The organism is Ruegeria sp. YKSF57 (assembly GCF_059612585.1).
The window spans coordinates 114,596-171,948 of the sequence record NZ_JBXWQW010000003.1; the positions used below are offsets into that span (position 1 = coordinate 114,596).

The 57,353-nt window shown below is 60.5% G+C and carries 52 protein-coding genes (2 of these 52 running past the window's edge); 20 read left to right on the forward strand and 32 right to left on the reverse strand.

Annotation, left to right across the window (positions count from 1 at the left end):
* The 6 genes from AC2FLX_RS01805 to AC2FLX_RS01830 all read right to left on the reverse strand — a co-directional run.
* Nucleotides 1-234: the beginning of an ABC transporter permease gene (locus tag AC2FLX_RS01805; protein WP_496748158.1), read on the reverse strand. It extends 849 nt beyond the left edge of the window; 234 of the gene's 1,083 nt are visible here — the first part of the coding sequence; its start codon is at nt 232-234; the stop codon falls past the left edge of the window.
* A 63-nt stretch (nt 235-297) separates the two neighbouring features.
* A complete protein-coding gene (locus AC2FLX_RS01810; protein ID WP_496811151.1) occupies nt 298-1,815 on the reverse strand; it encodes an ABC transporter ATP-binding protein in 1,518 nt (505 codons plus the stop codon).
* Nucleotides 1,812-2,747 (reverse strand): xanthine dehydrogenase accessory protein XdhC, encoded by a 936-nt coding sequence (xdhC, locus tag AC2FLX_RS01815; RefSeq protein ID WP_496811150.1) that lies wholly within the window; start codon nt 2,745-2,747, stop codon nt 1,812-1,814. Before xdhC ends, AC2FLX_RS01810 begins: the two co-directional genes overlap by 4 nt.
* Nucleotides 2,737-5,058 (reverse strand): xanthine dehydrogenase molybdopterin binding subunit, encoded by a 2,322-nt coding sequence (gene xdhB / locus AC2FLX_RS01820; protein WP_496875368.1) that lies wholly within the window; start codon nt 5,056-5,058, stop codon nt 2,737-2,739. Before xdhB ends, xdhC begins: the two co-directional genes overlap by 11 nt.
* Nucleotides 5,055-6,416 (reverse strand): xanthine dehydrogenase small subunit, encoded by a 1,362-nt coding sequence (xdhA, locus tag AC2FLX_RS01825; protein WP_496748152.1) that lies wholly within the window; start codon nt 6,414-6,416, stop codon nt 5,055-5,057. The genes xdhB and xdhA overlap by 4 nt, the downstream gene beginning before the upstream one ends.
* Before the next feature lie 317 nt (nt 6,417-6,733).
* A complete protein-coding gene (locus AC2FLX_RS01830; RefSeq protein ID WP_496810820.1) occupies nt 6,734-7,522 on the reverse strand; it encodes a sulfite exporter TauE/SafE family protein in 789 nt (262 codons plus the stop codon).
* A gap of 107 nt (nt 7,523-7,629) precedes the next feature.
* On the opposite strand from AC2FLX_RS01830, the gene dnaE reads away from it, so the two are divergent.
* The 4 genes from dnaE to AC2FLX_RS01850 all read left to right on the forward strand — a co-directional run bounded on the left by dnaE (nt 7,630) and on the right by AC2FLX_RS01850 (nt 12,883).
* Entirely contained in the window at nt 7,630-11,130 is a 3,501-nt protein-coding gene (gene dnaE / locus AC2FLX_RS01835; protein ID WP_480748081.1) for a DNA polymerase III subunit alpha, read from the forward strand.
* A 91-nt stretch (nt 11,131-11,221) separates the two neighbouring features.
* Nucleotides 11,222-11,434: a YMGG-like glycine zipper-containing protein gene (locus AC2FLX_RS01840; RefSeq protein ID WP_496810819.1), complete on the forward strand. Its 213-nt coding sequence runs from the start codon at nt 11,222-11,224 to the stop codon at nt 11,432-11,434.
* A gap of 50 nt (nt 11,435-11,484) precedes the next feature.
* Complete coding sequence (locus AC2FLX_RS01845) at nt 11,485-11,850, forward strand: hypothetical protein (protein WP_480747789.1); 366 nt, start codon at nt 11,485-11,487, stop codon at nt 11,848-11,850.
* Nucleotides 11,851-12,034: 184 nt separating this feature from the next.
* Entirely contained in the window at nt 12,035-12,883 is an 849-nt protein-coding gene (locus AC2FLX_RS01850; protein ID WP_496810818.1) for an SRPBCC family protein, read from the forward strand.
* A 16-nt stretch (nt 12,884-12,899) separates the two neighbouring features.
* On the opposite strand, the gene AC2FLX_RS01855 is transcribed toward AC2FLX_RS01850, so the two are convergent.
* A complete protein-coding gene (locus AC2FLX_RS01855; protein ID WP_480747787.1) occupies nt 12,900-13,094 on the reverse strand; it encodes a SlyX family protein in 195 nt (64 codons plus the stop codon).
* A 102-nt stretch (nt 13,095-13,196) separates the two neighbouring features.
* Between AC2FLX_RS01855 and AC2FLX_RS01860 the strand changes: the two genes are divergently transcribed.
* The 4 genes from AC2FLX_RS01860 to hisG all read left to right on the forward strand — a co-directional run bounded on the left by AC2FLX_RS01860 (nt 13,197) and on the right by hisG (nt 17,382).
* A complete protein-coding gene (locus AC2FLX_RS01860) occupies nt 13,197-14,000 on the forward strand; it encodes a crotonase/enoyl-CoA hydratase family protein (protein WP_496810817.1) in 804 nt (267 codons plus the stop codon).
* Nucleotides 14,001-14,117: 117 nt separating this feature from the next.
* Nucleotides 14,118-15,605, forward strand: a complete 1,488-nt coding sequence (gene hisS / locus AC2FLX_RS01865; RefSeq protein WP_496810816.1) for a histidine--tRNA ligase — start codon at nt 14,118-14,120, stop codon at nt 15,603-15,605.
* Nucleotides 15,606-15,607: 2 nt separating this feature from the next.
* Nucleotides 15,608-16,696, forward strand: coding sequence for an ATP phosphoribosyltransferase regulatory subunit (locus tag AC2FLX_RS01870; protein ID WP_496810815.1), 1,089 nt, complete (start codon nt 15,608-15,610; stop codon nt 16,694-16,696).
* A complete protein-coding gene (gene hisG / locus AC2FLX_RS01875; RefSeq protein WP_480747783.1) occupies nt 16,693-17,382 on the forward strand; it encodes an ATP phosphoribosyltransferase in 690 nt (229 codons plus the stop codon). Before AC2FLX_RS01870 ends, hisG begins: the two co-directional genes overlap by 4 nt.
* 12 nt (nt 17,383-17,394) lie before the next feature.
* Here the strand turns inward: hisG and AC2FLX_RS01880 are convergent, their stop codons facing one another.
* Nucleotides 17,395-17,826 (reverse strand): DUF1489 family protein, encoded by a 432-nt coding sequence (locus AC2FLX_RS01880; protein ID WP_480747782.1) that lies wholly within the window; start codon nt 17,824-17,826, stop codon nt 17,395-17,397.
* A 129-nt stretch (nt 17,827-17,955) separates the two neighbouring features.
* Here AC2FLX_RS01880 and AC2FLX_RS01885 point away from each other — a divergent pair, with 129 nt between their 5' ends.
* Complete coding sequence (locus AC2FLX_RS01885) at nt 17,956-20,457, forward strand: adenosylcobalamin-dependent ribonucleoside-diphosphate reductase (RefSeq protein WP_496810814.1); 2,502 nt, start codon at nt 17,956-17,958, stop codon at nt 20,455-20,457.
* Nucleotides 20,458-20,498: 41 nt separating this feature from the next.
* Here the strand turns inward: AC2FLX_RS01885 and AC2FLX_RS01890 are convergent, their stop codons facing one another.
* On the reverse strand, nt 20,499-22,298 hold the full coding sequence (locus AC2FLX_RS01890) for an NAD(P)-binding domain-containing protein (RefSeq protein ID WP_496807030.1): 1,800 nt from the start codon (nt 22,296-22,298) through the stop codon (nt 20,499-20,501).
* 195 nt (nt 22,299-22,493) lie between these two features.
* Here AC2FLX_RS01890 and AC2FLX_RS01895 point away from each other — a divergent pair, with 195 nt between their 5' ends.
* Genes AC2FLX_RS01895 through AC2FLX_RS01930 form a run of 8 tightly spaced genes read left to right on the forward strand, consistent with a single transcriptional unit; the run spans nt 22,494 to nt 31,420 of the window.
* Nucleotides 22,494-22,955, forward strand: coding sequence for a DUF2946 family protein (locus AC2FLX_RS01895; RefSeq protein ID WP_496810813.1), 462 nt, complete (start codon nt 22,494-22,496; stop codon nt 22,953-22,955).
* Nucleotides 22,946-25,123 (forward strand): 4Fe-4S binding protein, encoded by a 2,178-nt coding sequence (locus AC2FLX_RS01900; protein ID WP_496744823.1) that lies wholly within the window; start codon nt 22,946-22,948, stop codon nt 25,121-25,123. Before AC2FLX_RS01895 ends, AC2FLX_RS01900 begins: the two co-directional genes overlap by 10 nt.
* A gap of 14 nt (nt 25,124-25,137) precedes the next feature.
* The gene (nosZ, locus tag AC2FLX_RS01905) at nt 25,138-27,045 is read left to right on the forward strand and encodes a TAT-dependent nitrous-oxide reductase (RefSeq protein WP_480747777.1); all 1,908 of its coding nucleotides are present in this window, start codon (nt 25,138-25,140) and stop codon (nt 27,043-27,045) included.
* Between the two features lie 3 nt (nt 27,046-27,048).
* Nucleotides 27,049-28,305, forward strand: a complete 1,257-nt coding sequence (locus AC2FLX_RS01910; RefSeq protein WP_496810812.1) for a nitrous oxide reductase family maturation protein NosD — start codon at nt 27,049-27,051, stop codon at nt 28,303-28,305.
* A complete protein-coding gene (locus tag AC2FLX_RS01915) occupies nt 28,295-29,188 on the forward strand; it encodes an ABC transporter ATP-binding protein (protein WP_496744820.1) in 894 nt (297 codons plus the stop codon). The genes AC2FLX_RS01910 and AC2FLX_RS01915 overlap by 11 nt, the downstream gene beginning before the upstream one ends.
* Nucleotides 29,185-30,006, forward strand: a complete 822-nt coding sequence (locus tag AC2FLX_RS01920) for an ABC transporter permease (protein ID WP_496810811.1) — start codon at nt 29,185-29,187, stop codon at nt 30,004-30,006. Before AC2FLX_RS01915 ends, AC2FLX_RS01920 begins: the two co-directional genes overlap by 4 nt.
* A complete protein-coding gene (locus AC2FLX_RS01925; RefSeq protein ID WP_496810810.1) occupies nt 30,003-30,521 on the forward strand; it encodes a nitrous oxide reductase accessory protein NosL in 519 nt (172 codons plus the stop codon). The genes AC2FLX_RS01920 and AC2FLX_RS01925 overlap by 4 nt, the downstream gene beginning before the upstream one ends.
* Nucleotides 30,518-31,420: an FAD:protein FMN transferase gene (locus tag AC2FLX_RS01930; protein WP_496744814.1), complete on the forward strand. Its 903-nt coding sequence runs from the start codon at nt 30,518-30,520 to the stop codon at nt 31,418-31,420. Before AC2FLX_RS01925 ends, AC2FLX_RS01930 begins: the two co-directional genes overlap by 4 nt.
* A gap of 23 nt (nt 31,421-31,443) precedes the next feature.
* Here AC2FLX_RS01930 and AC2FLX_RS01935 read toward each other — a convergent pair whose 3' ends face one another.
* Nucleotides 31,444-32,286, reverse strand: a complete 843-nt coding sequence (locus AC2FLX_RS01935) for a LysR family transcriptional regulator (RefSeq protein WP_496810809.1) — start codon at nt 32,284-32,286, stop codon at nt 31,444-31,446.
* A gap of 100 nt (nt 32,287-32,386) precedes the next feature.
* Between AC2FLX_RS01935 and AC2FLX_RS01940 the strand changes: the two genes are divergently transcribed.
* Nucleotides 32,387-32,989, forward strand: a complete 603-nt coding sequence (locus AC2FLX_RS01940) for an HD domain-containing protein (RefSeq protein WP_480747770.1) — start codon at nt 32,387-32,389, stop codon at nt 32,987-32,989.
* Nucleotides 32,990-33,040: 51 nt separating this feature from the next.
* Here AC2FLX_RS01940 and speB read toward each other — a convergent pair whose 3' ends face one another.
* From speB to speA, 4 genes are all read right to left on the reverse strand, one after another.
* Complete coding sequence (speB, locus tag AC2FLX_RS01945; protein WP_496810808.1) at nt 33,041-33,883, reverse strand: agmatinase; 843 nt, start codon at nt 33,881-33,883, stop codon at nt 33,041-33,043.
* A complete protein-coding gene (locus AC2FLX_RS01950; RefSeq protein ID WP_496810807.1) occupies nt 33,880-35,049 on the reverse strand; it encodes a carboxynorspermidine decarboxylase in 1,170 nt (389 codons plus the stop codon). The genes speB and AC2FLX_RS01950 overlap by 4 nt, the downstream gene beginning before the upstream one ends.
* 85 nt (nt 35,050-35,134) lie before the next feature.
* On the reverse strand, nt 35,135-36,346 hold the full coding sequence (locus tag AC2FLX_RS01955) for a saccharopine dehydrogenase family protein (protein WP_496810806.1): 1,212 nt from the start codon (nt 36,344-36,346) through the stop codon (nt 35,135-35,137).
* A gap of 23 nt (nt 36,347-36,369) precedes the next feature.
* Nucleotides 36,370-38,259: a biosynthetic arginine decarboxylase gene (gene speA / locus AC2FLX_RS01960; protein WP_496810805.1), complete on the reverse strand. Its 1,890-nt coding sequence runs from the start codon at nt 38,257-38,259 to the stop codon at nt 36,370-36,372.
* A 403-nt stretch (nt 38,260-38,662) separates the two neighbouring features.
* Between speA and AC2FLX_RS01965 the strand changes: the two genes are divergently transcribed.
* Complete coding sequence (locus tag AC2FLX_RS01965) at nt 38,663-38,851, forward strand: hypothetical protein (protein WP_496810804.1); 189 nt, start codon at nt 38,663-38,665, stop codon at nt 38,849-38,851.
* A 207-nt stretch (nt 38,852-39,058) separates the two neighbouring features.
* On the opposite strand, the gene AC2FLX_RS01970 is transcribed toward AC2FLX_RS01965, so the two are convergent.
* From AC2FLX_RS01970 to AC2FLX_RS02040, 15 genes are all read right to left on the reverse strand, one after another.
* Nucleotides 39,059-39,859: an NAD(P)-dependent oxidoreductase gene (locus AC2FLX_RS01970; protein ID WP_496810803.1), complete on the reverse strand. Its 801-nt coding sequence runs from the start codon at nt 39,857-39,859 to the stop codon at nt 39,059-39,061.
* The gene (locus AC2FLX_RS01975) at nt 39,856-41,163 is read right to left on the reverse strand and encodes a DUF8689 domain-containing protein (protein WP_496744803.1); all 1,308 of its coding nucleotides are present in this window, start codon (nt 41,161-41,163) and stop codon (nt 39,856-39,858) included. Before AC2FLX_RS01975 ends, AC2FLX_RS01970 begins: the two co-directional genes overlap by 4 nt.
* Nucleotides 41,164-41,281: 118 nt before the next feature.
* The gene (locus AC2FLX_RS01980; protein ID WP_496810802.1) at nt 41,282-41,827 is read right to left on the reverse strand and encodes a prepilin peptidase; all 546 of its coding nucleotides are present in this window, start codon (nt 41,825-41,827) and stop codon (nt 41,282-41,284) included.
* 3 nt (nt 41,828-41,830) lie between these two features.
* Entirely contained in the window at nt 41,831-42,679 is an 849-nt protein-coding gene (locus tag AC2FLX_RS01985; RefSeq protein ID WP_496810801.1) for a tetratricopeptide repeat protein, read from the reverse strand.
* Nucleotides 42,680-42,709: 30 nt separating this feature from the next.
* Nucleotides 42,710-43,216, reverse strand: coding sequence for a tetratricopeptide repeat protein (locus AC2FLX_RS01990; protein ID WP_496744800.1), 507 nt, complete (start codon nt 43,214-43,216; stop codon nt 42,710-42,712).
* A gap of 74 nt (nt 43,217-43,290) precedes the next feature.
* Nucleotides 43,291-44,277: a type II secretion system F family protein gene (locus tag AC2FLX_RS01995; RefSeq protein ID WP_496744798.1), complete on the reverse strand. Its 987-nt coding sequence runs from the start codon at nt 44,275-44,277 to the stop codon at nt 43,291-43,293.
* 9 nt (nt 44,278-44,286) lie between these two features.
* A complete protein-coding gene (locus AC2FLX_RS02000) occupies nt 44,287-45,255 on the reverse strand; it encodes a type II secretion system F family protein (RefSeq protein WP_480747758.1) in 969 nt (322 codons plus the stop codon).
* A 10-nt stretch (nt 45,256-45,265) separates the two neighbouring features.
* Complete coding sequence (locus AC2FLX_RS02005) at nt 45,266-46,708, reverse strand: TadA family conjugal transfer-associated ATPase (RefSeq protein WP_480747757.1); 1,443 nt, start codon at nt 46,706-46,708, stop codon at nt 45,266-45,268.
* Nucleotides 46,709-46,731: 23 nt separating this feature from the next.
* Entirely contained in the window at nt 46,732-47,967 is a 1,236-nt protein-coding gene (locus tag AC2FLX_RS02010) for a CpaE/TadZ family protein (protein ID WP_480747756.1), read from the reverse strand.
* Between the two features lie 194 nt (nt 47,968-48,161).
* Nucleotides 48,162-48,794: an OmpA family protein gene (locus tag AC2FLX_RS02015; protein WP_480747755.1), complete on the reverse strand. Its 633-nt coding sequence runs from the start codon at nt 48,792-48,794 to the stop codon at nt 48,162-48,164.
* A 17-nt stretch (nt 48,795-48,811) separates the two neighbouring features.
* Entirely contained in the window at nt 48,812-50,239 is a 1,428-nt protein-coding gene (locus AC2FLX_RS02020) for a type II and III secretion system protein family protein (RefSeq protein WP_496810800.1), read from the reverse strand.
* A gap of 192 nt (nt 50,240-50,431) precedes the next feature.
* Complete coding sequence (cpaB, locus tag AC2FLX_RS02025) at nt 50,432-51,289, reverse strand: Flp pilus assembly protein CpaB (protein WP_480747753.1); 858 nt, start codon at nt 51,287-51,289, stop codon at nt 50,432-50,434.
* 165 nt (nt 51,290-51,454) lie between these two features.
* A complete protein-coding gene (locus tag AC2FLX_RS02030) occupies nt 51,455-51,655 on the reverse strand; it encodes a hypothetical protein (protein ID WP_496810799.1) in 201 nt (66 codons plus the stop codon).
* An 81-nt stretch (nt 51,656-51,736) separates the two neighbouring features.
* Complete coding sequence (locus AC2FLX_RS02035) at nt 51,737-51,952, reverse strand: hypothetical protein (RefSeq protein ID WP_480747751.1); 216 nt, start codon at nt 51,950-51,952, stop codon at nt 51,737-51,739.
* Between the two features lie 85 nt (nt 51,953-52,037).
* Nucleotides 52,038-52,256, reverse strand: coding sequence for a hypothetical protein (locus AC2FLX_RS02040; RefSeq protein ID WP_480747750.1), 219 nt, complete (start codon nt 52,254-52,256; stop codon nt 52,038-52,040).
* Nucleotides 52,257-52,601: 345 nt separating this feature from the next.
* Between AC2FLX_RS02040 and AC2FLX_RS02045 the strand changes: the two genes are divergently transcribed.
* Complete coding sequence (locus AC2FLX_RS02045; protein ID WP_496810798.1) at nt 52,602-53,453, forward strand: lytic transglycosylase domain-containing protein; 852 nt, start codon at nt 52,602-52,604, stop codon at nt 53,451-53,453.
* A gap of 47 nt (nt 53,454-53,500) precedes the next feature.
* On the opposite strand, the gene AC2FLX_RS02050 is transcribed toward AC2FLX_RS02045, so the two are convergent.
* The 3 genes from AC2FLX_RS02050 to topA form a co-directional block, all read right to left on the reverse strand.
* Nucleotides 53,501-54,127, reverse strand: a complete 627-nt coding sequence (locus tag AC2FLX_RS02050) for a CoA transferase subunit B (RefSeq protein WP_496744785.1) — start codon at nt 54,125-54,127, stop codon at nt 53,501-53,503.
* The gene (locus AC2FLX_RS02055) at nt 54,127-54,831 is read right to left on the reverse strand and encodes a CoA transferase subunit A (RefSeq protein WP_480747747.1); all 705 of its coding nucleotides are present in this window, start codon (nt 54,829-54,831) and stop codon (nt 54,127-54,129) included. The genes AC2FLX_RS02050 and AC2FLX_RS02055 overlap by 1 nt, the downstream gene beginning before the upstream one ends.
* Before the next feature lie 131 nt (nt 54,832-54,962).
* A protein-coding gene (gene topA / locus AC2FLX_RS02060) for a type I DNA topoisomerase (RefSeq protein ID WP_496811016.1) crosses the window boundary here: on the reverse strand, nt 54,963-57,353 show its 3' portion. The gene runs 249 nt beyond the window's last position; 2,391 of the gene's 2,640 nt are visible here — the last part of the coding sequence; its start codon lies beyond the right edge, outside the window — the gene reads right to left on this strand; the stop codon is at nt 54,963-54,965.

The following is a 57,353-nucleotide window of genomic DNA, read 5'->3' on the forward strand; positions in this document are numbered from 1 at the left end:
GCCGATGGCGATCAGCACCAGCGGCGCACCCTTTACCAGCAGTTGCGGGCGATAGAAGAACGCGAACTCGCCAAACAGCGGATCCCAGAAAATGGTCTTGATCGCCTCGACCGGGTTTTTGCCCAACGCGGCGAACAGCAGCCCGCCGAACACCATTGTCGCCAGCACCGCAACCAGCGGCGTCGCCATCGACCAGGCCTGTGACGGCTGCGGCCGTTTCTCCAGCACGATCATCTGCTCATCCCCCCATTGATTTCATCTTTTTGAAAAAACGCCCGCCAGCGGCGGCTGAATCTCTCAGACATGGGCCACCTCCATGCCATGGGCGCCGCCCATCATCAGGCCGATTTCGTCCACCGTCAGGCCCGCGGTGGTGCGCGGCGCGCTCAGGCGGCCCTCGTTCAGGGCGGCAAAGCTGTCCGATATTTCCATCAGCTCATCCAGGTCCTGACTGATGCAGACCACCGCGGCCCCCTTGGCCGCCAGATCCAGGATCGCCTGCCGGATCGCCGCCGCGGCGGCGGCATCGACGCCCCAGGTCGGCTGGTTGACCACCAGCACGTCGGGATTTTGCAGCACTTCGCGGCCAATCACGAATTTCTGCAGGTTTCCGCCCGACAGCGACCGGGCCGCATTGTCAGGCCCCGGAGTGCGCACGTCGAACTCCTTGATGATCTTCTCGGCAAAGCTCTGGGTTTCCGCCCATTTCAGAAAACCGTTGCTTTCCAGCCCTTCGCGCACCGATCCGGTGAGCAGGGCATTCTCTGTCAGGCTCATGTTGGGCGCCGCCGCATGGCCAAGACGCTCTTCGGGCGCCGTCAGCAGACCCAGCTTGCGCCTTGCGGTCGGCCCCAGCCTGCCGATCGGCTGACCGGCCATTTTCACCGCATCGGCGGCCGTCAGGATTTCGCCCGACAGAACGGCAAGCAATTCGTCCTGCCCGTTGCCGGCAACCCCGCCGATACCCAGAACTTCGCCCTTGTGCACCGTCATGTGCAGGTTTTTCAGTGCGGTTCCGAATTCAGTGGGCGACGGCACGCTCAGCCCGCTGATATCCAGCGCCACCTCGCCGAACTCGCGCCCGGACCGTTCCGGCGTCTGCAGGGCCGTGCCGACCATCATTTCCGCCATGTCGCGTGCCGAGGTATCCTTTGGCACGCATTCGCCCACATTCTTGCCCAGCCGCAGAATGGTGGCGTGGTCACACAGCGTGCGGATCTCTTCCAGCTTGTGCGAGATATAGAGGATCGAGGTGCCCTCCGAGCGCAGCTTTTGCAGCGTCTCGAACAGGATATCGACCTCCTGTGGAGTCAGCACCGACGTAGGTTCGTCCATGATCAGCAGCTTGGGGTCCTGCAACAGGCACCGGATGATCTCGACCCGCTGGCGTTCGCCCGCCGACAAGTCACCAACCGTCCGGTACGGGTCCAGCGGCAGGCCATAGGTTTCCGACACCTCGCGGATACGCGAGGCCAGATCGCTCATCTGCGGCGGGTTCTCCATCCCCAACGCGATGTTTTCCGCCACATTCAGCGCATCGAACAGCGAGAAATGCTGGAATACCATCGCGATCCCGTCGGCGCGCGCCGCGCGCGGTTCGGGCGGGGCATAGGTCTGCCCGCGCAACAGCATGGTGCCGCTGTCGGGCTTCACCAGCCCATAGATCATTTTCACCAGCGTGGATTTCCCCGCGCCGTTTTCCCCCAGCAGCGCGTGCACCTCGCCCTCGCCGATATCGAACGAGACGTTGTCGTTGGCCACGACGCCGGGATAGGCCTTGGTCAGCCCCTGCAATCTCAAAAGTGGTGTGGTCACGCGCTCAGATCCTTCTTCAAGTCGTTCTGCATTGCGGGGCGCAGCATTCGTGCCGCCACACCCACCGCGATCATCTGCGGATGTTTGCCCAAGGCGGGGTCGCCAATCGGGCAGGTGATCCGGCCGATCCGCTCGGGCGCATGGCCCAGCGCGGCAAGCCGCGATCTGAACCGCGCCCACTTGGTAGCCGAACCAATCAGCCCGGCAAAGCGGAAATCGTGCAAAAGCAAACGGTTGCACAGCTCCAGGTCCAGATTGTGCGAATAAGTCAACACCAGATGCTCGGCGTCGCGCGGTGCATGGCGCACCAGCTCCGCCGGCTTGGCCACTGGTACCGCCGTCACCCCTGCGGGGATCGCTTCGGGAAACCGCTCCGGCCCGGTATCGACCCAGGTGATTGCCAGATCGGGCAGTGGCGACAATACGTCGACCAGCGCCCGGCCCACATGGCCCGCACCCCAGATCCACAGCTTGCGCGCGCGCTGGTGCACCGGCTCGATCATCCAGCCGTCGACCAGTTGCGGTTCGGGCCGAACGCCCTGACCGCGTGCCTTTGCCAGCACGCGCTTGACCGCCAGCGGCATGGCGCTGCCACCGGGCGTTCGCGCGATCACCGTCTCCTCCAGCCGGTCCACCGCCGCCAGGTCATAAACCTCGCTCAGCAGGGTGACCGCACCGCCGCAGCATTGCCCGAGGTCGGGGCCCAGCGCATGCTGGCTCAGCCTTGCGGGGCTTTGCTGCCCGCGCGCCGCTTCGGCCGCCTGAAACTCCAGCGTTCCACCGCCGATGGTGCCCGACTGGCCACCATCCCAGACCAGCATCGCGGCCCCCACCTCGCGGGGCGATGATCCCCGGATGGCGGCAATGACCACCCGCACCACGCGCCCGTGGATCTTGACCGCCTCCCTCAAAGCCTCCCGATCAAATCCCATCGCGCACCCTCCTGATGCCGCGCCAGATCTCTTCCGCCGTGGCGGGCGCGTCCAGCGCCGGGTAAGCCTTGCCGCAGGCCGCCACCGCGTTCGACAGCGCCAGCCAGGCCGAGATGCCCAGCATGAAGGGCGGTTCGCCCACCGCTTTCGAGCGATAGATCGTGTCCTCGCGGTTTTGTCCGTCCCAAAGCGACACGTTGAAAATGTCGGGCCGGTCCGAACAGGCCGGGATCTTGTAGGTCGAGGGCGCATGCGTCGTCAGCCGCCCCTTGCCGTCCCAGACCAGTTCCTCGGTGGTCAGCCAGCCCGCGCCCTGTACATAGCCGCCCTCGACCTGTCCCTTGTCTAGCGCCGGGTTCAGCGAGGCACCCGCATCATGCAGGATATCGGTGCGCAGAATGCGGTTTTCACCGGTCAGCGTGTCCACCGCCACTTCGGTAATGGCCGCGCCATAGGCGAAGTAATAGAATGGCCGCCCATGGCCCTTGATCCGGTCCCATTCGATCTTGGGGGTCTTGTAGAACCCGGTCGCCGACAGGCTGATCCGGCCCTGATAGGCCAGCGCCGCCGCCTCGGCAAAGGTATAGCGGGCCTCGCCCACCTCGACATGGCCATCGCCAAAGCGCACCGATTGCGGATCGGCCTGATGCCGCTCGGCCAGGAAATCGGCCATCCGGTCGCGGATCGTGTCACAAGCCGCCTTGACCGCCATGCCATTCAGGTCGCTGCCCGACGAGGCCGCCGTTGCCGAAGTATTCGGCACCTTGGCGGTGTCGGTCGCGGTGATCTTGATCGCCTCCAGCGGAATGCCGAACCGGCTGGCCGCCACCTGCGCCACCTTCTGGAACAGGCCCTGTCCCATCTCGGTGCCGCCATGGTTCAGATGCACCGAGCCGTCCTGATAGACATGCACCAGCGCGCCGGCCTGATTCAGGTGCGTCAGCGTGAACGAAATCCCGAATTTCACCGGCGAAAAGGCGATGCCTTTCTTGACCACCCGGTTCTCGGCGTTCCATTTCTCCACCGCCGCCTTGCGCGCGGCATAATCCGACGAGGCCAGCAGCGCCTCGGTCATTTCATGCAGCTCGAAATCCTCGACCTCCATCCCGTATGGCGTGGTGTTCTTCATCTTTTCCGGAATGCTCCGGGAGCCAGCGCCCCCCTGCGATGGCGCGGCATAGTAATTCCGCCGCCGCAGCTCGACCGGGTCGATCCCCAGCGCGTGTGCGGCGTGGTCCATCACCCGCTCGATCGCGACCATTCCCTGTGGCCCGCCAAACCCGCGATAGGCGGTGGCGGACTGGGTGTTGGTCTTCAGCCGGTGGCTTTCGATCCGCGCATTCGGCAGCAGATAGGCATTGTCCGAATGCAGCATCGCCCGGTCGGCAACCGGCAGCGACAGGTCCTGCGCCCAGCCACAGATCGCGTATTGCAGGAACGAGACCCCCTGTATGTGACCCTCTGCGTCAAAGCCCGCCCGATACGAAATACGAAAGGCGTGGCGCTTGCCGGTGATGACCATGTCGTCATCACGGTCATAGCGCATCTTGCAGGCGCGGCCGGTGGCGCGCGCCGCGATGGCGCAGGCCACGGCCAGCGCGTTGCCCTGGCTTTCCTTGCCGCCGAAACCGCCGCCCATGCGGCGGGTCTCGACGCGCACGCCATGCATCGGCACGCCCAGGGCCTCGGCCACCTTGTGCTGAATCTCGGTCGGGTGCTGGGTCGAACTGTGCACCAGCATGTCACCGCCCTCGTTCGGCACCGCCAGCGCGGCCTGACCTTCCAGATAGAAATGCTCCTGTCCGCCCATCTCGAACGTGTCTTCGATGACATGGGCCGCGGTGGCGATGGCGGCCTCGGCATCGCCCTTGGCATAGATGCGCGGCCCTTCTTCGAACCGGCTGTCGGCGGCCAGTGCCTCTTCGACGGTCAGAATCGGGGTGTCCTCGGCATATTCGACCTTGCCCAGCCGCACCGCCTTGCGTGCCGCCAGATGGCTGGTGGCCACCACCAGAAACACCGGCTGGCCGACATAGTTCACGCTGCCGTCCGACAGCAGCGGCTCGTCATGGATCGAGGGCGAGACATCGTTGGCAAAGGGCAGGTCATCCGCCGTCATCACCAGAACAACGCCCGTGGCCGCACGCACCGCCGACAGGTCCATCGACGTGATGCTGCCCTTGGCAATCGGGCTTTGGCCAAAGGCCAGATGCAGCGTGCCTTTGGGTGTCGGGATGTCATCGACATACCGCGCGGTGCCCGCCACATGCAGGGGCGCCGCGTCATGGGGAAGCGGTTTGGTCACGCTCATGCCGTCACCTCCAATACGTTGGTCACTTCGCCCTGATCCTCGGCGAAATAGCGCTCCAGCATCGCGCGCGCGGTTTCCAGCCGGTATTCGGCCGAGGCGCGCATGTCCGTAAGCGGTGTGAAATCGTCGTCAAAGGCGGGCAGGGCGTCCCTGACGGTCGTTTCCGTCCACGGCTTGCCGGTCAGTGCCGCCTCGACGGCGCTGGCGCGTTTCGGGATGCCCGCCATGCCGCCAAAGGCGATGCGCGCGCCGGTTACCACGCCGTCCGAGACGGTGATGTTGAAACAGCCGCACACGGCCGAGATATCCTGATCGAACCGCTTGCTCAGCTTGTAGCATTTCAGCCGGTCCGCCTGACGGGCAAAACTGACGGCCTCGACAAACTCGCCTTTGGCCCGGTCCTGCTTGCCATAGTCGATAAAGAACTCTTCCAGCGGCAGGTCGCGGCGGGTATCGCCCTTGCGCAGATGCAGCGTGGCCCCCAGCGCGATCAGCGCCGGTGGGTTGTCACCGATGGGCGAGCCATTGGCGATATTGCCGCCCACGGTGGCGGCATGGCGCACCTGCACGCTGGCATAGCGGCGGATCATCTCGGCATAAGACGGATGCAGCCCGGCAATCGCCGCGCCCATCCGGTTCATGTCCACCATCGCGCCAAAACGCACCTGCGTATCGGTGATCTCGATCCGTTTCAGGTCGTCGCAGCCCGCCAGAAAGATCACCGGGTCCAGATCGCGCAACTGCTTGGTCACCCACAGGCCCACATCGGTCGCGCCTGCGACCAGAACCGCGTCAGGGTTGGCGGCATAGACCTCGGCCAGTTCGTCCGATGACCGGGGCATCATCGGCGAGGTGGCCTTGGTCGCAACCGGTTTGTCCTTGACCCAGACCGGCACCGGTTGGGCCTCGATCGCTTCCGCGGCGCGGATTATCGGGGCATAGCCGGTGCAGCGGCACAGGTTTCCGGCCAGCTGGGTGTCGTGATCGGTGGCGCCTTCGGCGTGGCTGGCGACCATCGACATCACGAAGCCGGGCGTGCAGAACCCGCATTGCGAGCCGTGATGCTCGACCATGGCCGCCTGCGCCGGGTGCATCTGGCCATCCGGGCCGCAGGCCCCCTCGACCGTGCGCACCGCCTTACCGTGCAGCTGCGGCAGAAATAGGATGCACGAGTTCAGCGCCTTGGCGCCATCCTCGTCCGTGACCATGACGGTGCAGGCACCGCAATCGCCTTCGTTGCAGCCCTCCTTGGTGCCGGTCAGCCCGCGTTCCTCGCGCAGCCAGTCCAGCAGAGTTGCGGTTGGCGAAATATCCGCCAACTCCACAGTCTCTCCGTTCAGAAGAAACGTGATCTTCATGAGTGAAACCCGTCGCCTTACCCCGTTGGCCCCAGTTGCCCTCCTTCGATGCGACGTAGAAAGAGGTGCGGGCTTATCGTCTTGTCTCAGGTTAGAAACAGCAGGTGCGATCTGGCAAGAAAAACCAATCGTCGGGACAGGCGGCGCACAGGGCCAGCGTCATTTTGTCCTGCCGATTTTTGACATAAGTCAATGAATGTAGAAGAAATTCCTGCAACATGCCCTGCTCGGCCTCGAAACACCTTCTGGATTTTCCGAATAATCAGGTTTCGTTTTTTGGGCATCGGGGGGTAGTCAGCCGATTGTCTGCGCCCGAGTCAAATCAGCGAAAACAGGCGCTGCACGCCGATGCAGATTGCCAAAACCCCCACCGCAATCGTCAGCGGGCGTTTGGGCGCCACGGCTGCCAGGCGTCCACCGACCAAAGCGGCAGGAACGCCCCCGGCCACCAGCCCGGCAACCGGGAAAAGCACGTCTTGCAGGTCGCGCCCTCCGCCCCATTGGCCCAGCTTGAACGTGGTCATCAGAACCGCAAATACGGTGATGCTGACCGCCAGCTCGGCCACCGCAGAAGATCCGATGGCCCGCCGAGGTTCATGCCCCGAACCGATCAGCGCGCTTGTCACGACCGGTCCCCAGCTGCCGCCAATTCCTTCGATCAGCCCGCCGGTCGCTCCGACTGCCGTGACCCGCCCTGACGCCAGAAAACTTGGCGACCGGCCCGAAAGGCCCCGCCACAGGATCAGGCTGCCAATCAGCAACAGGTATGACGAGATGAAGATCGTCAGCACCGGCCGTTTCAACTCGCCCAGGATCAGCGCCCCGACAATGCCACCCAGAATGCCGGCCACAGCCAGACGGACAACCAGTTTGCGATCGATGTTTCCGTTCAGCGTGTGTGACACGCCCGACGCGACACCTGTCGGAATCTTGGCTGCGTTCACGCTCGCCGAAACCAGCGGCGGCGGCACGCCCTGCGCCAGCAGAACCGATGATGAGATGATACCGAAACCCATGCCCAGAGCGCTGTCGGCAAGCTGTGCAAAAAAGCCCACAAATGCGAAAGTCAGGAACAGGTCCACCGCGACTCGCTGGAAAAGAGCCAAATCTCCGAATCGTTATTCCTGCGCGCAGGAAACTGCAATTTACATTTTGAAGCTCAGGCGCGACTTGAGTGATGGAAGCCGTGACCATGATCGCCTATCGTGACGCCATGAGCAGCACCCCCCGATTCATCCATCTTCGCGTTCACACCGAATATTCCCTTCTGGAAGGGGCAATGCGGCTGAAGAAGCTGCCCGGCCTGTGCGAAAAGATGGACATGCCCGCCGTCGCGGTGACCGATACCAACAGCATGTTTTCGGCGCTGGAGTTCTCCGTCGCCGCCAGCGGCGCGGGCATTCAGCCGATCATCGGCTGTCAGGTGGATCTGACCTATGTGCAGGCGCAGCCGGGCGAAAAGCCGAAATCCCCCGCGCCAGTGGTGCTGCTGGCCCAGTCAGAGGCCGGGTATGAAAACCTGATGAAGCTCAGCTCCTGCCTTTATGTGGACAACGGCGGGCAACTGCCGCAGGTCACTCTGGATGAGCTGGAACGCCACGCGGACGGGCTGATCTGCCTGACCGGCGGGCCGGGCGGCCCGGTTGGGCGGCTGTTGCAACAGGGCCAGCGCCCGGCCGCCGAGGCGCTGGTGGACAGGCTGGCCGCGATGTATCCCGACCGGCTCTATGTCGAGCTGCAACGCCATCCGGGCGAAGACGGACAGCCCGAGGCGGAACGCCTAACCGAACGCGGCCATGTCGAAATGGCCTATTCCAGAAACCTGCCGCTGGTTGCCACCAACGACGTCTATTTTCCGACCCCCGACATGTACGAGGCGCATGACGCGCTGATCTGTATCGCCGAGGGGGCCTATGTCGACCAGCAGGAAGGCCGCCGCCGCCTGACAGCGCAGCACTATTTCAAATCGCAACAGGAAATGATCACCCTGTTTGCCGATTTGCCCGAAGCGGTCGAGAACACCGTCGAAATCGCGAAACGCTGCGCCTTCATGGCCTATCGCCGCGACCCGATTCTGCCCAAATTCGCAGATGACGAGGTGCAGGAACTGCGGCGTCAGGCCAACGAGGGCCTGCAACAGCGCCTCGCGGTCATTCCCCATGCTGTGACGCCCGAGGAATATCAGGAACGGCTGGATTTCGAACTGGGCATCATCGAGGGCATGGGCTTTCCCGGTTATTTCCTGATCGTTGCCGATTTCATCAAATGGGCCAAGGATCATGACATTCCCGTCGGCCCCGGCCGGGGCTCGGGCGCGGGTTCGCTGGTGGCCTATGCGCTGACCATCACCGACCTCGATCCGCTGCGCTATTCGCTCCTGTTCGAACGCTTCCTGAACCCCGAGCGGGTCAGCATGCCGGACTTCGACATCGACTTCTGCATGGACCGCCGCGAAGAGGTGATCCGCTACGTGCAGGGCAAATACGGGCGCGACAAGGTGGGCCAGATCATCACCTTTGGTGCGTTGCTGTCCAAGGCCGCCGTGCGCGACATCGGGCGGGTGCTGCAGATGCCTTATGGCCAGGTGGACCGGCTGTCCAAGATGATCCCGGTCGAAGGCGTCAAGCCCGTTTCGATCGAAAAGGCGCTGAAAGACGAACCGCGGCTGCGCGAAGAGGCCCGCAACGAAGAGGTGGTGGAGCGCCTGCTCAATTACGGCCAGCAGGTCGAGGGGCTGTTGCGCAACGCCTCGACCCACGCCGCCGGTGTGGTGATCGGCGACCGGCCATTGGACGCGCTGGTGCCACTCTATCAGGACCCGCGCTCGGACATGCCCGCGACCCAGTTCAACATGAAATGGGTGGAACAGGCCGGTCTGGTGAAATTCGACTTTCTGGGTCTCAAGACGCTCACCGTGATCCAGAACGCCGTTGACCTGATCCGAAAATCGGGCCGCGACCTGCACGTAGCCGCCGACGGCACGCAGCTTTACGACCCGCCCGAAGGCGCGGTGAACGAGATCAACGCCATCCCGCTGGATGACGAGGCGACCTACAAGCTCTATTCGGCGGCAAAGACGGTTGCGGTGTTTCAGGTGGAAAGCTCGGGCATGATGGATGCGCTCAAGCGCATGAAACCCACCTGTATCGAGGATATCGTGGCTCTCGTGGCGCTCTACCGCCCCGGCCCGATGGAGAACATCCCCACCTATTGCGAAGTCAAGAACGGCTTGCGCGAGATCACGTCTGTCCACCCCCTGATCGACCACATCCTCGAAGAAACCCAGGGCATCATCGTCTATCAGGAACAGGTGATGCAGATCGCACAGGTGATGGCGGGCTATTCGCTCGGCGGCGCCGACCTGCTGCGCCGCGCCATGGGCAAGAAGATCAAAGAGGCGATGGACGCCGAACGCCCGAAATTCGAAAAGGGCGCGGCGGAAAACGGGGTCGACAAGAAAAAGGCCTCCGAGGTTTTCGACCTGCTGGAAAAATTCGCCAACTACGGCTTCAACAAGTCCCACGCCGCCGCCTATGCGGTGGTCAGCTACCAGACCGGCTGGCTCAAGGCCAATCATCCGGTCGAGTTCATGGCCGGTGTCATGAACTGCGACATCCACCTGACCGACAAGCTGGGCGTCTATTTCGAAGAGGTCCGCAAGGGGCTGGGCCTGCCTTATGTGCCGCCTTGCGTGAACCGGTCGCTGGCAACCTTCGACGTGGTGAATGGCGAACTGGTCTATGCGCTGGGCGCGCTCAAGAACGTGGGCGTCGAGGCGATGAACCTTGTGGTGCAGGGGCGGGGCGACAAGCCTTTCGTCAACCTCTTCGACGTCGCCCGCCGGGTCGATCTGAAAAAGGTCGGCAAGCGGCCCTTGGAAATGCTCGCCCGCGCCGGGGCCTTTGACCAGCTCGACCCCAACCGCCGCCGCGTCTTCGACAGCCTCGAGGCGCTGGTGCAATACTCGGCCGCGATTCACGAGCAGAAGAACTCGAACCAGGTGTCGCTGTTTGGCGAGGCCGGCGACGACCTGCCCGAACCGCGCCTCAGCCAGACCCCCGACTGGTTGCCCGCCGAGCGGCTGAGCGAGGAATTCAAGGCCATCGGCTTCTACCTTTCCGGTCACCCGCTGGACGATTACATGCCGTCGCTCAAGCGCAAGCAGGTGATGACGCTGGACGAGGTGACGGAAAAGGCCCGTTCCGGCCCGCTGATCGCCAAGATGGCCGGTGTCGTGGCCGGTCGGCAGGAGCGCAAATCCGCCCGCGGCAACCGTTTTGCCTTTGCCCAGCTTTCCGACCCCACAGGTGCTTACGAGGTCACGCTGTTCTCGGAAACGCTGGAGAAAAGCCGCGAGTTTCTGGAAACCGGCGCCCATGTGGTGCTGACCGCCGAAGCGACGATGGAGGCGGACCAGCTGAAACTTCTGGGCCGCTCCGTCGGCCCCATCGACGCCGCCGTGGCCGAGGCCGGTGCAACCGGCCTGCGCATCTTCGTGGACGAGGTTCAGGCCCTGCCCGTCGTCGCCCGGGTGTTGGAAGATGCGGCATCAGCGGCGCGCGGGGCCTCAAAGGGGCCGATCCAGCTCTGCCTGCTGGCCCCCGGCCTGCCCGGCGATGTCGAGATGGATCTGGGTCAGGATTTCCCGATCACCCCCCAGATCAAGGGCGCGATCAAATCGCTTGAAGGGGTCATCGACGTCGAGGAACTCTAGCCATCCCACCCCTTTGTGGAAATCCGGTTTGGACAGGGACACCTGTTCAAGCTACCATGGACAAAGAAGGATTTTCGTAGGGGAGGACGAGATGACCGAGTTCAGACATTACAGAACCCTGTGCGCGGCCCTTGCCGCCGCACTGTTCCTCGCGCTGCCACACATGGCCGAGGCCGACAAGAAAACGGACAACGCGGTCAAGGGCGCGCTGATTGGTGCCGGTGTCGGCGCTCTGGTCGGTGACAGCAAGGGCGCTGCCGCCGGCGCCGTGGTCGGGGCCATCATCGGCGCCAACAAGGATTGACGAGTTACACGGGCCGAACCACCGGTCCCGAGTTCAGGAGGTTGCCTGCCATGCACGGGAAATGGATTTTCAACGGGGCTGCACTATTGACGATCACCGCCACGCCCCTTCTGGCCGATGCCGAAGCCGAACAGATGGTAGAGGACGCGATGCCGGTCATGTATCACACCTGCGCCAGCGTCATCGAAGAGGCGGACGGCGATGACGAATACGTCGTCGAGGTGGTCCGGAAAATGGCCGCGCTGTCACTTTATAACCGCGAGGTGAATATCGAGGACCACGCCGCCACGGACGCCGAAAAGGCGGCTCTTCGCCAGACCTTCATCGACGCTTTGCGGGCAGGGTGCGAAGGCGATCAAGACGCCCTTCTCGCCGGTGTGGTCGATGACGCGGTGAAATCCTCGTTGGGCCTGTGATCCGGTAATGCCCTGAATTTTCTGGCGTACGGCCCGAGAAATCTCGATTGCGCACAGACAGGTCTCAATCTGGACAACATCCTGAGCGATAGGCAGCTTTGAGGCTGACTACTTATGGGTGCAAAGCATGTTTCGATTGATTTACAGGCAACGTCGCCGGTTGCTGTTTGGGACGTTCTTTCTGATGACCAGCGGAATCATTCGATACTCAAACGAGTATCCGGGTCAATTTGATGAAATGGCGTCTGTCAGTGGCCCGGCGATAGCGTGGCTGGCAATGGGGTTGACCTTGCTTATAGCAAGCGGGGCCGTTTTTGCAGGGCTTGCACTCTTCATCCTGATATTCCGCCGCATGCGCATGATGGTCGAAATCGTGCCATTTTGGCTCGTTTTAAATGAAACGTTCAATCCGGCGCAATCGATGGTGGATCTTTTTGGTCTGCCTGCGGCGATGACCGGGATTATCAGCCTCGTGATATTGCTGACCTTCATTTCCGTCACCTACGGGGTTGTGCTGGATCGATTTCGCTTTGGTCTGGATTGGAAATCCAAACGGCGCGTGCGCGTAAACCGCCCTATCGAGGAAGTTTGGAGTGCATTTGCAATAGCTGATCATGGAGCTGAGCCGAATTGGAATCCTGTCCTGTACGAGGCCAGACCAGTTCCCGATGACCCGAATAGTTTCGACGTTTATTACACGATGGGTCCGTCCATATTTCAGCACCAGCGGCAGACCGTTCTGAACAGCGAAGCGCCACGGCACTATCGCTATCGATTTTCCGGAAACATCAGCGCGAAAAACCATCGACTGACCGATGGAGAGTTCGACGTGACGCTTGAACCCGATGGCAAGGGTGGAACCTGCGTCACGGCCTTCCAGCACAACAAGGCCATGCTGCCGCGCAATGCCCTGGAACTTTGGTTTGACGATCAGCTTGGAGACGCCCTCGACGGGTTTGCCGCTCGATTACGCGGCAAGCGCGACTGGTCAATGACTGGTTTGTGGCAACGCAAGGTTCTCAGCCTGTCATAGGGGCTGAGTTCCTTGCTTAGTAGTGCGGCGGGCGTTCGTCGCCCAGCACGATCCCGCCCGATCCTTCCTGCTCGCGCGCGGCCTCGCGCTGCATCAGCATCTCGACACGGCGGGTCAGCCGGTCGATCTCGGCCTGTTGGCGCGCGACCACGGCGCTCAGGTCATCGACGCTGCGCGTCAGGTGCGCGATCTGTTCCTCGAGATGCTGCATCGGCTGGCCCCCTGATTGTGCTGCCCCCGCTCATACAGGCGCGACGTCACACTTGCCAGCCCCGCCACCCAACGCAAGGCTGAAAAGCAGGAGGGGACCGCCATGACCATTCTGACAGACATCACCGGGCCGATCACCACCATCGCCCTCAACCGCCCCGAGGCGCGCAACGCGGTCGATCCCGCCACGGCGCGGGCGCTTTACGCTGCGTTTCTCGCCTTCGAGGCGGACGAGACGCAACAAGTCGCCATTCTGACCGGCACGGGCGGCTATTTCTGCGCGGGCTTCGATCTCAAGGCGGCCGGATCGGGGCAGGCAGATGGCTGGATTTCCTCGCTGGACATTCCCGCCGGCTGGACCGACCCGATCCATGACCCGCGCCCCGGCCCGATGGGGCCGTCGCGGTTGATGCTCTCGAAACCGGTCATCGCCGCCATCGAAGGCCCGGCGGTGGCGGGCGGCATGGAACTGGCCGCGTGGTGCGATCTGCGGGTGATGGCCAAGGGCGCGGTGACCGGCGTGTTCTGCCGCCGATGGGGCGTGCCGCTGATCGACGGCGGCACCGTCAGGCTGCCCGCGATTCTGGGGCAGGGGCGGGCCAACGACCTGATCCTCACCGGACGCCCCGTCGACGACGCCGAGGCTTTGACCCTGGGCTTTGCCAACCGGACCTGCCCCAAGGGCGAGGCTCTGGCGGTGGCGCAGGATCTGGCCCGCGATCTCGTCCGCTTTCCGCAGGCCTGTCTGCGCGCCGATCACCTGTCGGCCCGGATGCCGCCCGCCGATCTGGCCGCCGCCCTGCGCCGCGAATGGCGCTCGGCCGCCGCATTCACCGCCGAGGGGCGCGCGGGCGCGGCGCGGTTTGCCTCGGGCAGGGGGCGGTCGGGCGATTTCCGCGAAATCTGACGGAACGGCCAGGGGAATGACCCGACATGCGGGCCTGCGGCAGCGCATTGCCTTGCCCCTGCGTGGACCATCGGCTAGACCGCGCGCGAAACAGGAATATCCGCAAGGACGCCCCACATGGCCAAGCCCAAGAAACAGCCCCGCCCCAAGGCCGTGACGCCGAAAGGGTTCCGCGACTATTTCGGCTCGGAAGTCACGCAGCGCGCCGAGATGCTGCGAACCATCGCAGGCGTCTATCATCGGTACGGGTTTGACGCGCTGGAAAGCAGCGCGGTGGAAACCGTCGAGGCGCTGGGCAAGTTCCTGCCCGACGTGGACCGCCCGAACGAAGGCGTCTTTGCGTGGCAGGAGTTTGACGAGGGCGGAAATGGCGACTGGATGGCCCTGCGCTATGACCTGACCGCGCCTCTGGCCCGCGTCTATGCCCAGCACCGCAACGACCTGCCGACGCCTTATCGCCGCTATGCGATGGGTCCGGTCTGGCGGAATGAGAAGCCGGGACCGGGGCGGTATCGTCAATTCTATCAATGCGATGCCGATACGGTCGGCACCGCCTCGATGGCCGCCGACGCCGAGATCTGCGCCATGCTGGCCGACACGCTGGAAGAGGTCGGAATTCCCCGTGGGGATTACCTGATCCGGGTGAATAACCGAAAGGTATTGAATGGTGTGCTGGAGGCGATGGGACTTGGCGATGATCAAGCTGCCCGTGACAATGTCCTCCGCACTATCGACAAGTTCGACAAGGTAGGTGAACAGGGTGTACGCGAGTTGCTGACCAAGGGTCGTCTGGACGCGTCGGGCGCGTTTATCGACGGTGTCGGCCTTAGCGATGATCAGGCCGAGCCGGTTATCGCCTTCCTGACGTCGAAAGCCGCAGACACCGCCGGAACACTGGCCAACCTTCGCATTGCGGTGGGTGACAGCAAGATCGGGGCGGATGGGATTGCTGAACTGGAACAGATCGCTGACCTCCTTGCCGCCCAGGGCTACGGCCCCGACCGCATCGTCATCGACCCCTCCGTCGTCCGTGGCCTCGGCTATTACACCGGCCCGGTCTACGAGGCCGAGCTGACCTTTGAAATCTTCGACGAGAAAGGCCGCAAGCGGCAGTTCGGCTCGGTTGCGGGGGGCGGGCGCTATGACGATCTGGTCAAGCGCTTCACCGGACAGGAAGTGCCCGCAACCGGCGTGTCCATCGGTGTTGACCGGCTGCTGGCGGCCCTGCGCGAAAAGGGCCGGATGCAGGCCGTTGAACATGGCCCCGTCGTCGTCACCGTGATGGATCGCGACCGCATGGCCGACTATCAGGCGATGGTGGCCGAGCTGCGCAACGCCGGCATCCGGGCCGAGGTCTATCTGGGCAACCCCAAGAACTTCGGCAATCAGCTCAAATACGCGGACAAGCGCAACTCTCCGGTCGCGGTGATCGAAGGCGGCGACGAAAAGGCCAAGGGCATCGTGCAGATCAAGGACCTGATCCTTGGCGCCAAGATCGCCGAAAGCGCCACGCTGGAAGAATGGAAAGAACGCCCCAGCCAGTTCGAGGTGCCGCGCGCCGACCTGGTCGCCAAGGTGCGTGAAATCCTCGACGGGCAGGGCTGACGATGCCGAACCGGTCCCAGATACAGGCCCGCGCCGCGATGATGCGCGTGCGTTTCGAGGCCGCCGGCGCGCAGGTGGTCGACCCGCCGCTGCTGCAACCGGCGGATTTGCTGCTTGACCTTTACGGCGAGGATATCCGCGCCCGCGCCTATGTCACCTCGGACGCGCTGCGGGGCGAACAGATGCTGCGCCCCGATTTCACCGTGCCGGTGGTGCAGATGCATATGAACGACGGAGCCGAACCGGCCCGCTACACCTATTCGGGCGAGGTGTTCCGCCGTCAGGAACTCGACCCCGACCGCGCCAATGAATACGTGCAGGTGGGCTATGAGGTGTTCGACCGCGAGGACCCGGCGGCAGCCGATGCCGAGGTGTTCTCGCTCTTTGCCCTGCAACTGCGCGGGCTGCCCCTGCGGGCGGCCACCGGCGATATCGGCATCCTGATCGCCGCCGTTCAGGGGCTGAACACGACCGAACGGCGCAAGGCCGCGCTGATGCGCCACCTGTGGCGGCCCCGGCGGTTCCGGGCGCTGATCGACCGCTTTTCCGGACGGGCAGCGGAACCGGCAAGCCGTACGGCGCTGCTGGCCTCGGCCAATCCGATGGCCTGCGACGCTCCGGCCATCGGCAAGCGCAGCGCGGCCGAGATCGCCGAGCGGATCGAGGCGCTGCGCGCGGACAAGGCGGCGGGTCCGATCTCGGATCATGAGATCGCCGGTCTGGAAACTCTGATGGCGGTGCGCGAAACCATGCCCTTTGCGCTGGAGCGCCTGCGTGACGTGGCGGTGGACCTGCCGCAGATCACCCCGGCGCTCGACCGGCTCGAAGCGCGGATCAAGGCCCTTGCGGCGCGCGGCGTCGATGTCGACCGGCTGGATTTCGAGGCCTCCTATGGCCGGACCTCGATGGAGTATTACGACGGTTTCGTCTTTGGCTTCTATGCCGAGGGCCGTCCCGACCTGCCGCCCGTCGCAACCGGCGGGCGCTATGACGCGCTGACGCGGCATCTGGGCAATGGCAAGGAAATCCCCGCCATCGGCGGCGTGCTGCGCCCCGACCTGATGCTCGAGATCGAGGAGGCCGCGGCATGAGCGTGAAACTGGGTGTCCCCTCCAAGGGCCGGCTCATGGACAAGACCTTTGCATGGTTCGAAAAGCGGGGCGTCTCGCTCAGCCGGGCCGGGGCCGACCGCGAATATGCCGGTCGCGTCGATGGCATCGACGGGGTGTCTCTGGTGCTGCTGTCCGCCGGGGAAATTCCCCGCGAACTGGCGGCGGGACGCATACACATGGGCGTCACCGGAACCGACCTGATCCACGAAAAGCTGCCCCGCTGGGAACAGCAGCTTGAACACGTGGCCGCGCTCGGATTTGGTCAGGCCGATCTGGTGGTCGCGGTTCCGGCCTGCTGGGTCGATGTGGATACGCTCGATGATCTGGACGCGGCGGCCTCGGCCTTTCGCCGCTCGCACGGCCACCGCCTGCGCATCGCCACCAAGTATCACCGTCTGGTGCGCGAGTTCCTGAACGGGGCCGGCGTCGCCGATTACACGCTGGTCGACAGCCAGGGCGCGACCGAAGGCACCGTCAAGAACGAAACCGCCGAGGCGATAGCCGATATCACCTCCAGCGGCGAGACGCTGCGCGCCAACCATCTCAAGATCCTGGCGGACGGTCTGGTTCTCAAATCGCAGGCCACGCTGTGGCGCAGCCGCGTTGCGCATTGCGAAGGCCAGGACAAAAAGACCCTGACCGCCCTGATCGACAAGCTGCGCTGACGGGCGTCTGCCCTACAGCACGCCAATCTCGGCCAGCGCCCGGTTCAACTCGTCCGGCAGCGCATCGTCCTGCACCCGCCCTCTGGGCAGGTCGGGCGGCGTGTCCTCGGGCTTCAGGTAACGCCAGCCCTGAAACGGGCGTTTCTGCGCGCTCTGGGTGCGATGCAGGTCCGGTTCCAGCACGATGGCGCAGCGGCGGATGCCGTCCTGCCCCATCACCTCGTCCAGCCGCAGGATGCGCTGGCGGCACTGCACCAGACCCTTGATCACCCAATAGATCGAACCGCCGTTCAATATCTCGGTCTCGCGCTTGGGCCACATGCGGGTGACATGGCGCGGCAACCCGTCCTCGGTCTGCGCTGCGCGCGTGCGCTGCCACTCGTCCAGCGTGTCAACGCTTTCCGAGCCGACCGAAAGCTTGATCAGGTTGATGTACTTATCCACAACTTCCCCACAGAGTCGTCCCAAGGCCCGACTTCATATTGTAGCCCGGCAACAGAATTCATCAACCTATTGTGACGAGCCTCACAATAGGTTTAATCTGGATACCTCTTCCGGAACAGGGAATCACACATGAGCCGCTTTGCCGCCCCCATCGCCGAGCAGATCTGGGATATGAAATACCGCTTCAAACAGGCGGATGGCACCCCCATCGATCAGACGGTTGAAGACAGCTGGCGGCGCATCGCCCGTGATCTCGCGCGGGTCGAGAATGACCCCGCGCATTGGGAGGATAAATTCTTCGAGGCGCTGGAGGATTTCAAATACTTGCCCGCCGGGCGCATCACCGCAGGCGCAGGCACCGCGCGGCAGGTGACGCTGTTCAACTGCTTCGTCATGGGCACCATCCCCGACAGCATGGGCGGTATCTTCGACATGCTGAAAGAGGCCGCGCTGACCATGCAGCAGGGCGGTGGTATCGGTTACGATTTCTCGACCATCCGCCCGCGCGGCGCGGATGTGAAGGGCGTGGCGGCGGATGCCTCTGGCCCGCTCAGCTTTATGGATGTGTGGGACGCCATGTGCCGCACGATCATGTCCGCGGGCTCGCGTCGCGGCGCGATGATGGCGACCATGCGCTGCGATCACCCCGATATCGAACAGTTCATCACCGCCAAATCCGACCCGGCCCGCCTGCGCATGTTCAACATGTCGGTGCTGGTGACCGACGCTTTCATGGAGGCGGTCAAGGCCGACGGCCCGTGGGAGCTGGTCTTCGACAACAAGATCTATCACACCGTGCAGGCGCGCGATCTGTGGAACAAGATCATGCAGGCGACCTATGACTATGCCGAACCGGGCGTGATCTTCATCGACCGCATCAATCAGGCCAACAACCTCAGCTATGTCGAAACCATCGCCGCCACCAACCCCTGCGGCGAACAGCCCCTGCCGCCCTATGGGGCCTGCCTGCTGGGCTCGGTCAACCTGGCGCGGCTGGTCACCAACCCGTTCGAGGCGAACGCGGAACTGGACCCTGCGGCGCTCGGGGATCTGGTGGCGACAGCCGTGCGGATGATGGACAACGTGGTGGACGTTTCGAAATTCCCGCTGCCCGAACAGGCCGCCGAAGCGCAGGCCAAACGCCGCATCGGCCTTGGCGTCACCGGGCTGGCCGACGCGCTCTTGATGCTGGGCCTGCGCTATGGCTCGGACGAGGCGGCGCACCAGACCGAACGCTGGTTGCACGCCATCGCCCGCGCCGCCTATCTGGCGTCGGTCGATCTGGCCAAGGAGAAAGGCGCGTTCCCCCTGTTCGACGCCGAAAAATTCCTGGCCAGCGGCACCATGCGCGCCATGGACGATGACGTGCGCGACGCGATCCGCGAACACGGCATCCGCAACGCGCTGCTGACCTCGATTGCGCCCACCGGCACGATTTCGCTTTATGCCGGGAACGTGTCGTCGGGGATCGAGCCTGTCTTTGCCTATGCCTACACCCGCAAGGTGCTGCAGAAAGACGGCTCGCGCACCGAGGAAGAGGTGGTGGATTACGCCGTTCAGATGTGGCGCGACAAATTCGGCGACGCGGCGCTGCCCGACTATTTCGTCAATGCCCAGACCCTGACACCCCTTGATCATGTCAGGATGCAGGCGGCGGCGCAGAAATGGATCGACAGCTCGATTTCCAAGACCATCAACTGCCCCGAGGATATCAGCTTTGACGCCTTCAAGGACGTCTACATGCAGGCCTGGGATCAGGGCTGCAAAGGCTGCACGACCTATCGCCCCAATGATGTGACGGGGAGCGTTTTGAGTGTTTCTTCGTCACCCATTAGCCTGGAGGGGGTGACCTTAGCTGAGCGAATTGAAAGCGCAATGTCACTTCGGAGCATGAACGCAAAACAAACCGCGGAAGCAGCCAAACTTAATGCAACAGCCGTGTACGATATCCTCAAGGGGAAATCACGGTCGCCTAAAATAGATACGATCCGGAAAATCGCCGCAGCTTTGAAGGTGCCGGTTGAGGCACTGTTAGGTAAGAACGAGGGGGCGCCTGAAATTGTCGCCTCTTCTGACGCCGAACCTCAGCGCCCCCACGGCGACGTCATCTACATGTCGGAACCGCTGGACCGCCCGCAATCGCTCGAAGGGTCGACCTACAAGCTGAAATGGCCCGACAGCGAGCACGCGATCTATCTGACCATCAACGACATCATCATCTCGGGGCGCCGCCGCCCGTTCGAAGTGTTCATCAACTCCAAGAACATGGAACATTACGCCTGGACGCTGGCGCTGACCCGGATGATCTCGGCCGTGTTCCGGCGCGGCGGCGACGTGTCCTTTGTGGTCGAAGAGCTGAAGGCCGTGTTCGACCCGCGCGGCGGGGCGTGGGTCAAGGGCAAATACATCCCCTCGATTCTGGCCGCGATCGGCGGCGTGATCGAACAGCACATGGTCGCCATCGGCTTTCTGGAAGGCGAGGGGATGGGCCTGAAATCCGACCCCCAGGCACAGGTGGTCAACGCGGGTGAATCACGCGGCAAGGCCTGCCCCAGCTGCGGCCAGTACGACATGCAGATGATCGAAGGCTGCATGACCTGCCGCAGCTGCGGCTATTCCAAGTGCCAGTGACTGCGCGCTGACGGGCCGGAAACCCCGGCCCGTGCCATGCCTCAGGACAGGTGGTGCACTTCCTGCAGGCCATAGACCGGCGTGTCGATGCCCTCCATCCGGGCCTTGATCTGCAGCGACAGGAACTGCGAATAGTGCCGTGACTGATGCAGGTTGCCACCGTGGAACCACAGCGCCTCCTGCTGGGTCGGTTTCCACATGTTGCGCTCTTCGCCTTCCCACGGCCCCGGATCCTTGGTGGTGCCCGACCCCAGCCCCCAGACCTTGCCGACCCTGTCGGCCATCTCCTGCCCGGCCAGATCGGCCACCCAGCCGTTCATCGAGTTATAGCCGGTGGCATAGACGATGACATCCGCGTCCAGATGGGTGCCGTCATCCAGGATCACCCCGGTTTCATCAACCTCGACAACCTGCCCGCGCCTGATCTTGATCTCACCGTCGATGATCAGCTGGCTGGCTCCGATATCGATGTAATAGCCTGAACCGCGCCGCAGGTACTTCATGAACAAGCCGGACTCGTCGTCGCCCCAATCCAGCCAGAACCCCGCTTTCTCAAGCCCGTCATAAAACGCCTTGTCCTGCTCCTTCATCGCCGCATAGGCGGGGATCTGGAACTCGTGCAGGATCGCATAAGGCAGCGAGGCAAAGATCAGATCGGCCTTTTCCGTGGTCATGCCGGCCTGTACCGCGCGCTCGGAATAAAGATCGCCCAGACCGATCTCCATCAGGGTGTCCGACCGCACGATATGGGTCGAGGACCGCTGCACCATGGTGACGTCGACATCGTTCTCCCACAGCGCCGCCGCGATATCATGGGCCGAGTTGTTCGAGCCGACGATCACCGCCTTCTTGCCCTTGTACCTGTCCGGGCCGGGATGCCGCGAGGAATGGTGCTGATCGCCCCTGAATTTTTCCATGCCGGGGAAATTCGGCATATTGGCCTTGCCCGACATGCCGGTCGCCATCACCAGTTGCCTGGGCTTCAGAACGACCTCTTCGCCGTCGCGGTCCACGACCACGGTCCATTCCTTGGCCGCCGCATCATAGCTGGCGGATTTGGCCGTGGTCCGGGTCCAATAGTTCAGCTCCATGACCTTGGTATACATTTCCAGCCAGTCGCCGATCTTGTCCTTGGGCGAAAACACCGGCCAGTTCTCGGGGAACTTGATATAGGGCAGGTGGTCATACCAGACCGGGTCATGCAGGCACAAAGACTTGTAGCGGTTGCGCCAGCTGTCGCCGGGACGGTCGTTGCGCTCGACGATGATGGTCGGCACGCCAAGCTGACGCAGCCTTGCGCCCAGGGCGATCCCGCCCTGACCGCCACCGATGATCAGGCAATAAGGCTGGGTCTTGTACCCAAGCTCCGCCTCTTCCGCCTCGCGCTCCTCTTTCCAGGTGGTGCGGTGCTTGCCCGCTCCGTGTTTCGCCCCCAGCGGGCGCTGGAAACCCTTCGGCTCTTCATGCCCCTTGAGTTCCACCATCGTCGTCAGCAGGGTCCAGATCCGCCCGTCCCTAAGGCGCAACAGACCATAGCCGCGCGCCACCTCCGTTTCGAACTCGATCCAGGCGGTGATTACTCCGCCATCTTCGGCGGCAAGCTCGCCGTCGGCAACTTTCCAGTTCCGCGGCTTTGTCGTGGCCAGTTGGTGGCGCAGCATGTCGGCCACCTGCGCCTTGCCCTCGACCGTTTTGATGTTCCACGTGAACGAAACCAGATCCCGCCAATAGCAATCGTCCTGAAACATTCCGGTTGCGGCCTCGATGTCACCCTGCTCAAGGGCCTTGCCAAACGCATCCAGAAATTCCTGCGTCTGGTCCGTCAATGTCGTGTCGAGCATCTTCTCCTCCCTTTTTTGTTTGCCTTGTTCAGGACAGTCTAAGGGAATTTTTCCATTTCGATCCAGCTTTTCGAAAAAGCCGGGCCAAGGCGGGTTTGAATGCGGGTGCGCTCTTGGACCTGACCTAAGTCAAGTTGCCCGATTCAAATCAGGCGTAGGACTCGGGGCGTATACCAATTCCGAGTCGGATTTTGCATGTTCGCCCGTCGCCCTAATCCTTTCCTAACCGCCCGCGCGTTCCAAGCGGTGGCTGGGGTTTTGGGCATCCTCCTGTTGCTGTTGCAGCTTGTCGCTCCGTCGCTGGCGAGCGCGGAGCAGGGTGAATGGATGGAAATCTGCTCGGAGGCAGGGGCGGTGTGGGTACAGGTGACTCCTGAAGACAATAACCCCGACACCGGCCCCTGCCAGGACTGCGCGCACTGCGCCCTGTGCGCGGTGACAGCCGCCGCGCCATTGCCGCAGATGCCCCAAATCGACCCGCTTCGTTTTGTACAAAATGAACAATGGGGGGTGCAGGGCCTGTACATTTCGCACAAGTCACAGCATCTCTGGCCCGCTGGCCGGGGCCCCCCGTGCGCGCCCCAAGACAGAACCGAACGCGCCCCGCGCGCGTCCATGGCGTCAATCCAAGTAACCGGAGGTGCGCCGTGGTCGTAAGTCGCGCAATCCATTTCCTTCTGGCCCTCGTTCTTTCCTGCGTTGTCGCAATCAGTGCGCGCGCCGACAGTCTTGCCAGCTTTCTTCCTGACATTGATCCGGCTGACCTGGCCCCGGGCGCCGACGCGTTTGGCCCGGTACGCAGCGACGTGAAAGTTGCCCCGGTCCTTCGAGGCGGTGAAACCATCGCGTGGGCTTTTCTGACTTCGGACTTTGTAGGCACGACCGGATATTCCGGCAAACCCATTCACGTGGTTGCCGCCATCGACGCGGATGCTGTTTTGACCGGCGTTCAGCTGGTCAAGCATTCCGAACCCATCGTTCTGATAGGCATTCCCAATTCCCGGATGGTCGAACTGACCGAAGGCTATGCGGGCCTTGACCTGAAACGAGAGGCCGAGACCGGGGGTGAGGGGCATGATCTCGACATCATCTCGGGCGCGACCGTGACGATCATGGTGATCGATGACAGCCTTGTGCGCGGCGGGATCAAAGTGGCCCGCGCGCTGGGTCTGGGCGGTTTGTCCCCGGTGCAGGCTGACGGGCCGCAGCGCGAAGTCGACATGGCGCAGGATGCGGTCTACGACTGGACCACTTTGTCGGGAGACGGCTCGGTCCGGCGGATGACGCTGGATGTCGGGCAGGTCAATGCCGCCTTTGAAGCCACCGGGGATCAGCGCGCGATCAAGCGCCCCGAACCGGGCGAGCCGGATGACACCTTCATCGACATGCATATGGCGCTTGTTTCGGTGCCGTCCATCGGCAAGTCGCTGCTGGGTGAGGCTGAATACCAGAACCTGACCAACTGGCTGGATGAGGGCGAACAGGCCATTCTGGTTCTGGGTCGCGGGGCCTATAGTTTCAAGGGATCGGGCTATGTCCGGGGTGGGATCTTTGACCGGATTCAGCTGATCCAGGGCGACAGTTCGGTGCGGTTCTTCGATAAGCAGCAGCGCCGTCTGGGTGAGGTTGCAGCACCGGATGCCCCCAGCTTTACTGAACTGGATATTTTCAAAATCCCGGCTGATGCCGAGTTTGACCCGGCCGAGCCGTTCCGCCTGCAATTGCTGGTGCAGCGTGCCGTCGGGGCTGTGGAAAAGACCTTTCTGACCTTCGATCTGGGATACAAGCTGCCGGAACAGTACCTGTTGCCGGTCACCGCCCCATCGGTCGTGGATGATGCAACCGGCGAAGCGGCTGCCAAGGCGGCATTGTGGAAACGAATCTGGAAGGACCGCACCGTCGAGATTGCCGGGCTTGGTGTCATGCTGCTGGTGCTGACGGCGACGTTCTTCTTCCAGTTCCATGCCACGATGAATGCGCGTGTGTTCTACTGGTTCCGCATCGGCTATCTGACGATGACCCTGTTTTTCATCGGCTGGTATGCCAATGCACAGCTGAGCGTGGTGAACCTGATGGCGCTGGCGGGCAGTTTGCGCACGGGGTTCTCGTGGGACGCGTTCCTGCTGGACCCGCTGGTCTTTATCCAGTGGTTTGCCGTGGCCGCCGCCCTGCTGTTCTGGGGTCGTGGGGCCTATTGTGGCTGGCTGTGCCCGTTTGGCGCGCTTCAGGAGCTGACCAACAAGATCGCGCGGGCTTTTAAAGTCCCGCAATGGACTTTGCCCTGGGGTCTGAACGAGCGCCTGTGGCCTGCGAAATACATGATCTTCCTGGGCCTTTTTGGTCTGAGTTTCGTGTCAATCCCGCTGGCCGAGCAATATGCCGAGATCGAGCCGTTCAAGACCGCAATCATTCTGAAATTCATGCGCGACTGGCCGTTTGTGGTCTTTGCGCTGGTCCTGCTGGGGATCGGGCTGTTCGTTGAGCGGTTCTATTGCCGCTATCTTTGCCCTCTGGGCGGAGCGCTGGCGATCCCTGCCCGTATCCGCATGTTCGACTGGCTGCGCCGCTACAAAGATTGCGGCACACCCTGTCAGACCTGCGCCAATGAATGCCCCGTTCAGGCGATCCACCCCACCGGTGAGATCAATCCGAACGAGTGCGTCACCTGCCTGCATTGTCAGGTGCTCTATCAGTCCGAGACCAAATGTCCCGTCGTCATCCGCCAGATCAAACGGCGGGCCAAGACAGGGTCGGTCGATCTCAAGACCCCGCTCGGACAACCACCGGCGAACCATCCAAACGCCAAACCGCAAGAAGTTTCCTGAAAGGAGGAACGATCATGTCGGAACACGATAAAAAACTGAACGTCACCCGCCGCGGATTGTTGGGAGCATCCGCCACTGGCGCGGTGCTGGCCGGCACCGGTCTGGGCTCGACCCTGATGACCGCCCGCGAGGCATCTGCCGCGGCCAATGCAAGCCTGGAGCCAGGTGAGCTGGACGAATATTACGGCTTCTGGTCCTCGGGCCAGTCCGGCGAGTTGCGCATTCTGGGCGTGCCGTCCATGCGCGAACTGATGCGGGTGCCGGTATTCAACCGCTGCTCGGCCACGGGCTGGGGCCAGACCAACGAGTCGCTGAAGGTCCTGACCGAAGGCCTGCTGCCTGAAACCAAGGAATACCTGGCTGCGAACGGCAAGGTCACCTATGACAACGGCGACCTGCACCACCCGCATATGTCGTTCACCGACGGCACCTATGATGGCCGTTATCTGTTCATGAACGACAAAGCCAACACCCGCGTGGCCCGTGTGCGTTGTGACGTGATGAAATGCGACAAGATCATCGAGATCCCGAACGCGCACGACATCCACGGCCTGCGCCCACAGAAATACCCGCGCACCGGCTATATTTTCGCCAATGGTGAACACGAGGCACCGCTGGTCAATGATGGCTCGATCCTTGATGATCCGTCGCAATACGTGAACATCTTTACCGCCATCGACGGTGATACGATGGAAATCGCGTGGCAGGTGATGGTGTCGGGCAACCTCGACAACACCGACTGCGACTATCAGGGCAAATACGCCTTCTCGACCTCGTACAACTCGGAAATGGGTATGAACCTGGCCGAGATGACCGAGAACGAGCTGGACCATGTGGTCGTGTTCAACCTCAAAGGTATCGAAGAGGCCGTAGCGGCCGGGAACTATCAGGAACTGAACGGCGTCAAGGTCGTGGACGGACGTAAAGAGGCGGGTGGAAACCTGACCCGGTACATCCCGATCCCGAACTCGCCGCACGGTGTGAACGCAGCACCCGACAAGAAACACATCATGATCAACGGCAAGCTGTCGCCGACCGTATCCGTGATCGATGTGGAAAAGGTCGATGCGCTGTTCAGCGAAAACGCCGATCCGCGTTCTGCTGTTGTCGCCGAGCCGCAGCTGGGTCTTGGCCCGCTTCACACGGCGTTCGACGGCAAGGGCAACGCCTATACCACCCTGTTCCTGGACAGCCAGGTGGTGAAGTGGAACATCGCCAAGGCGATCGAGGCCTATGCAGGTGCGGATGTTGACCCGATCGTCGACAAGGTCGACGTGCATTACCAGCCGGGTCACAACTCGACCTCGATGGGTGAAACTGCCGAAGCCGATGGCAAGTGGCTGATTTCGATGAACAAGTTCTCGAAAGACCGCTTCCTGAACGTAGGCCCGCTGAAGCCCGAGAATGAGCAGCTGATCGATATCTCCGGTGACAAGATGAAGGTGGTCCATGACGGCCCGACCTTTGCCGAGCCCCATGACTCGATCATTGTTCACCGGTCCAAGGTGAACCCGGTCAACGTCTGGGACCGCAACGACCCGATGTGGGAAGAGGCGCGCGCGCAGGCTGCCGCTGACGGTGTCGATCTGGACGAAGGTGCAGAGGAACCGATCCGGGATGGCAACAAAGTGCGGGTCTACATGACCTCGACCGCGCCCGTGTTCAGCATGGAGAAGTTCACCGTCAAACAAGGTGATGAAGTGACGGTCTATGTCACCAACCTGGATGACGTGGATGATGTGACCCACGGCTTCTGCCTGTCGAACTTCGGTATCGCGATGGAAGTTGCGCCGCAGGCCACCGCCTCGGTCACGTTCATTGCCGACCGTCCGGGCGTGCACTGGTTCTACTGCCAGTGGTTCTGCCACGCGCTTCACATGGAGATGCGCGGCCGGATGTTCGTCGAGCCGCGGGGAGCATAACCCATGCGCTGGTCCCTGCTGATACCGCTCCTGCTCGGCTCGCCCCTCTGGGCGGCGGAATGGGATGTACCCAATCGGGCAGGGGCCATTGCTGAGACATTGGCGCAGGCGGAGGAGGGAGACACCCTTCGCCTGTCGCCGGGCGTTTACACAGAGCAGTTGGTTCTGGACCGGCCCGTCACCATCGACGGGCTGGGGCAGGCCACTATTGATGGACAGGGCGCAGGCAGCGTCATCACCATCACCGGGCCAGGTGTAACCGTGCGCGGTCTGACAGTGATCGGCTCGGGCTCGGATCATGAAGGGATCGACAGCGGCATCAAGCTGACCAAGACGGCCAAAGCGCCGGTGGTCGAGGATAACGTTCTGATCGGCAACCTCTATGGCGTCGACATTCACGGGGCCAGAGACAGCCTTGTGAAGGGCAACCGGATCGAAGGTCGCCAGGACCGCCACATGAATTCGCGTGGCAATGGCGTCTATGTCTGGAACGCTCCGGGCGCGGTGGTCGATGGCAATGACATCCAATATGGCCGCGACGGGATCTTCGTGAATTCGTCCAAGAAAAACACGTTCACAAACAACCTGTTTCGCGACCTTCGCTTTGCCGTACACTACATGTACGCCGACAATTCCGAGGTCTCGGGCAATGTTTCAATCGGCAACGATCTTGGCTATGCCGTGATGTTCACCAAACGGGTGAAGATCACCGACAACGTCTCGATCGGCGATCGGGAACACGGAGTCATGCTGAACTATGCCAACCAGAGCGTGATCTCGGGCAATGTGGTGAAGGGGGCCAAGGAAAAGTGCACCTTCCTCTACAATGCCAACAAGAACGAATTCTCGGACAACTGGTTCGAAGGGTGCGGCATCGGCATCCATTTCACCGCCGGGTCCGAGGGCAACAGGATTGTCGGCAATGCGTTTGTCGGCAACCGCACACAGGTTAAATACGTATCGACCCGCTGGGTCGAATGGTCCGAGGACGGTCGCGGCAACTATTGGTCCGATTTTGCGGCCTATGACGTGAACGGCGACGGTGTCGCCGACGCCCCCTATCGCCCCAACGATAGCATGGATCATGTGCTGTGGACTCAACCCGCAGCCAAACTGTTGCTCGGCTCCCCGGCCGTGCAACTGGTGCGCTGGTCGCAATCGGCCTTTCCGGCATTGTTGCCGGGTGGCGTGATCGACAGCAATCCCCTGATGCAAGCCCCGAAACCCCTAGCAATGCAAAAGGTGCCTCATGACGGATAAGGCCCTGACTATTCAGAAAGTACGCAAGGATCGCGGCCCCAACCGCGTTCTGAGCGACGTTGACCTGACCCTTGCCCCCGGCGAGCGCGTGGCGCTGTTGGGTCACAACGGCGCGGGCAAGTCGACGCTGATCAAATCCATTCTTGGGCTGATCCCCATCGACGGCGGATCGATCCGTGTCGGCGATGCCCATCCCGGCAGCGCGACCGCGCGGCGCGATACGGCCTACTTGCCCGAGGCGGTATCGTTCCATCCTGCCCTGACCGGGCGTGAGCAACTGAGCCTGTTCGCCAGCTTGTCTGGAGAGAAAGCCGACATTGCCAGTCTGCTTGATCGCGTCGGACTGAGTGAAGCCCTGGATCGTCGCATCGGCACCTATTCCAAGGGAATGCGGCAGCGTCTCGGGCTGGCGCAGGTTCTGTTGGGCCGCCCCAAAGTGGCCCTGCTGGACGAACCTACCAGCGGCCTTGATCCGATCTCGCGCCAGGATCTTTACGCTATCATCGACGAGTTGGCGGGGCATGGCACAGCGGTGCTGATCGCCAGCCACGCCCTGACCGAGGTCGAGGCCCGTACCGACCGAATCGCCATATTGCGCAGGGGCGTGAAGGTGGCAGATGATACATTGTCGAACCTGTCGGAACTGGCGGGGCTGCCGATCCGGCTGCGCGTGCGCGCGTCGCAGAATGCCGAGGCTCTGGCTGCAGAACTGGGCGGCAGCCGCGTCAATGGCGCATCGGTCGAATTGCTTTGTTCGCCTGCGGACAAGATGCAGGCCCTGCGTCGGATTGCAGGGCTGGGCGATGCAGTGGCAGATGTCGAGATGACACCGCCCAAGTTGGAAGATCTCTATCGTCACTATGCACGGGAGGGCCTGCAATGACTCGGTTTCTTGCCATAACCCGCGCCGAAATGCTGATATTGCGCCGAAACCGCTGGCTGCTGGTGGCGACGCTGATCATGGTGCTGTTTGCGCTGGCGCTGACATTTGCCGGCAGCGCGCCGACTGGTACGCTGGGTGTCGACATGCTGACAGTATCTGTGGCCTCGATGACCACGCTGTCGGTCTACCTCGCGCCGCTGCTGGCCCTGATGATTTCATTCGACGCCATCGCCGGCGACGTGGATCGGGGCAGCTTGGCGTTGCTGCTGTCCTATCCTGCAGGGCGTGGTGAAATCCTGTTGGGCAAGTTCACCGCGCATCTTGCGGCACTGGCCTTTGCCATGGCCGTCGGCTTTGGCACTGCCGGGGCGGTGGCGGCATGGTTCGGCGGTGCGGGGCCGGAAAGCCTGTTGGCGCTGGCGCGTCTTATCGTGACTTCGATCCTGTTGGGCGCCGTGTTTCTGGCGCTGGGATACCTGCTGTCGGCCCTGGCACGGGGCGCCACGGCGGCGGCAGGTCTGTCGGCCGGGCTCTGGCTCATCTTTGTCGTTCTCTATGATCTGGGGCTTTTGGGGGCCGTGGTCATGGACAAAAGCGGCAACTTCACCCAATCCGTCTTTCCATGGGTGATGGTAGCTAACCCGGCCGACGCATTCCGTCTCTGGAACATCGCCGCGACCGAAAGCGTGGCAATGGCTTCGGGCATGACCGGCGCGGCGCAGGCGCTGCCTGCGTGGGCCGCTCCGGCTTCGCTGTTGATCTGGCCGGTGCTGGGCTTTGCCCTGGCCCGTCTTGCTTTCCGGAGGGTCGAACCATGAGACGCCTCGCCGTGATTGCTCTGGTCGCTCTTTCTGCCTGCAAGGAGGAACAGGCTGCCGCGCCCCCTGCGCCGGTTGACCTGACCGAGGTCGCACTCAGCTACTTCTGCCAGATGAATGTCGCCGAACATGGTGGCCCCAAGGGCCAGATCCACCTGGAAGGCCATCCAGCGCCGCTGTTCTTTGCGCAGGTGCGGGACATGCTGGCCTACCTCAAGGGACCGGAGCGGGATGCCGAGATAACGGCCGTCTATGTCAGCGACATGGGGGCCGCGCAAAACTGGGCGAACCCCGGTATATCCAATTGGATCGATGCCGGTGCCGCTACCTTTGTCGTTGGCGCCAATGTGGCAGGCGGAATGGGCGCGCCCGAGGTCGTTCCCTTTGCCGATCCTGCCGCCGCGATGACATTTATCGACCAATACGGCGGCAAGGCCCTGCCGCTGTCTGACATTCCCGAGGCCGAGGTTCTTGGCCCCGTCGATCTGGACCTGACGCTGGAGACACCGGCATGACACTTGTTTCACGCCGCCGCTTTCTGACCGTTTCCGCCGCCTGCGCGGCGCTGCCCACGGGTGCATTCGCTGCACCGGTTGCCCGGTGGCGTGGCATTGCGCTGGGCGCGGGGGCCAGCCTGCGCCTCGAAGGACTTGATGAGGTGCAGGCTGCGCCCATCTTCGCCGCAATCGAGGCGGAATTGGAGCGGCTGGAACGGATTTTCAGCCTATACCGCCCGGACTCTCAGCTCAGCCAGTTGAACGCGCTAGGGTACCTTCAAGACCCCGCGCCGGAATTGCTGGATATCCTCAGCCTGTGTTCTTCTTTGAACGAGGCGACCGATGGGGCATTCGATCCCAGTGTACAGCCGTTGTGGATGGCGCTGGCTTTGGGCAAAAGGCAGGCCGAAATCGACGCGGCCCGCGCCGCGGTCGGATGGGAAAGAGTTCGTGTCACGTCGCGCGACGTACGGCTGGCTCAGCCCGGACTGTCAGGTCTGACCCTCAACGGGATTGCGCAGGGCGCAATAACAGACCGCATTGCCGATTTGTTGAAATCGTTCGGGTTGCGAGACGTACTCGTGGACATGGGCGAGATCGCGGCGCTGGGCGCGCATGCCGACGGTTCGGCCTGGAGCGTCGGGCTGGTCGGTCCTGACGAAACCGTCCGTCAGCGGATAACGTTGCGCGACCGAGCCGTAGCCACATCGACCCCAAGCGGCACCATGCTGAGCGCGCAACAGGGTCATATCCTGGACCCGCGCGGTGGGTATTCTGTGCATCAAACCGTATCGGTGTCGGCGCCGCGCGCGGCCGTGGCGGATGGGCTTTCGACGGCCTTGTGCCTGCTTTCGGCAGAGAAGGCCGCAAACGTCCTTTCCAGGTTCCCGCAGGCAAAGCTGGAAATGCTTCTATAGGGTCCGGAACGTTGTGCCAGACTTCACGCCTGGCGCAGCGCATTGAGACAGGTTAGAATTTCGCTGAACTGACGGTGCTGTGGAACGTCCGGGCGGGTGACAAGGTACATGGGCAACAACAGGTCTCGCGCCTCTGGAACTTCTGTCAGCTGGCCGGTGCGAAGATATGCGCCGATGACGTAATCCGGGAAATATCCGCGACCACCGCGGTTCAGCACATAGCGAAGCGCCATCATGCAATTGCCCAGAAAAATCGTTTGCCCCGATGCCTGACGCGCGACCGTGCGAACATGATGCTGATAAAGGTCGCCAAGCTCGAGATTGACGAAAATTGTGTCGTCGTCCGACCCAAGGCCGGGCGTTTCCACCAACAACAACCGTTCAGGCGGCAGTTCTTCGAACACAATCTGCTTGTTGCGCGGTTTTTCGTGCGTGAGCGCTGCGTCCAGCACATTCGTCGACACCGCCTCGACCATGTTTAGATCGTGGTCATAATTCAGCGTCAGCAGCAGCTTGCCGAAGTTTCGCTCCAGACTGATGGCCAGATCGACCAGAAGAGGGTCCCAGATGCTTAGTTGCGCACCCAGCCGGATCGACAGGCGATTGGGAGCCTGAGTGGCGAGGTCCTGCGTTGCAAAACTCCACAGCCCGACCATCTGTTCGGCATAGGGGCGGAACTGATGGCCGAACTCTGTTAATGCCGTGCCGCCTGCGCCCCGCGTGAACAAGTCTTGTCCCAAAGCCTGTTCAAGCGCGCGTATTCTGGCGCTCACTGCCGTCTGCGTGACGTTCATCTTGCGCGCGGCCGCATGAAACCCACCGGTTTCGGCCACTGAAAGAAAGGTCTTCAGCGCATTGATCTGCATTTGAAAACATTTTCGTGTCAGATTGATAAAATCAATTCATTTTTTTGCTTTTAGATGCGCTGATAAAGTGTCCGAGCGACATTAGCAGCAGGAAACCGCAATGCTGGACAAAAACCACAAACCCACCTGGACCAGTTTCGAGAACGCCACCAAGGAAGATTTCCTGGCGGTCATGGATTACGAAGATGACTATAACGCGGCCTTGCCGGATCGCATCCTCGACGCCATCCGGTCGCTCGATGAGGAATGGACGCCCTATCCGGTGAACCGCTATCAGCACTGCCTTCAGGCGGCTACGCGCGCATACGAGGATGGGGCAGACGATGAAATTGTGATTGCCGCGCTGGTGCATGACGTGGGTGATATCCTGTCCCCCTACAACCACGGTGAATTGTCGGCAGCGATGATGAAGCCCTATGTCAGCGAAAGAACCTATTGGATTCTGAAGCATCACTGCGTGTTTCAGGGTTACTACTACAATCATTTCCTGGGTGGCGACAGGAACGCGCGCGACAAGTATCGCGACAGCCCCTATTGGGAGGATTGCCGCCAGTTTTGCCACGACTATGACCAGTGCGCCTTTGATCCGGATTATCCCACCAAGCCTCTGGAATTCTTTGAGCCGATGTTGCGCAAGCTTTTGTCAAAGAGTGGCGGGCATATGGAACTGAACGAGACCGCCGAAGACGGCAAACTCGACTGACGACCACGCCGGGCGGGACAGCTCCACCCGTCCGGCAATTCTGGCTGGCGTTTAGCAGGCGGCCATCAACCGGTAAACGATCTGGGCGGCGGTGAAATTCCACGCGGCATTGCCGTCGGGCGCCAGTTCAACAACGTCGAAGCCCACGCATCTGCGCCCCTCGAGCGCGTGTTCCACAAGGTGCAGCGCCTGATAATAGCCAAGGCCGCCGGGCACCGGCGTACCTGTGGCCGGCATTTGCGAAGGGTCCAACCCGTCGACGTCAAAACTGACATAGACCAGTTCGGGGAAATCCTCGGGCAGATCGACGCTGTGGATATTGCCGGTCACCAGTTCTTCGGCGTCCACATGGAAGACGGAGTTGCGTTCGCGGCTTTCCGCCTCTTGCGAGCACAGCGCGCGGACACCGAATTGCGCCAGAGAGATGCCTTCTTCGGCCAGCAGATGCATAACCGAGGCATGGCTATGCTTTTCGCCCTGATAGGCGATGCGCAAATCCGCGTGGGCGTCGATTTGGACGATGCCGACCGGTTGACCCAGCGCGCGCGCCACGCCCATGACCGCACCATAGCTGAGAGAATGTTCGCCCCCCAGCGTGACAGGAACCTTGCCAGCGCGAACCGCCGCCTCGGTGCGGGTCGCGAGACGCTCCATCACCACTGGCAGGGGGGCGTCACAATCCAGCGGTGGTTCCGTTATTATACCTTCGGCGCAAGGCTCAGCGGTACCGACGATCCGCTCAAGCTCGTTCGAGGCCTCGATGATCGCGGAGGGGCCATTTGCTGTGCCGGATCCATAGGAAACGGTGCGTTCCAACGGTACAGGGATCACGCGGAAACGTGCGGTTTCTGTGCGCTCGGCGTCGGTCAGTTCGCTGTCGAGAAAGATGCTCATGAAAGGCGGTCCTTGAAGTCCTGGTATCCGAACTGTCTGACGATCTTCAGTTCGTCGGTTTCGCTGTTCCATAGCGCGATCGTGGGCAAGGGCACACCGTTGAAGGTGTTGGTCTTGACCATCGAGTAATGCGCCTGATCGAGAAAGGCAAAGCGCTGCCCGATCCGCAGCGGTTCGGCCCATGTATAATCCCCGATCACGTCGCCGGCCAGGCAGGACGGACCGCCGAGGCGATAGATGTGGCCCGCGTGTGCCTCGTCCATCAGCGCGGGGCGATAGGGCGCCTCGATCACGTCGGGCATGTGGCAGGTGGCAGAGATATCAGTGATGGCAAGGTTCATACCATTCTGCGGCAGGTCGAGGATTTCGCCGACCAGAATGCCCGCGTCCAGGGCCACAGCCTCGCCGGGTTCGAGATAGACGTCGATGCCGTGTTTACTGCGAATGCCCTTGATGAGGGCAACCAGCCCGTCGCGGTCATAGTCGTCGCGGGTGATGTGATGACCGCCGCCGAAGTTGAGCCATTTGAGGCCACCGATGAACGGCGCGAGCTTTGGTTCGACCGAGGCCCATGTGCGCTGGAGCGGTTCGAACCCTTGCTCGCAGAGCGTGTGCATGTGCAGGCCGTCGACGCCATTCAAAGCCGCAGGCGTCAATTGGCTGACCGGGGTGCCGAGGCGCGAACAGGGTGCGCAGGGGTCGTATTTCGGCACCTCGCCTTCGGAGTGTTCCGGGTTGATGCGCAAGCCTACCTGTTTGCCAGCCGCGCGGCATTTGCCGAGGAAGCGGTCCTTTTGGGCGGGGCTGTTAAAGATGATGTGGTCGCTGAGCGCAATGATCTCGTCGATGTCGCTGTCCTTATAGCCGGCACAGAAGGTTGCGACCTCGCCGCCATATTCCTCGCGGCCCAGACGTGCCTCGTAGATGCCGCTGGCGCAGGTGCCGCCGAGGTGCTGCCGGATCAGGGGCGCGAGCGCGAACATCGAAAACGCCTTGAGTGCGCTCAGCACATGCGCACCCGAGCGATGACCGATATCCGCAAGCGCCTCAAGGTTTCGCTGAACCGCTTTTTCATCGACCACGAAACAGGGGGTTGGGACTCGATTGAGATCGAAGGCGCGGAAAGCTCCGGCATCGCCTGCCTGAGTGGTCATCATGTCGGACATGTCCGGCGTCTCCTTGAAGTCGAGAGGCCGGGGGCGCTGCCCCCGGACCCCCGGGATATTAAGGGCCAGATGAAGCTGACGCGGATCAGAAGGTGACCGGGCCGTCGAGTTCATGAACCTGCCATGGCAGGCCATGGTCGTTCAGCATGTCCATGAAATCGTCGGGGTCGAGTTGCTCCATGTTCCAGACGCCTGGTTGCACCCAGTTGCCTTTCAGCACCTGCGCCGCGCCGATCATGGCGGGGACACCCGTGGTGTAGCTGACGGCCTGGCTGCCGACTTCCGCGTAGCACTCCTGATGATCGCAGATATTGTAGATGTAATAGGTTTTCTCGCCCGAGCCATCCTTGGCCTGACCCGTGGCGATGTCGCCGATGCAGGCCTTGCCTTTGGTTTCCGCGCCCAGATCGCCGGGATCGGGCAGAAGGGTTTTGAGAAACTGGATCGGGATGATCTCGTGTCCGTCATGCATGACCGGGTCGATGCGGGTCATGCCGACGTTTTCCAGAACCTTGGCATGGGTGATGTAGGCGTCGCCGAAGGTCATCCAGAAACGGGCGCGTTCGATTTCGGGGAAGTGGGTCGAAAGCGATTCCAGTTCCTCGTGATACATCAGGTACATGTTCTTGGGACCGATGGCGGGGAAGTCGAACTCGACCTTGGTGGTCATGGCAGGGCTGGTTTTCCATTCGCCGTCTTCCCAGTGGCGCACTTCGGCCAGCACTTCGCGCAGGTTGATTTCGGGGTTGAAGTTAGTGGCGAATTCCTGGTCGTTCGAGCCGCCATTGGCATCCAGAACGTCGATCTGGCGGATGGTGTCGAGCTTGTGTTTCTTGAGCCATGTGGCGAAGACCGAGGTGACGCCCGGATCGAAGCCCGAACCGAGAATGGCGGTCAGGCCCGCCTCCTTGAACTTTTCCTGGTACGCCCATTGCCAGTGGTATTCGAATTTGGCCACGTCCTCGGGCTCGTAATTTGCAGTGTCGAGGTAGTGGCAGCCGGCCTCGAGGCATGCATCCATCAGCACGAGGTCCTGGTAGGGCAGGGCGAGGTTCACAAGGATTTCGGCGCCGGTCTGCTTGATCAGGGCGACGGTGTCGGCGACCCTGTAGGCGTCGAGTGCGGCGGTTTTGATCTCTACCCCGGTGCGCTCCTTGACCGATTTCGCGATGGCGTCGCATTTCGACTTGGTGCGGCTGGCCAGCGTAATTTCGGTAAAAATATCCGAATTCATAGCCATCTTGTGCACGGCGGCGTGACTGACGCCACCTGCGCCGACAACCAGTGTTTTGCCCATGGGGTGTCTCCTCTCACAGGGGGTTATTCGTAATAGGTGTAGCCGTTGATCGAGTCGCGGTAGGCGCTCATCAGGGTCTTGCGGTCCTTGGCCTTCAGCGTGCCGGTCGAGATCGCCTCGTCCACCATCTTGCGGAAGGCGGCGACACAATCGGCCGGGTCAAATTCGACATAGGCCAGAACCTCGGAGATGGTGTCGCCTTCCTGCTCGTGCAGCAGGTCGAACCCGCCATCGGCGCGCAGATCGATGGTGACCACATTGGTGTCGCCAAAGAGGTTGTGCAGATCGCCAAGGGTTTCCTGGTAGGCCCCGACAAAGAACACGCCCATGTAATAATCGTCTTCTTCGGGCAGCGTGTGGACCGGCAGGCTGGGCGAAACGCCTTCCGCGAGTATGAAACGGCCGATCTTGCCGTCGCTGTCGCAGGTGATGTCGCTAAGCACAGCACGACGGTCAGGGACCTGGTTCAACATCTGCAATGGCACGATCGGGTGCAACTGGTCGATGGCCCAGACATCGGGCAGCGACTGGAACAGCGAGAAATTGCAGTGGTAGATATCGGCCAGCTTTTCAAGTTGGGCATCGACATCTGTTTCCCCCTCTTCCGTGGCGACGAGTGCTTTGATACGGGCCATCAGAGACAGGTAGATGCGCTCGGCCCGTGCCATCTGGCGCAGGTCGACATAGCCGCGCCGGAACAGCGCTCGCAACTCGTTGCGGTAAAAGGTGGCGTCGTTCCAGCATTCTTGCAGCCGGTCATGGCTGAGATAGCCGTGCACGGCGGCCAGATCCGACACCAGATGGTGGTCGTCGGGATGTACGTCAGGCCCGTTCGGCGCGTCATAAAGCGTGCATTCAAGGACGTTGAAGACCAGCATCGAAGAGGTCGCTACGACGGCGCGGCCGCTTTCGGTGACCAGCGTGGGATGATCCACCTCGGCCTCGTCCATCGCGTAGGCCACGGTTTCGACAACGTTGGCACAGTATTCCTCGACCGTGTAGTTGATCGAGTTCTCGGTGGCCTTTTTTTCGCCAGTGTAATCCACGCCCATGCCGCCACCGAGATCAAGATGACTGAGTGGCACGCCTTCGCGCGTGAGTTCGGTATAATACCGGCAGGCTTCGCCAACGGCGCGGCGCACGTCGTTGACGTCGGGCACCTGGCTGCCCAGATGTGAATGCTGAAGCTTCAGGCAATGCAGCAAACCGGCTGCTTTCAGCTTGTCCACCACCGACACCAGCTGATCAGTGTTCATGCCAAAAGCCGAGCGGTCGCCCGAGCTTTCTTCCCATTTGCCGCTGATCTGGTTGGTGAGCTTCACCCGCACGCCCAGCAAGGGTTCGATGCCCAGCTCGTTATAGACCTCGATCACGGTGTCGGCTTCTTTCGGGCTTTCCAGCACGACTACGGTGTTAAAGCCGATCTTGCGGCTGAGGATGGCAAGCTGGATGAACTCGGCATCCTTGACGCCGTTGCAGACGATCAGCGCCTCGCGCGCCAGACGGTGCGCCAGCGCGATGACGAGTTCAGGTTTCGAACCCGCTTCGAGCCCGTAATTGTATTTCTGTCCGAACTCGACGATCCGGTCGATCACCTGTGCCTGCTGGTTCACCTTGATCGGGAATACGCCGCGATACTGGCCGCGATATCCGGTGCGCGCGATGGCCTCGGCAAAGCTTTCGTTGATATGGGCAATCTCGTTTTCCAGATATGAACTGATCCGAAGCAGCATCGGTGCCCGGATGCCACGTTGATCAAGATCGTGCAGAATGCCCGGCAGGCTGATGGCGGCCGCATCGGGGGCAAGGGGATTTCGAAGGCCGATCTCGCCGTCCTCAGTCACCTCTATGAGACCTTTGCCCCATTTTTCCACGCCATAAACGGAATGCGGTGCGTCAGACGTCTGTTTCAATCAACCATGTCCCCTGTGGTTTGAAGCCTGTGGATGTGCGCCGCCCTTTACGGGAGGTGTTCGATTCGTCCAAGCGTAAACTCTTACAGTATCGGATTTAAACTGCGGTCTAACGTCTTTTTCCACCTATCTCGCCGCAGCACATATATCTGCACAATCTGGCCGCCGCTGAAGGAACCTTGATTGAAACCCTGCGAGACGGGAATGTCAAATTGCCCTGTTGCCCCTTGAAGTCGTGCTGCAGGGGCCTGTCGCGACCGGGATTTGTGTTCTGGCGGATGGGGTCAGGAAGGCGGTCATATCGGTAATGTGAAGAAAACTTAATTGTAAGGACAGGTCCCGATCAGCCGTGGGCGCCATATATCCGTTGTGCTGGGAAATCGTCGTAGAAGGCAGAACGGGCATGAAAGCAAACACCAAATTCATTGCGGCCATCGTTGCCACCGCCGTATGCGTAACAGCGGTCACGCAATCGGCCGGTGCTGCGCTGCATCAGAAGGATCAGGAGAACCCGGCACTCGAAATCAAAACCAGCGCCGCCATTCTGCCCGATGTCCAGAAAGCAGTCTGGGTCGCAAGCTTTCAAGAGTGATACGGACAAGCCGGCTGGCGTGGGTTTGATAACGTTCTTGATGCCGTTACGCGATCTGACAAGTGCTCAGGGCAGAGCGACCAAATGTCGGTAACAGGCTCCGGTTCCTCTGCGACTGAACCAAGACTTGCGGAGGGAGGCGCCCTGCGTGTTTCAGGGAGGGCGCGCAGGGCGGTTTGCCGGTCGGATAGAATCCGGCAAAGATGATCATTTATGCGGTTCGAGATCCCGCAAAAGGTTCTGGAGAGATCGGAAAAGACCTATTCCCGCCCCGTCCGGGGCAGCATCAAGAGCGCTTTCGACGTCTTTTACAAGAATGCCGATCGTGTTGTCGTCTTGATATCCGTCCTGTGCGAATTCGATCTTTTGGAACCCGGAAGCGAACCAGTTCTGGCCCGAGCTTGTATGGATGAGGTTCAACAATTTGTGCTGGTCCAGCCCGGCTTGGTGTGCCCAGTCCAGAACCAGCCGTGTGATCGCCGTGTTTGAGGCCGCCAGAAGGTTGTTGAGAACCTTGGCCTGCATCCCCATGCCGTATGGCCCCATACGGTGATAATACCTACCCATGGCGTCAAACAACGGCTGCGCTGCGTCCAGATCCCCAACGTTACCGCCCAGCATAAATGACAACCGCGCCTCTTGCGCGGCGATCTGCGCCCCCGACATCGGCGCGTCGATCAGGCTGATCCTGTCGGGAACCCGCTCGCGCAATTCACGCACGTATCGAGGAGAGAGCGTCGAGCACAGGATGATCCGGCGCAGACCGGGTGCATCGACAAAACCCTGAGACTCAAACAGAACATCCTCAGTTTGCGGTACGTCCCGAACAACAGTCAGCAAGGTGTGCAAACCCTGCCCAAACGCGGTCGCGTCATTGGTAACAAAAGGCTGCAACACCCCGAACTCGGCCGGATCACGGATATCGAATCCCCGGGCGTCAAAGCCAGCGCGGCGCAAGGCGGCGAGCATCGGAGCGCCCATGCGGCCGCAACCGGCCAGACCGATCATTTGACGATCTCTTCGTCCCTCACGAACATGTTGGCCCAGGCCCGGTCGATCAGTTCTGGCGACATTTGATAGGGAATACCCTCGAACTCGCAGATGGCAATCATCTGGTCGATCAAAAAGATCGGTTGATAGTTCGCATAGATGTTGTTGATCGTCGGATACTTGACCTTGAGCAGATGAACCAGCGCCGACTCATCCAGTGGCATGCCGCGCTTGCGGGCAACCATGGCAAAGATCTTCAGGAAATTCTCCTGGTTCGGGCCATCGATCTTGATCTTGAAGAAGATCCGGCGCAAGGCCGCCATGTCGAAGATTTCATTCGGGTGAAAGTTGGTTGAAAAGATCACCAGCGTGTCGAAGGGAACTTCGAATTTTTCACCGGATTGCAGGCCGAGAATATCTTTGTTTTCTTCAAGCGGTACGATCCAGCGGTTGACCAACGCCTGCGGCGGTTCGGTTTGGCGGCCAAGGTCGTCGACGATAAAGATACCCCCGGTCGATTTCAGCTGAAGCGGCGCCTGATAGGTGCGCGCAGTTGGGTTATAGACCAGATCCAGCATGCTGAGCGACAGTTCACCGCCGGTAATCACCGTCGGTCTTTCGCACATCACATAACGGGTGTCGAAACGCTTGCGGCGGCGCAGGCTGTTAGGATCGTCCGTTTCCTGTTCGATCAGGTTGTGCACGATCGGGTCATAGACCGTGATCACCTGACCGGCATATTCTATGGCGCGGGGAACATAGACATGATCGCCTAAGGCATCGCGAATACCGTTTGAGATGGAGGACTTACCGTTGCCCGGGGGGCCATACATCAGGATCGACCTGCCGGCGCTGACCGCAGGGCCAAGGTGATCCAGCAAACTGTCTGGCAAAACCAGATGCCCCATCGCGTTGACGAGCTGTTCCCGGGTCACTTGAATATTGCGAATCGACTGGCGCTTGACCTGTTCGCGATAAACGTCCAGCGGCACCGGCATCGCACCGAAATACTCCGACTGGCTGAGTGCATCCAGCGCCCGTGCCTTGCCGGCGTCGGTCAACTGGTACCCCATCTCGTTGCCGGCATTGGCGACGAGGGTGCCGGTTGCTTCCAGCAATTTCTGCTCTCGTGCAATATCCACCAGTTCCTGGGTCACGGACCCCGGCAGGCAAATGGCCTCGGCAATCTCGGTGACCATGTTGACGTTTTTGCGGAAGATGGTCTTGAGAAGAATGTCCCGCATCATGACCAGTGGAAGTTTCATTTCCGCCAGCCCCTTGGGGGGCGGTGGGGCCATAACGGTGGTGGTCTGCATGTTCATGAGCGGTGCTCGTTCGTTCAGATTCGCCGGTATTGTTTCGCGGGTGGAACCGCACGGGGTAAAACTGGCCCAGCAATGTGGCAGCACAAAGGCAGAGCCGGGGCGTGTCGATGATCACTCACGCCCCATAAATCGTTCCCAGAATCAAGTAAATGGACAGGCTTCCGGCCAGAGTCAGCCCCATGGGAAAGAGCTTGCCCGCCTCCCAGCTTTTCCATTCGGGCGCGATACGCCGCAGGGCTGTGTATTTGGCCAGTCGGTGGGTAAAGAATGCCCCCAGCAAACCTGCCGCCAGAATGGCCAGAACCAGCCTGATATCTGAGGTCCAGACAAACGGGGCTGCGACAGCGGCGAACTTGGCGTCACCAGCCCCGACCGCTCCGCCCGCGTTCAGAAGGAAACCGATCAGCAACACGACCGGCAGATGGAGAAGTTGCCAGACATAGACGGGTAGCGAGAATGTAAATGGACCAACTGTGCCGGTCGGCCAATCACCAGACCACAGGGGGAGGGCGATGAGACCAACGACGATAAAGATCCCGCATAGCGCCGTATTCGCCTGGTTCTTGATCTTCATCTCGCGCAGATCGGTAAAGGCAACGTACAGGCAAACCGGCAGCACAAATGGCAAGAACCATAATGCTGCCGTTGATGGAATTTCCATTGCTCAGGCGCTCTCCAAAGCGTCCAGCGATCTTACAGCTTCTTCAAAGTGTTGCGGATGCGTTGAGATTGCGTCGCGCAGCAGGGTTTTGCCGGTTTCCACGTCACCCTGCTTGATTGCTGACAGGGCCATCGTGTGCAGCAGGGTTGCCCGCTCGACCTGATCCATTGGAACGACGGGGAGGGCATAGTTGCGCTGCGCACCACGCGCCAGAACCAGATTGTTCTTGGCGGTGAACAGGGATTTATCGTGCTTGATCGCCTCGTTGAACAGGCGTTCTGCTTCGGCATATTGGCCGCGCGTCAACTTGGAGTATCCCCAGTTGTTCATCACCCCGGCCGGACGTGTCGTCAGCCCGATAGCGGTTTCATAAAACGAGTCCGCGCGTTTCCAGTCCTTGTTCGCGTCGGCCACCATCGCCTCAAGACGGTAGCGGCTGAAAGTTTCATGCGTCGGCGGGATCGAGTCCAAAGTGCTTTCCGCTTTGGCCCAGTCGCCAGAACGGATCAAAGCGTCGGCGTAGCTGACCTTGTCTTCGGTGGTCGACCCGTTCATCTTCACCAGTTTGGACCAAGCGGCAGCGGCTTCGGTGCTGCGTTTTGCACGACCCAAGGAATAGGCGAGACCGCGTTGCAGGTCAGCGCGGTCGGGATTGGCCGCCGATGCCCGCTGAAAATATGCGACCGCCTCATTCGGGTCTGCGACGCTCAACATGACGTCGTTGAGGTTGGTTTCGTCGATGACATTGATGTCCTGCAGGGTCTTGTCGACGGTTTCCTCGCCTTTATCTGCGCAGGCTGCCAGCGTCAGCCCGCATGCAAGCATGCTTGGAATCAGGATGGAGTGGCGCATTTTTTGCGTCCCTTACTGCTCTTGCCTCGATCATGGCGTTCTGCGCAGGACAAAGTCGCCCTGTCCCCGCTGCACCAGCTTGAATTCTTCTTTTTCGGAGATGGTAACAGGATTTTCCATTTTTGCGAGAGCTAACTGTAAATTGTCGCGTATTGCGTCACTTTCGCCATTGTCCAGCGCATAAGCCTTCTTGAACACCAATGCGGCCTCGGGATACTGTCGGGTTTCCACCAGAACTACACCAAGGTTGTTCCAGGCCTCAGGCCAGTCCGGGGCCTCTTCGACCGCTCGCCTGAGCAGTTTCTCGGATTGTCCGAGACGCCCCAACCCCAGATTGGCCGTACCCATGCCGGTTACGATCTCGGTTGTCATCCCTTCCTTCAGGGCCGCACGGGAAAAGGCGTTCAGGGCCAATTCGTATTCACCGGATTCCATAAGACGATGCGCCACGATCAGAGGTTCTACCTCTTCGCCCCATGGATCAAAACCGGGTGGGTAAGGTGTGTCGGGCAGGCTATTGGACGCGCAAGCGGTCATCGCTGTCAAAATGGCGATGACCGCTAACTTTCTGCATAGAGATCTGGGCCCGCCCACGCCCGGTTTGAACATTTTCAGTTGCCTGCGCCGATGTTTTTCAGATTCGCGATGCCTTGAGCCGAAGGGCCGACCAGAATGACCAACAGCGGCGGAACCGTCAGCATCATTGTGGCAAGGGTCATTTTCGTTGGCAACTTGTTTGCGGCCTCTTCGGCGCGCATGACGCGTTTGTCGCGCATTTCATCGGCATAAACGCGCAGGGCTTCCGCGATCGAAGTGCCAAAGGTCGCCGATTGGATCATCACCGTAACGAAGGACGATACGTCTTGAACCCCGCAACGTGTGCCCATGTCCCTGAGAACCCTGTCCTTTTCCTTTCCCGCCTTCAATTCGTGGGCGACAATCTCGAACTCTTCGGCAATCTCAGGGTAGGAGACGTGCATCTCTGCTGCGACACGGACAATCGCCTGATCAAGCGACTGACCCGCTTCGACGCAGACCAGCATCATGTCCAGCGCGTCCGGAAATCCGGAGGTTATATTCTCTTTGCGGGTCGCGACCCGGCGGGTGATCCAGTATTTCGGCAAGAAGTAACCGATGAACCCAGGGGTGAGAAGGCGGATGGCTATCTGTTGCCCGCTGAATTCCTGCCCGCTTGCCAAAACGGTGACAAACAGTGTTCCGATTAGTAACCCAAGAATTCCTAACGCAAATTGTGCGAAATGGAAGAATCGTACAGAGTCCTTCGAACGATAACCAGCCTGACGCAGCTTGAGTTGGATCGCGGATAACTCTTCGGCGTCTTTCGGCTCCAGGAATCCCGCGAATTTTTCAAGCTGTTCGTTGCGGCCAGCTTGGCGCAGTTGATCTTTTTTTCCTTTTGGAGGCGCCTTAGGTGCGGTGTCGCGCTTGAGTTTGTTGAGGGGGTCTTCTTTCTGGTTCAAAAGAACCGGAACCGTCAGAAGGATCATGAACAACCCGAGCACGCCAACTGCGATCAGAGGGCCGAACTCACCAAGGTGCTCGGTCAGCAGGTCATTGATCTTGGTCAGGAATTCCATGTCGGCCCCTTACACTTTGATGTTCGTCAGCGCGCGCATAACGAACAGGTTGAGCGTCAGCATGATGCCGACGAAGAAACATGCCGGAATGAACCAAGGGTGATCGAGAACCACGTCATAGTAGTGCGGGTCCTTCACCATGATGAACATCAGGCAGAACAACGGAAACGCCGACAAGAACTTGCCGGACCATTGCGCTTCGGCTGTGATCGCCTTGACCCGCCGAAACAGGCGGAACCGCGCGCGGATTACTTTTGCCAGACCAGCAAGAATTTCGGCTAGGTTACCGCCGGATTGCTGCTGAATTGAGACAGCGACGGCAAGAAAGCGGAGATCCTGCATGTCGAGGCGCTGTGCCATTTCCTTGAGGGCTTCGCCAACGTCGCGGCCATATGCGCTTTCATCCGCGATGATGCCGAACTCGGTGGCGATCGGGTCGCCGACCTCTTTTGCGACGATCTGGATGGCCGATACAAAGGGGTGGCCCACGCGCAGCGACCGAACCATCAGCTCAACCGCGTCGGGCAGTTGCTCTTCGATGAGGTTCATGCGTTTCTTGGCCTTGTGGTTGACCCACAAGTAGACCCCACCCACTCCGAAGACGACCGATATGGCGGCGCGAACCGGTGTTTCAGTGTTGGTCCCGACGCTGAGTGCTACAAAAGCGAATGCCGACACAAAGACCATGATCATGATCAGCTGCGTGGGCGTGAACGCGATTGCAGCTTTCTGCGCCTTCTCGGACAAAAGGGAATAGAGCGGAATGGACTTGGTCTTCATGTGCTGCTGCATTTCCTTGCGCAGCTGCTCAAGTACCTGTTCGCGCCCTTGCCCCTTGTCGAGCATCTCCAACCGGCGGTTCACGCGGCTGTTCTGACTGATCGACTTGCCAAAGGCCACCAAGTACAGACCTTCAACCAAAAACAGGACGCCTATGAATATGGCGCCATAAATGAACGGCTCCAGGCTGAGTTGCATGGCGTGATCCTCACATCGTGGTTGGGTCGTAGATGGACGGCGGCAGATCAAAGCCCCAAAGGCGGAACCGCTCGGAAAAGTGACTGCGCACGCCCGTTGCCGTGAAATGTCCGATAATCTTGTTCTCGGGCGTTAACCCGACACGCTGAAAGCGGAAAATCTCCTGCATCGAGATCACATCGCCTTCCATACCGGTAATTTCTGTGATCGACGTCATCCGGCGCGAGCCGTCCTGCAAACGGCTGGCCTGTACGATCAGGTTCACGGCTGAGGCGATTTGGCTGCGAACCGCCTTGATCGGCATCTCGATTCCTGCCATGGCGATCATGTTTTCCAAACGCGAAACCGCATCACGGGCAGAGTTGGCATGGATTGTCGTCATCGAACCGTCGTGACCGGTGTTCATGGCCTGCAACATGTCGATCACCTCGGCGCCGCGCGTTTCACCGACGATAATTCGGTCGGGACGCATACGCAGGGCGTTTTTCAGGCAGTCCCGCGGGCTGACCTCACCTTTGCCTTCGACGTTGGGCGGGCGGCTTTCCATTCGGCCCACATGGGTCTGCTGCAGCTGAAGTTCCGCCGTGTCCTCGATAGTCAGGATACGTTCAGAATTGTCGATGAAGCTGGAGAGCGCATTGAGCGTGGTGGTTTTACCCGAACCTGTACCACCCGATACGATCACGTTCAGACGGGTGGCGACCGCTGCCTGCAGATAGGCCGCCATTTCTTCGGTAAAAGCACCGAAAGTCACTAGATCGTCGATGTTCAGCTTGTCTTTCTTGAATTTCCGGATGGAAACCAGCGACCCGTCAACCGCAATTGGCGGGACCATCGCATTGAAACGCGAACCATCGGCAAGACGGGCGTCAACATAGGGGTTAGATTCATCGACGCGACGACCCACGGCGGACACGATTTTGTCGATAATCCGCATCAGGTGTTTTTCGTCTTTGAACGAGATGTCGCTCAACTCAAGCTTGCCGAACCGTTCGACAAAAACTTGCTGAGGGCCGTTCACCAGAATATCGCTGATTGAATCATCCTGCAAAAGCGTCTCGAGTGGGCCAAGCCCTTTGACTTCGTCATACAGTTCCTTGTTCAGTTGCGCCCGGTCCTCGCGATTGAGAACGACGCTCTGTTGTTCCAGGATTTCGCTGGCAATCGAGCTGATTTCGGTTCGCAATTCTGCTTCCGAGGCGCGTTCAAGCGCGGCAAGGTTCAGGTTTTCCAGCAACTCGCGGTGAAGCTCAATCTTGAGCTCACCCAACCGTTCCTTGCGCTTTCGATCCCGATCAGAGCTCCCGGCGACCGCCGGGCGCAATTGAACGGGTTTCCGCATCGATGCTTTTGGCGCAGCCTCGGACTTTTGGGTTTCGGTTGATGTATTGGGGTTTTGCTCTTTCGCACTGACCGGCACAGCTCCCGGTTGCTTTTTGTACCTGGAAAACACAGCGGATCCCCCTCAGGTTGCTATCAGGCGGCTTCTGCGTCGTTGCTGCCCAGGGCATGCAACGATTCGGCCAGTTTCGAGATTTCCTTGCGCAGCGGATTCTTCGCCGCTGATGAGGCGAGCGGCAGCCCATGATCGCCGCCCTGCATGACCGGCTTGCCACCGTCAGGCAATTGCAGGTCGATGGAGATGCCCAGGCTTTCGCCCATACGTTTGACACGGCTTTTGCCGGTCAGATCCGTGAATTTCGGGGCGCGGTTCAAGGCAAATCGCAGTTTGTTGAATGGCAGATCCTCGGATTGCAGGGCGCGTTTCAGGCGCAAAGCGTTCTGCGCCGACCGCATGTCCAGCTCGATCAATGCAAAATAGACGTGCGCGGCCTGCAAGACAGTTTCCGACCAGTGGACCAGGGTGGTCGGCATATCCACGACCACATAGTCAAAATGTGCGCGCGCAATGTTGATGACACGCTGAACGTCTTCCTGCGTGATGATGTCGAGCGGAACCAGATCAGCAGGAGCGGTCAGGACCTGTAGCTTGTCTTCATAGGTCTGAAGCGCCTGACCAAAGGCGTCTTCATCCATTGACGCAGTGTCGGAAAGCATCTCGAACACCGCTTCACGACGGGGAAGGTCGAGATAGGTCGAGACAGTGCCAAATTGCAGATCGAGATCCAGAAGACATACGCTCGGCGCATCTTTTTTGGATACGTTGGCCAACTCCCAGGCCAGATTAACTGCCAGCGTAGTCGCACCGACACCGCCCGCCAGACCGTGAACAACCAGAAGAGCGCCTTCTTTCGAGTCTTGAGCGTCCAGTTGCGGCGATGAACCTTGCGCCACGAGCTTGGGCTCGGGCTTTCTGATTCTGGTTATCGCCTCCTGGAGTTCGTTTTCGGGCAGGGGGTAGGGGACAAACTCGTCGGCGCCTTGCCGCAAAAGCTTGTGAAGAGCAGCCGGTGTCACATCTTCGGCGATCAGGATGACCTTGATGCTGCGCGACTTGGCCAGAACGATGATCTCGCTCAACCGGTCAAGGTCGTTTTCGTCGTCGCCGTCAATGGCGAGCGCAATGAATTCAAGCGTTTCGGCCTCGGGTTGTTCGAGAAAGGCAAAGGCTTCGGAAAAGCCAAGATCGCCCCAGCTTTCGCCCATTACCACTTCCATGTCTTCGATAAGCAGATCGAAATTCTGAACATCGCGGCTGACGGTGCAGGCCCGGAGCGTGTTTTCCTCGGAATGCGGCGAATCGCTGCTCATCAATAAGATCCTTTGTTGCGTGAGCGCAGGTCAGAGGATCAGCATTGCGCCTAGTCTGGCCTGAGATCGCCCGATTGCGGTCGAATCCGCCCGCAGATCACATATTGATGACAAGATTGCTGTGAAGTTGGGCGAGATTGGGGCCGAAACGAATTAATTGTAGGGAATTGGGCGACTATGTCGCCCAATGCCAATTATTGTCCCGCCTCAATGGCACCGGTATAGCTACCAGTGCGCAGCGGGGATGGCGGTACAGCGCTGCTGATGTATTCACGGTACACGATCCTGGCGTATTTGCCGTCCAGAACGTTTGCGTGCCGACTGACGAACCCGGATACTTCAGTTACCGTGCGACGGTTGCGGCGGTCACGATCCGTTGTCTGCACGAGCGGCTGAGTTTCGCCATAAGAAACAACGGCCTCAAGACGTGAGCGCGAGATGCCCTGCCGCGCAAAGAAATTGACGGCAGCTTGCGCACGACGCAGGCCCAGGCTGTTGTTGTAAGAGGGCGATCCAACCAGATCAGTGTGACCATAGACCCGGAAGCGAACTTCGGGGAACTGTTTGATCCAATCTGCCTGTTGCAGCAGGATTTGCTGCGCTGTTGCGTCCAGTTGGGCGCTGTCAAAGGCAAAGTTGATCTGATTCGGCACTTCTTGCGCAAACCGCTCGGCCAGGATCTGACCATAGCTGCGTTCGCCGTTCATGACCTGAACGTTGTTAAGTGTCGCGTTTCCGAATGTGCCGGTGTCGACATCATACCCCGCTTCGCGTCCGCAGGCTGCGACGGCCAGCATCAGACCCAGGGTGAGTACCTTGTTTTGCATTGGTCCCATCCTTCCAATCAATCCAGAACGTAGCCGTAAGAGCCGGTGAAATCCTGCTTGGCGACCTCCGAAGCCGCGCCACTACCGGGGCGCTCGGTGCGCGTGGTAAGACCGTTCAGGAACAGGTCGGCCTCGCTCGGCGGTTTGACACGGTCGGTTGGCAGGGTCAGCGCCTCACCAATCGTCGGCGACACCAGATGTGCGGTCACGATAATGACCAGCTCGGTCTGGTTCCGCTGATAACTGGTGCTGCGGAACAGTGTGCCAAGCACAGGCACATCGCCAAGCCAGGGCAATTGCGTGTTGCTGTCCTGGAAATCATCAGAAATCAGGCCGGCAATTGCAAAGCTTTCACCGTCACGCAGCTCCACAGTGGTTGCGGTTTCGCGCTTGATGAAAGACTGGATATTGAAGCCGCTGATCGTGATCGAGTTGTTCGGATCCAGTGCCGAGACACCGGCCACCATCTCGAGGTTGATCAGATCGCCATCCACGACGCGCGGAACAAACTTCATCTCGACGCCAAACGGTCTGTATTCGATCGTTGTCACGCCCTCTTCCTGCTGAACCGGGATCGGATACTCGCCACCCGCAAGGAAGTTGGCCTCTTGCCCCGACAGCGCCGAAAGATTCGGTTCTGCCAGCGTGCGCACGGCCCCTTTCTGTTCCAGTGCTTCGATCAGCAGGCGGACCTGGGTCGATCCCGCGCCAAAGCCGAACAGGAAGGCTCCGCTGTTGGTTTGCGATGCTGGAATTTGGTTTCCAAGACCTGGGGTCAGGTTCCCCAATGCCAGGTTCAGTGCACCGGCCGTGTTCAGCGTGCCGGTACCCGCAGCTACATCCGTGCCACCAATGCCCCAGGAAGCTCCCAGTGCCTTTGACACCGAACGTTGCATCTCGGCAAAGCGGACTTTCAGCATCACCTGCTGTACGCCACCCACGCTCATCAGGTTGGAAACCCGTTCCGGGGCGTAACGTTCCGCCAACTCAAGCGCACGGGCCAGCTTGGCCGAGCTTGAAATCGTGCCGGACAGGACGATACCGTCATTGGCCGTCCGCACCTCGATTCGCTCTCCGGGCAGGATCTGCTGCAGACGCTCTTTGAACTCGGTGACATCCGGTGCAACCCGAACCTTGACGTTCGTGATCAGGTTGCCACCGCCATCGAACAGCGACAGGGTTGTCAGGCCGGGCGATTTGCCGAGCACGTATATAGTGCGGTCCGACAGTGACGAAATATCCGCAATGCCGGCATTCGCGATGCTGAGCTCGGCGAATGGCTGTTCGCTTTCAACTACGATTGCGCGGTTCATCGGAACGTCCAGCGTTTCCGCCGTGCCGTTCTTGACTACGCGTAGGTCTTGCGCCCACGCGGATGTGCCGACGGGGGTCAAAACTATTGCCAGCCCCAGCAGGGCCGGTTTGATCCAGGAACTAATTTTCATGTGACCTGCCTTTCCGATCACGCCTCGTTTCGGGTCTTATGCCCATGCTTTTCAGTTACTGTGCGTGAGTTCCGGTTTTATTGCAATAATCAATGGTTTCCGGAGTTTTCTTTATGTGGGGAATCGGCAACAACCAAAACGCGAAGGCCGCGCAACTGCGCGGCCTCCATCTGTTAACTTTTTGAAATTCTGTCAGTTTGTGCAGGGAATCTCTATGACGACAATCTCGGCGCCGCGCCGGTTTCGAACCGTGCAGACTTCTTCTTGAACGACTTCCGGTGCTGCCTCGATTTCACCAAGTCCCAGAAGAGTTCGCTGATTGACCTCGACCGACGCCGTTACCGTCTCGTCGCCGGCGCCAACCAGTGCCAGGGACATGCTGCCGGTATTCTGGGCCTGTGCAAGCGAAGCGATCTGTTCAGGTGTCGCGGCGACTGTGACGGTACGTGCAATCGTCGCCCCGGTCAGATCCTTCCCGGCGGTTTGGTCGACGGCGATGACCTGGATGTTGGCTTGGATCAGTCGGGTTATTTCACCGCGCCCGCCTTCTACCGAATCGACGTTTCGTCCGGTCCAGTAAACGTCCACGTTGTCACCCGGTCGCAGAAACCCCGACACGCCCGAAGCCACGTCCACGCGAATCGCAAAAGCGCGCATTCCCCTGGAAAGTTGCGACGTCAGCCCTGCATCCTCGCCGGGATTGGTCACTTTTACGGCCATGATGGCCTCGTCCTTTTCCATCGCGCGCAACACATAGCGATTGTCGGATTCGTCTGCTGGGAACAGAGAGGCGGGATCAGTAAAGGTGCCCTCGGGAATGGCATTTTCCGGCCACTTGACGATACGAACGTCGTCCTTTTTCAATTGCTGTCCATACTTCAGCGCCTTGTTTGCAACGATGACTTCCACAGTTGGAACAATCAGTGCGCGCGCCTGCCGTTCTTTAGCCAATTCAGCCTGGTATGCTGTGATATAATTCTTGGCCAACATGACTGCGCCACCGGCCAGCGCCACACCAACGATAAGGACAAGCCCGAAGACGACCCTCATATCTGCACCTCTTATTCGCTTATTCGGGAATGCAGTGTCAGCACACCCCTGCTGCTATTGAAGAACGGTAAATGGTAATTGTGTCGAAAACAGGGACAAAATCTGTGGGATTTCAATTTGTCCCGAATTCGGAACTAGCCTGTCTGACGTGCAGATCGCTTGTTTTTATTGGACCGGATTTAGGCCGGTGCTGACTTGTTCGTCAGAAAGTGCCTGGCCAATTTTTTCACCCACTGTACCGGTCGGTCCGGTGACTGCGGAAAAGGCGATGGCCGCCAGCGCGACAACGGCAGCAGTCAAAACGACCCAGTCGACTGTCACGGCTCCGTCTTCGCCGGATACGAATTCAGTAAGCTTTGTGAACACGATGCCCTCTCGCTACGCTAATAGTAATTGCCTTCGTATCCGGGACGCAGTCTCGCGACATGGGAATTTGAAAGTTTCGGCTTATGGATTTGTGGCGCCACCACCGCTGATACCGCCCGTGGTTACGCTGATAGATGAGAGCGCACCGCCAATTCTTTCACCAACGGTTCCGGTGGGTCCGGTAACCGCGGAATAGGCAATGGCGGCCAGGGCTACAACTGCGGCTGTTAGGACAACCCAGTCGACAGTTACGGCTCCATCTTCGGAGGATTTGAATTTCTCGAGAACGGCAAACATGATGCCACCTCTTGCTTGACTGAAAAAGGCCGCACCTTGGCTGACGAGGCGCGGCCTTGAATTTCTAAGTCAGGCTGATTTCAGCTTACGGCGTGGTGCCGGCGCCGCCACCGCTGATACCACCGGTATTGACCGAAACGCTGGACAGCGCGGTGCTGATGTTGCCGGCGATGGTGCTGGTGCCTGCGGAGATCTGGTTGTATGCGATTGCGGCCAAAGCAACCACGGCTGCGGTCAGCACAACCCAGTCAACGGTTACGGCGCCGTCTTCGTCTTTGCGGAAGTTCTTGATGAACTTGATCATGTCATGTCCCTCCTAAGGATCAAACTAAAACTACCTCGGCGTCGTCTTAGAACCACCTCTCATCGGTTCATGTCCGTCGCGGTATGGGAATAGTTTTGCCCTTGGCCCGTGGCAGGAATTGGGCCAAATCGCGAAATTTTCGCCCAGAGGTTAACTTTTCGATCATTTTTCTCATAAGGCATTGAAAGTAAATATAAAAAATATGTCGCCAACTGGTTGAGTCCCTGAGGTGCGATGCAATTTGGTATCAATTTGGGCAAAACCGCCCCAATTCATTGCGAAATTCTGGCTTTGACGGCAGGATTCGGCGACAAAACTCAGAAAAACAATACATGAGGCAGGCAGATGAACCTCCGGAAAGCAAGAATATGCGCCGGCGCGTTAGCGATTCTGGCCTTTGGCGCTGTTATGGGGCATGCAAACGAGCCCGCCGCAGGTGGCGCGCTGAAAAGAATAAAGGCGCCGCTCCCCGGATCGCGGCCCAAGGTGACCGTGCAGATAACACCCGAAGAACATGCCGCGCGTCCCTTTGCCAAAAGTACCGGCGGGACATTGGATATTCCCACCGTCATCGCACGGGCCGAACCAGCACCCGACGTTAAACCGCCCAGCAAGGCGGGGCGCTATAACCGGTTTTGGGAAAAGGTTTCTCCGGACATCGCCAAGGCGGGTGCTGGGCGGTTGGACGAGGCGTTTCGCGCGCTCACCAGCATTGGCGTCGGCGGGCCGCGCCTGCAGGCGCTGCAGGACATAGCAAGAGAGCGCGGCATCGATATCCTGCGCTCGACCGTCGGTACCAATGTCTCACCCGCACTTGTTCTGGCGGTGATATCGGTCGAATCCGCCGGTCGCGCCGATGCGGTCAGTTCAGCGGGGGCGCAGGGGCTGATGCAGCTCATGCCTGCGACGGCCAAGCGGTTCGGGGTCAGCGACAGTCTTGTACCGGGTCAGAACATCGCCGGCGGGGTGAAATATCTGAACTGGCTGATGAACGAGTTCGGCAACGACCCGATTCTGGTGCTGGCCGGGTATAACGCGGGCGAAGGCGCAGTACGCAAACACCAGGGCGTGCCGCCCTATGCCGAAACACGAGACTATGTTCCCAAGGTGCTGGCGGCATTCCAGATCGCGCGCGGTCTTTGTTCGACGCCGCCCGAACTTATCTCGGACGGCTGCGTCTTTGCCGCCATGCAATGAAAAAGGCCCGCCGAAACCTGGCGGGCCTTTTCGATTTTCCTATCCGGTCAGTTGACGATTGTCGCCTCGGTGGCGGCGCGCATCTCTTCATCCGAGACACCATCGGCCAGCTCGACGATCTTCAACCCGCCTTCGACCACGTCCAGAACGCCGAGGTTGGTTATGATCCGGTCCACCACGCCCTTACCGGTCAGTGGCAGGGTGCATTCCTTGAGCACTTTGCTGTCGCCATGCTTGTTGGTGTGATCCATCACCACGATGACCCGACCGACGCCCGCGACCAGATCCATGGCGCCGCCCATGCCCTTGACCAGCTTGCCGGGGATCATCCAGTTCGCAAGATCGCCTTTCTCATCGACTTCCATTGCGCCCAGAATCGCGGCAGCAATCTTGCCGCCCCGGATCATCGCGAACGAGGTGGCGCTGTCGAAATAGGCGGTGCGGGCCAGTTCGGTGATCGTCTGCTTGCCCGCGTTGATTAGGTCGGGGTCCTCTTCGCCCTCGTAAGGGAAGGGGCCCATGCCCAGCATGCCGTTTTCCGATTGCAGGGTGATATCCTTGTCTCCCACATAGTTCGCCACCAGCGTCGGAATCCCGATGCCGAGGTTCACATACATGCCGTCTTCCAGCTCTTCCGCCGCGCGGGCGGCCATCTGATTGCGGTCCCAGGGCATTATGCGTCCTCCTTCTTGCGGGTGGTGCGTTGTTCGATGCGCTTTTCGTGCTGCCCCTGAATGATGCGGTGCACATAGATGCCGGGCAGATGGATGCAATCGGGGTCCAGCTCGCCGCGTGGGACGATTTCCTCGACCTCGGCCACGCAGATCTTTCCACAGGTCGCGGCAGGCACATTGAAGTTGCGCGCCGTCTTGCGAAAGATCAGGTTGCCGGTGTCGTCGGCCTTCCACGCCTTGACAATGGCGAGATCGGCAAAGATGCCGTTTTCCAGAATATAGGTCTCGCCGTTGAAATCCTTGTGCTCCTTGCCGTCGGCAATCACCGTGCCGACGCCGGTCTTTGTGTAAAAGCCTGGGATGCCCGCGCCGCCGGCGCGCATGCGTTCCGCCAAGGTGCCTTGGGGATTGAATTCAAGCTCCAGCTCACCGCTCAGGTACTGACGCATGAATTCGGCGTTTTCGCCTACATACGAGCTGATCATCTTTTTCACCTGTCGGGTCTGCAGCAGGATGCCGATACCGAAATCGTCAACGCCTGCGTTGTTCGAAGCAAAGGTCAGATCCTTGACGCCGGATTCTTTGATCGCGTCCAGCAGCAGCTCGGGAATGCCGCATAGGCCGAAACCGCCCGCCGCGATGAACATCCCGTCATGCAGCAAACCGTCCAGCGCCTCGGCGGCATTGGCATAGACTTTTTTCATGGAAAACTCCCCCAATGACTTGGTGATGCCGCAGGTTGTGCCGTCGCGTCACGGGGAAGTCAATGAATGCATGGGGGAAAGGTATTTATACGTAATGACGCGGCCCGGCATGAAAACCGGGCCTGCGACTTTCACTTGGAACTGGGATTCTTTGCCACCTTTTTCTTGGTCGGCGCTTTCTTTTTGCCACTCTTCTTGGCCGCTTTTTCGGCCACCAGTTTCACGGCCATCTCCAGCGTCACATCGGCAGGTTCCGTACCCTTGGGCAGGGTTGCGTTCACCTTCTTCCATTTCACGTAGGGGCCAAAGCGGCCTTCCATCACGTTGATCGGGCCACCGTCAGGATGTTCGCCCAACTCCTTCAGCGGCTTGGCGGCGGTCCTGCCGCGCCCTGCGGGATTGGCGCGCTTTTCGGCCAGCAACTCCACCGCGCGGTTCATCCCGATCTCGAACACGTCGTTGGGGTCTTTCAGGTTGGCATAGACTGGCTTGGCTTCATCGGCCAGTTGATGCATCAGATAGGGGCCGAAACGCCCGAAGTTCGAGGTGATCATGCCGCCTTCGGGGTGCTCACCGATCTGGCGGGGCAGGGACAGAAGCGTCAGCGCCTTGTCCAGATCCATGTCATCCTTGCTCCAGCCGCCTGGAAGCGATGCGCGCGGAGGCTTCTTGTTCTCGGGCGTGGGTTCGCCTCGCTGAACATACGGCCCAAAGCGACCGGATTTCAGCCAGATCTCATCCCCGGCGTCCTCGCCCAGCAATTGTTCGTTGCCTTCTGCGCCTTCACCGGCGATGGGCCGTGTATAGGTACACTCCGGATAGTTGCCGCAGCCCACGAACCCGCCAGTGCGCGAGGTTTTAAGGTGCAATTGCCCCAGACCGCATTTCGGGCAGATACGCGGGTCGGACCCATCCTCACGCGGGGGGTAAAGCTGTGGCGCCAATGCCTCGTCCAGCTTGTCCAGCACTTCCGAGATGCGCAATTCGGATGTTTCGCCAATCGCTGCCGAGAAATCGCGCCAGAACTTGCCCAGCAGATCCTTGTAGTCACGATCACCGGCGCTGACATCATCCAGTTGCTCTTCCAGATTCGCGGTGAACTCGTAGCCAACATACTGGCGGAAGAAGTTCAGCAGGAAGATGGTGACGATCCGCCCCTTTTCCTCGGGGATCAGTCGGTTCTTGTCCTTGCGCACATATTCACGGTCCTGAATCGTGGTCACGATCGAGGCATAGGTCGACGGACGCCCGATGCCCAGCTCTTCCATCCTCTTGACCAAGGTCGCCTCGGTATAGCGCGGCGGAGGTTGGGTGTGGTGTTGCAGCGCCAGAACCGCTTCGTTTTCGGACAGGATCGCCTCTTTGGCGACCTTTGCGCCTTCGGTCACCTGCGTCTCGCCGGTCGCCTTGACGAACTGATCGGACAGAGACTCGCGGGCAAAGGCGGCCTTGTCGCCCCGCATGATCTGGGGCAGGCGTTTGTCATCCTCGTCAGCCACATCGTCGCGGCCCTCTTCATAAACGCGCATGAATCCGTCGAACAGAACGACCTGGCCGGTGGCCCGCAACCCGACCTGACCGTCGTCCGAGCCGATCTCGACCGTCGTCCGCTCCAGTCGCGCCGCTGCCATCTGGCAGGCAATGGTGCGTTTCCAGATCAGGTCATACAGCTTGCGCTGATCCTCATCCGTGACCTTCAGCGCCTTGGCGTCGCGGTTCATATCCGTCGGGCGGATACATTCGTGTGCTTCCTGGGCGTTCTTGGCTTTGTTCTTGTAGATGCGCGGGTTGTCCGACACATATTCAGCACCGTACCGGTCCGCGATGGTGTCGCGTGTTGCCGCCACCGCTTCGGGCGCCATGTCGATGCCGTCGGTCCGCATATAGGTAATGTAGCCGGCCTCATACAACCGCTGCGCCACCTGCATCGCGTGACGCGCGCCCATGCCAAATTTGCGGCTGGCCTCCTGCTGCAGCGTCGAGGTCATGAAAGGTGCGCTGGGGTTACGTGCGGTAGGTTTGGCCTCGACCGCATTCACGGTCAGGGCGCGGCTGGTGACGGCCTGCACCGCCAGTTCCGCCTGCGTGGCATTGGCAATGTCGTGCTTGTCCAGCTTCTTGCCTGCCAGCGTGACCAAACGCGCCTCGTAAATCTGACCGCGCGGCGTTTCGAACAGCGCCTTGACCGACCAGTATTCGACCGGCCTGAACGCTTCGATCTCCATCTCGCGCTCGACGATCAGGCGCAGGCAGACCGATTGCACCCGGCCCGCCGACTTTGCACCAGGCAGTTTGCGCCACAGAACCGGTGACAGGTTGAACCCAACCAGATAATCCAGCGCGCGCCGCGCCAGATAGGCTTCGACCAGGGGCATGTCGACTTGGCGCGGGTTTTGCATCGCCTGGGTTACCGCGTCCTTGGTGATGGCGTTGAAGGTAACCCGGCTGACCGCCGTATCCTTTTTGATCGAGCGCCGCTTGGTCAGCGCCTCTTGCAGATGCCAACTGATAGCCTCGCCCTC

Bases quoted from the DNA above. Each gene is read 5' to 3' on its own strand.
- AC2FLX_RS01990 (WP_496744800.1), bottom strand. From the start codon at position 43,216: ATGACCGCTTGCGCGTCCAATAGCCTGCCCGACACACCTTACCCACCC.
- speB (WP_496810808.1), bottom strand. From the start codon at position 33,883: ATGAGCATCTTTCTCGACAGCGAACTGACCGACGCCGAGCGCACAGAA.
- AC2FLX_RS01995 (WP_496744798.1), bottom strand. From the start codon at position 44,277: ATGGAATTCCTGACCAAGATCAATGACCTGCTGACCGAGCACCTTGGT.
- AC2FLX_RS01965 (WP_496810804.1), top strand. From the start codon at position 38,663: ATGAAAGCAAACACCAAATTCATTGCGGCCATCGTTGCCACCGCCGTA.
- AC2FLX_RS01860 (WP_496810817.1), top strand. From the start codon at position 13,197: ATGACCATTCTGACAGACATCACCGGGCCGATCACCACCATCGCCCTC.
- AC2FLX_RS01980 (WP_496810802.1), bottom strand. From the start codon at position 41,827: ATGGAAATTCCATCAACGGCAGCATTATGGTTCTTGCCATTTGTGCTG.
- AC2FLX_RS01970 (WP_496810803.1), bottom strand. From the start codon at position 39,859: ATGATCGGTCTGGCCGGTTGCGGCCGCATGGGCGCTCCGATGCTCGCC.
- AC2FLX_RS01885 (WP_496810814.1), top strand. From the start codon at position 17,956: ATGAGCCGCTTTGCCGCCCCCATCGCCGAGCAGATCTGGGATATGAAA.
- AC2FLX_RS01940 (WP_480747770.1), top strand. From the start codon at position 32,387: ATGCTGGACAAAAACCACAAACCCACCTGGACCAGTTTCGAGAACGCC.
- hisG (WP_480747783.1), top strand. From the start codon at position 16,693: ATGAGCGTGAAACTGGGTGTCCCCTCCAAGGGCCGGCTCATGGACAAG.
- AC2FLX_RS01920 (WP_496810811.1), top strand. From the start codon at position 29,185: ATGACTCGGTTTCTTGCCATAACCCGCGCCGAAATGCTGATATTGCGC.
- xdhB (WP_496875368.1), bottom strand. From the start codon at position 5,058: ATGAGCGTGACCAAACCGCTTCCCCATGACGCGGCGCCCCTGCATGTG.
- AC2FLX_RS01840 (WP_496810819.1), top strand. From the start codon at position 11,222: ATGACCGAGTTCAGACATTACAGAACCCTGTGCGCGGCCCTTGCCGCC.
- AC2FLX_RS01975 (WP_496744803.1), bottom strand. From the start codon at position 41,163: ATGAACATGCAGACCACCACCGTTATGGCCCCACCGCCCCCCAAGGGG.
- AC2FLX_RS01935 (WP_496810809.1), bottom strand. From the start codon at position 32,286: ATGCAGATCAATGCGCTGAAGACCTTTCTTTCAGTGGCCGAAACCGGT.
- AC2FLX_RS01985 (WP_496810801.1), bottom strand. From the start codon at position 42,679: ATGCGCCACTCCATCCTGATTCCAAGCATGCTTGCATGCGGGCTGACG.
- AC2FLX_RS02000 (WP_480747758.1), bottom strand. From the start codon at position 45,255: ATGCAACTCAGCCTGGAGCCGTTCATTTATGGCGCCATATTCATAGGC.
- AC2FLX_RS02035 (WP_480747751.1), bottom strand. From the start codon at position 51,952: ATGTTTGCCGTTCTCGAGAAATTCAAATCCTCCGAAGATGGAGCCGTA.
- AC2FLX_RS01910 (WP_496810812.1), top strand. From the start codon at position 27,049: ATGCGCTGGTCCCTGCTGATACCGCTCCTGCTCGGCTCGCCCCTCTGG.
- AC2FLX_RS01850 (WP_496810818.1), top strand. From the start codon at position 12,035: ATGACCAGCGGAATCATTCGATACTCAAACGAGTATCCGGGTCAATTT.
- AC2FLX_RS01890 (WP_496807030.1), bottom strand. From the start codon at position 22,298: ATGCTCGACACGACATTGACGGACCAGACGCAGGAATTTCTGGATGCG.
- AC2FLX_RS02050 (WP_496744785.1), bottom strand. From the start codon at position 54,127: ATGCCCTGGGACCGCAATCAGATGGCCGCCCGCGCGGCGGAAGAGCTG.
- AC2FLX_RS01930 (WP_496744814.1), top strand. From the start codon at position 30,518: ATGACACTTGTTTCACGCCGCCGCTTTCTGACCGTTTCCGCCGCCTGC.
- dnaE (WP_480748081.1), top strand. From the start codon at position 7,630: ATGAGCAGCACCCCCCGATTCATCCATCTTCGCGTTCACACCGAATAT.
- AC2FLX_RS01955 (WP_496810806.1), bottom strand. From the start codon at position 36,346: ATGGGCAAAACACTGGTTGTCGGCGCAGGTGGCGTCAGTCACGCCGCC.
- AC2FLX_RS01870 (WP_496810815.1), top strand. From the start codon at position 15,608: ATGCCGAACCGGTCCCAGATACAGGCCCGCGCCGCGATGATGCGCGTG.
- AC2FLX_RS02040 (WP_480747750.1), bottom strand. From the start codon at position 52,256: ATGATCAAGTTCATCAAGAACTTCCGCAAAGACGAAGACGGCGCCGTA.
- nosZ (WP_480747777.1), top strand. From the start codon at position 25,138: ATGTCGGAACACGATAAAAAACTGAACGTCACCCGCCGCGGATTGTTG.
- xdhC (WP_496811150.1), bottom strand. From the start codon at position 2,747: ATGGGATTTGATCGGGAGGCTTTGAGGGAGGCGGTCAAGATCCACGGG.
- cpaB (WP_480747753.1), bottom strand. From the start codon at position 51,289: ATGAGGGTCGTCTTCGGGCTTGTCCTTATCGTTGGTGTGGCGCTGGCC.
- AC2FLX_RS02010 (WP_480747756.1), bottom strand. From the start codon at position 47,967: ATGAGCAGCGATTCGCCGCATTCCGAGGAAAACACGCTCCGGGCCTGC.
- AC2FLX_RS01925 (WP_496810810.1), top strand. From the start codon at position 30,003: ATGAGACGCCTCGCCGTGATTGCTCTGGTCGCTCTTTCTGCCTGCAAG.
- AC2FLX_RS01855 (WP_480747787.1), bottom strand. From the start codon at position 13,094: ATGCAGCATCTCGAGGAACAGATCGCGCACCTGACGCGCAGCGTCGAT.
- AC2FLX_RS02055 (WP_480747747.1), bottom strand. From the start codon at position 54,831: ATGAAAAAAGTCTATGCCAATGCCGCCGAGGCGCTGGACGGTTTGCTG.
- AC2FLX_RS01915 (WP_496744820.1), top strand. From the start codon at position 28,295: ATGACGGATAAGGCCCTGACTATTCAGAAAGTACGCAAGGATCGCGGC.
- xdhA (WP_496748152.1), bottom strand. From the start codon at position 6,416: ATGAAGATCACGTTTCTTCTGAACGGAGAGACTGTGGAGTTGGCGGAT.
- hisS (WP_496810816.1), top strand. From the start codon at position 14,118: ATGGCCAAGCCCAAGAAACAGCCCCGCCCCAAGGCCGTGACGCCGAAA.
- AC2FLX_RS01950 (WP_496810807.1), bottom strand. From the start codon at position 35,049: ATGTCCGACATGATGACCACTCAGGCAGGCGATGCCGGAGCTTTCCGC.
- AC2FLX_RS01845 (WP_480747789.1), top strand. From the start codon at position 11,485: ATGCACGGGAAATGGATTTTCAACGGGGCTGCACTATTGACGATCACC.
- AC2FLX_RS01895 (WP_496810813.1), top strand. From the start codon at position 22,494: ATGTTCGCCCGTCGCCCTAATCCTTTCCTAACCGCCCGCGCGTTCCAA.
- AC2FLX_RS02020 (WP_496810800.1), bottom strand. From the start codon at position 50,239: ATGAAAATTAGTTCCTGGATCAAACCGGCCCTGCTGGGGCTGGCAATA.
- AC2FLX_RS02045 (WP_496810798.1), top strand. From the start codon at position 52,602: ATGAACCTCCGGAAAGCAAGAATATGCGCCGGCGCGTTAGCGATTCTG.
- AC2FLX_RS02015 (WP_480747755.1), bottom strand. From the start codon at position 48,794: ATGCAAAACAAGGTACTCACCCTGGGTCTGATGCTGGCCGTCGCAGCC.